The 44,824-nt window shown below is 75.3% G+C and carries 51 protein-coding genes (1 of these 51 running past the window's edge); 17 read left to right on the top strand and 34 right to left on the bottom strand.

Going from position 1 to position 44,824, the window contains the following annotated elements; genetic code table 11:
* Positions 1 to 657: hypothetical protein (locus ACFQH9_RS07635; protein ID WP_379565199.1), on the bottom strand; the 657-nt coding region annotated here is incomplete at its 3' end.
* Positions 658 to 1,038: 381 nt separating this feature from the next.
* Positions 1,039 to 1,479 carry a hypothetical protein gene (locus tag ACFQH9_RS07630; protein ID WP_379565198.1) on the bottom strand — a complete coding sequence of 147 codons (441 nt, stop codon included), beginning with the start codon at positions 1,477 to 1,479 and terminating at the stop codon, positions 1,039 to 1,041.
* 227 nt (positions 1,480 to 1,706) lie between these two features.
* On the opposite strand from ACFQH9_RS07630, the gene ACFQH9_RS07625 reads away from it, so the two are divergent.
* Together ACFQH9_RS07625 and ACFQH9_RS07620 are read left to right on the top strand one after the other, a co-directional pair.
* On the top strand, positions 1,707 to 2,660 hold the full coding sequence (locus ACFQH9_RS07625) for a TIGR03557 family F420-dependent LLM class oxidoreductase (protein ID WP_379565197.1): 954 nt from the start codon (positions 1,707 to 1,709) through the stop codon (positions 2,658 to 2,660).
* Between the two features lie 101 nt (positions 2,661 to 2,761).
* Positions 2,762 to 3,505, top strand: coding sequence for a G1 family glutamic endopeptidase (locus ACFQH9_RS07620; RefSeq protein ID WP_379565196.1), 744 nt, complete (start codon positions 2,762 to 2,764; stop codon positions 3,503 to 3,505).
* A gap of 28 nt (positions 3,506 to 3,533) precedes the next feature.
* Here ACFQH9_RS07620 and ACFQH9_RS07615 read toward each other — a convergent pair whose 3' ends face one another.
* Positions 3,534 to 5,204, bottom strand: a complete 1,671-nt coding sequence (locus ACFQH9_RS07615) for a Na+/H+ antiporter (protein ID WP_379565195.1) — start codon at positions 5,202 to 5,204, stop codon at positions 3,534 to 3,536.
* An 88-nt stretch (positions 5,205 to 5,292) separates the two neighbouring features.
* On the opposite strand from ACFQH9_RS07615, the gene ACFQH9_RS07610 reads away from it, so the two are divergent.
* On the top strand, positions 5,293 to 5,919 hold the full coding sequence (locus tag ACFQH9_RS07610; protein WP_379565209.1) for a ribonuclease H family protein: 627 nt from the start codon (positions 5,293 to 5,295) through the stop codon (positions 5,917 to 5,919).
* A 20-nt stretch (positions 5,920 to 5,939) separates the two neighbouring features.
* On the opposite strand, the gene ACFQH9_RS07605 is transcribed toward ACFQH9_RS07610, so the two are convergent.
* The 4 genes from ACFQH9_RS07605 to ACFQH9_RS07590 all read right to left on the bottom strand — a co-directional run bounded on the left by ACFQH9_RS07605 (position 5,940) and on the right by ACFQH9_RS07590 (position 8,499).
* On the bottom strand, positions 5,940 to 6,212 hold the full coding sequence (locus ACFQH9_RS07605; protein ID WP_379565194.1) for a DUF3040 domain-containing protein: 273 nt from the start codon (positions 6,210 to 6,212) through the stop codon (positions 5,940 to 5,942).
* Between the two features lie 147 nt (positions 6,213 to 6,359).
* The gene (locus ACFQH9_RS07600) at positions 6,360 to 6,692 is read right to left on the bottom strand and encodes a DUF3140 domain-containing protein (protein ID WP_379565193.1); all 333 of its coding nucleotides are present in this window, start codon (positions 6,690 to 6,692) and stop codon (positions 6,360 to 6,362) included.
* The gene (locus ACFQH9_RS07595; RefSeq protein WP_379565192.1) at positions 6,689 to 7,888 is read right to left on the bottom strand and encodes an alcohol dehydrogenase catalytic domain-containing protein; all 1,200 of its coding nucleotides are present in this window, start codon (positions 7,886 to 7,888) and stop codon (positions 6,689 to 6,691) included. The genes ACFQH9_RS07600 and ACFQH9_RS07595 overlap by 4 nt, the downstream gene beginning before the upstream one ends.
* Positions 7,889 to 7,899: 11 nt before the next feature.
* On the bottom strand, positions 7,900 to 8,499 hold the full coding sequence (locus tag ACFQH9_RS07590; RefSeq protein WP_379565191.1) for a flavodoxin family protein: 600 nt from the start codon (positions 8,497 to 8,499) through the stop codon (positions 7,900 to 7,902).
* A gap of 214 nt (positions 8,500 to 8,713) precedes the next feature.
* On the opposite strand from ACFQH9_RS07590, the gene ACFQH9_RS07585 reads away from it, so the two are divergent.
* The 4 genes from ACFQH9_RS07585 (at position 8,714) to ACFQH9_RS07570 (ending at position 11,897) form a co-directional block, all read left to right on the top strand.
* Positions 8,714 to 9,070, top strand: a complete 357-nt coding sequence (locus ACFQH9_RS07585) for an STAS domain-containing protein (RefSeq protein ID WP_379565190.1) — start codon at positions 8,714 to 8,716, stop codon at positions 9,068 to 9,070.
* 146 nt (positions 9,071 to 9,216) lie between these two features.
* Entirely contained in the window at positions 9,217 to 10,608 is a 1,392-nt protein-coding gene (locus ACFQH9_RS07580; protein ID WP_379565189.1) for an MFS transporter, read from the top strand.
* Positions 10,609 to 10,708: 100 nt separating this feature from the next.
* Positions 10,709 to 10,900: a hypothetical protein gene (locus ACFQH9_RS07575; RefSeq protein ID WP_379565188.1), complete on the top strand. Its 192-nt coding sequence runs from the start codon at positions 10,709 to 10,711 to the stop codon at positions 10,898 to 10,900.
* Positions 10,901 to 10,961: 61 nt separating this feature from the next.
* Positions 10,962 to 11,897, top strand: coding sequence for a PfkB family carbohydrate kinase (locus ACFQH9_RS07570; RefSeq protein ID WP_379565187.1), 936 nt, complete (start codon positions 10,962 to 10,964; stop codon positions 11,895 to 11,897).
* Positions 11,898 to 11,963: 66 nt separating this feature from the next.
* On the opposite strand, the gene ACFQH9_RS07565 is transcribed toward ACFQH9_RS07570, so the two are convergent.
* The 12 genes from ACFQH9_RS07565 to ACFQH9_RS07510 form a co-directional block, all read right to left on the bottom strand.
* Positions 11,964 to 13,622: a phytoene desaturase family protein gene (locus ACFQH9_RS07565; RefSeq protein WP_379565208.1), complete on the bottom strand. Its 1,659-nt coding sequence runs from the start codon at positions 13,620 to 13,622 to the stop codon at positions 11,964 to 11,966.
* A gap of 50 nt (positions 13,623 to 13,672) precedes the next feature.
* Positions 13,673 to 14,104 carry an SRPBCC family protein gene (locus ACFQH9_RS07560; RefSeq protein ID WP_379565186.1) on the bottom strand — a complete coding sequence of 144 codons (432 nt, stop codon included), beginning with the start codon at positions 14,102 to 14,104 and terminating at the stop codon, positions 13,673 to 13,675.
* A 74-nt stretch (positions 14,105 to 14,178) separates the two neighbouring features.
* Positions 14,179 to 15,141, bottom strand: a complete 963-nt coding sequence (locus ACFQH9_RS07555) for an SDR family NAD(P)-dependent oxidoreductase (protein WP_379565185.1) — start codon at positions 15,139 to 15,141, stop codon at positions 14,179 to 14,181.
* A 137-nt stretch (positions 15,142 to 15,278) separates the two neighbouring features.
* A complete protein-coding gene (locus ACFQH9_RS07550; RefSeq protein ID WP_379565184.1) occupies positions 15,279 to 16,097 on the bottom strand; it encodes a formate/nitrite transporter family protein in 819 nt (272 codons plus the stop codon).
* 97 nt (positions 16,098 to 16,194) lie between these two features.
* Positions 16,195 to 16,377: a hypothetical protein gene (locus ACFQH9_RS07545; RefSeq protein ID WP_379565183.1), complete on the bottom strand. Its 183-nt coding sequence runs from the start codon at positions 16,375 to 16,377 to the stop codon at positions 16,195 to 16,197.
* Between the two features lie 59 nt (positions 16,378 to 16,436).
* On the bottom strand, positions 16,437 to 17,000 hold the full coding sequence (locus ACFQH9_RS07540; protein WP_379565182.1) for a hypothetical protein: 564 nt from the start codon (positions 16,998 to 17,000) through the stop codon (positions 16,437 to 16,439).
* 108 nt (positions 17,001 to 17,108) lie between these two features.
* Positions 17,109 to 17,543: a ChaB family protein gene (locus ACFQH9_RS07535; protein WP_379565181.1), complete on the bottom strand. Its 435-nt coding sequence runs from the start codon at positions 17,541 to 17,543 to the stop codon at positions 17,109 to 17,111.
* Positions 17,544 to 17,572: 29 nt separating this feature from the next.
* Positions 17,573 to 18,400 carry an SDR family NAD(P)-dependent oxidoreductase gene (locus ACFQH9_RS07530; RefSeq protein WP_379565180.1) on the bottom strand — a complete coding sequence of 276 codons (828 nt, stop codon included), beginning with the start codon at positions 18,398 to 18,400 and terminating at the stop codon, positions 17,573 to 17,575.
* A 60-nt stretch (positions 18,401 to 18,460) separates the two neighbouring features.
* Positions 18,461 to 18,667: a hypervirulence associated TUDOR domain-containing protein gene (locus tag ACFQH9_RS07525; protein ID WP_379565179.1), complete on the bottom strand. Its 207-nt coding sequence runs from the start codon at positions 18,665 to 18,667 to the stop codon at positions 18,461 to 18,463.
* A 61-nt stretch (positions 18,668 to 18,728) separates the two neighbouring features.
* Positions 18,729 to 19,580, bottom strand: coding sequence for an oxygenase MpaB family protein (locus ACFQH9_RS07520; protein WP_379565178.1), 852 nt, complete (start codon positions 19,578 to 19,580; stop codon positions 18,729 to 18,731).
* Between the two features lie 25 nt (positions 19,581 to 19,605).
* The gene (locus ACFQH9_RS07515) at positions 19,606 to 20,709 is read right to left on the bottom strand and encodes a spore photoproduct lyase family protein (protein WP_379565177.1); all 1,104 of its coding nucleotides are present in this window, start codon (positions 20,707 to 20,709) and stop codon (positions 19,606 to 19,608) included.
* On the bottom strand, positions 20,706 to 21,233 hold the full coding sequence (locus ACFQH9_RS07510) for a CinA family protein (protein WP_379565176.1): 528 nt from the start codon (positions 21,231 to 21,233) through the stop codon (positions 20,706 to 20,708). Before ACFQH9_RS07510 ends, ACFQH9_RS07515 begins: the two co-directional genes overlap by 4 nt.
* 138 nt (positions 21,234 to 21,371) lie before the next feature.
* Between ACFQH9_RS07510 and ACFQH9_RS07505 the strand changes: the two genes are divergently transcribed.
* Positions 21,372 to 21,926 (top strand): DUF6328 family protein, encoded by a 555-nt coding sequence (locus ACFQH9_RS07505; RefSeq protein ID WP_379565175.1) that lies wholly within the window; start codon positions 21,372 to 21,374, stop codon positions 21,924 to 21,926.
* A 77-nt stretch (positions 21,927 to 22,003) separates the two neighbouring features.
* Positions 22,004 to 23,158 carry a GAF and ANTAR domain-containing protein gene (locus ACFQH9_RS07500; RefSeq protein ID WP_379565174.1) on the top strand — a complete coding sequence of 385 codons (1,155 nt, stop codon included), beginning with the start codon at positions 22,004 to 22,006 and terminating at the stop codon, positions 23,156 to 23,158.
* An 18-nt stretch (positions 23,159 to 23,176) separates the two neighbouring features.
* Here the strand turns inward: ACFQH9_RS07500 and ACFQH9_RS07495 are convergent, their stop codons facing one another.
* On the bottom strand, positions 23,177 to 24,181 hold the full coding sequence (locus ACFQH9_RS07495; protein ID WP_379565173.1) for a chemotaxis protein CheB: 1,005 nt from the start codon (positions 24,179 to 24,181) through the stop codon (positions 23,177 to 23,179).
* A 159-nt stretch (positions 24,182 to 24,340) separates the two neighbouring features.
* Between ACFQH9_RS07495 and ACFQH9_RS07490 the strand changes: the two genes are divergently transcribed.
* The 3 genes from ACFQH9_RS07490 (at position 24,341) to ACFQH9_RS07480 (ending at position 27,770) form a co-directional block, all read left to right on the top strand.
* Positions 24,341 to 25,408 carry a chemotaxis protein CheB gene (locus ACFQH9_RS07490; RefSeq protein ID WP_379565172.1) on the top strand — a complete coding sequence of 356 codons (1,068 nt, stop codon included), beginning with the start codon at positions 24,341 to 24,343 and terminating at the stop codon, positions 25,406 to 25,408.
* Positions 25,409 to 25,514: 106 nt separating this feature from the next.
* Complete coding sequence (locus tag ACFQH9_RS07485) at positions 25,515 to 27,374, top strand: CheR family methyltransferase (RefSeq protein ID WP_379565171.1); 1,860 nt, start codon at positions 25,515 to 25,517, stop codon at positions 27,372 to 27,374.
* Positions 27,375 to 27,407: 33 nt separating this feature from the next.
* Complete coding sequence (locus ACFQH9_RS07480; RefSeq protein ID WP_379565170.1) at positions 27,408 to 27,770, top strand: hypothetical protein; 363 nt, start codon at positions 27,408 to 27,410, stop codon at positions 27,768 to 27,770.
* 43 nt (positions 27,771 to 27,813) lie between these two features.
* On the opposite strand, the gene ACFQH9_RS07475 is transcribed toward ACFQH9_RS07480, so the two are convergent.
* Together ACFQH9_RS07475 and ACFQH9_RS07470 are read right to left on the bottom strand one after the other, a co-directional pair.
* A complete protein-coding gene (locus tag ACFQH9_RS07475; protein WP_379565169.1) occupies positions 27,814 to 28,530 on the bottom strand; it encodes an ATP-binding protein in 717 nt (238 codons plus the stop codon).
* 111 nt (positions 28,531 to 28,641) lie between these two features.
* Entirely contained in the window at positions 28,642 to 29,400 is a 759-nt protein-coding gene (locus ACFQH9_RS07470) for an ATP-binding protein (RefSeq protein ID WP_379565168.1), read from the bottom strand.
* Positions 29,401 to 29,553: 153 nt separating this feature from the next.
* Here ACFQH9_RS07470 and ACFQH9_RS07465 point away from each other — a divergent pair, with 153 nt between their 5' ends.
* Positions 29,554 to 30,360, top strand: a complete 807-nt coding sequence (locus ACFQH9_RS07465; RefSeq protein WP_379565167.1) for a sigma-70 family RNA polymerase sigma factor — start codon at positions 29,554 to 29,556, stop codon at positions 30,358 to 30,360.
* Positions 30,361 to 30,432: 72 nt separating this feature from the next.
* Here ACFQH9_RS07465 and ACFQH9_RS07460 read toward each other — a convergent pair whose 3' ends face one another.
* Positions 30,433 to 31,017, bottom strand: a complete 585-nt coding sequence (locus ACFQH9_RS07460; protein WP_379565166.1) for a hemerythrin domain-containing protein — start codon at positions 31,015 to 31,017, stop codon at positions 30,433 to 30,435.
* A 228-nt stretch (positions 31,018 to 31,245) separates the two neighbouring features.
* On the opposite strand from ACFQH9_RS07460, the gene ACFQH9_RS07455 reads away from it, so the two are divergent.
* Positions 31,246 to 32,127, top strand: a complete 882-nt coding sequence (locus ACFQH9_RS07455; protein ID WP_379565165.1) for a manganese catalase — start codon at positions 31,246 to 31,248, stop codon at positions 32,125 to 32,127.
* 40 nt (positions 32,128 to 32,167) lie between these two features.
* On the opposite strand, the gene ACFQH9_RS07450 is transcribed toward ACFQH9_RS07455, so the two are convergent.
* The 4 genes from ACFQH9_RS07450 to ACFQH9_RS07435 all read right to left on the bottom strand — a co-directional run bounded on the left by ACFQH9_RS07450 (position 32,168) and on the right by ACFQH9_RS07435 (position 34,866).
* On the bottom strand, positions 32,168 to 33,058 hold the full coding sequence (locus tag ACFQH9_RS07450; protein ID WP_379565164.1) for a SigB/SigF/SigG family RNA polymerase sigma factor: 891 nt from the start codon (positions 33,056 to 33,058) through the stop codon (positions 32,168 to 32,170).
* Between the two features lie 227 nt (positions 33,059 to 33,285).
* Positions 33,286 to 33,582, bottom strand: coding sequence for a hypothetical protein (locus tag ACFQH9_RS07445; RefSeq protein WP_379565163.1), 297 nt, complete (start codon positions 33,580 to 33,582; stop codon positions 33,286 to 33,288).
* Between the two features lie 83 nt (positions 33,583 to 33,665).
* Positions 33,666 to 33,968, bottom strand: coding sequence for a hypothetical protein (locus tag ACFQH9_RS07440; RefSeq protein ID WP_379565162.1), 303 nt, complete (start codon positions 33,966 to 33,968; stop codon positions 33,666 to 33,668).
* A gap of 76 nt (positions 33,969 to 34,044) precedes the next feature.
* Positions 34,045 to 34,866 carry a SigB/SigF/SigG family RNA polymerase sigma factor gene (locus ACFQH9_RS07435; protein WP_379565161.1) on the bottom strand — a complete coding sequence of 274 codons (822 nt, stop codon included), beginning with the start codon at positions 34,864 to 34,866 and terminating at the stop codon, positions 34,045 to 34,047.
* A 257-nt stretch (positions 34,867 to 35,123) separates the two neighbouring features.
* On the opposite strand from ACFQH9_RS07435, the gene ACFQH9_RS07430 reads away from it, so the two are divergent.
* Positions 35,124 to 35,921, top strand: coding sequence for a class I SAM-dependent methyltransferase (locus ACFQH9_RS07430; protein WP_379565160.1), 798 nt, complete (start codon positions 35,124 to 35,126; stop codon positions 35,919 to 35,921).
* A gap of 55 nt (positions 35,922 to 35,976) precedes the next feature.
* On the opposite strand, the gene ACFQH9_RS07425 is transcribed toward ACFQH9_RS07430, so the two are convergent.
* The gene (locus ACFQH9_RS07425) at positions 35,977 to 36,735 is read right to left on the bottom strand and encodes a ZIP family metal transporter (protein WP_379565207.1); all 759 of its coding nucleotides are present in this window, start codon (positions 36,733 to 36,735) and stop codon (positions 35,977 to 35,979) included.
* A gap of 278 nt (positions 36,736 to 37,013) precedes the next feature.
* On the opposite strand from ACFQH9_RS07425, the gene ACFQH9_RS07420 reads away from it, so the two are divergent.
* Positions 37,014 to 38,003 (top strand): SigB/SigF/SigG family RNA polymerase sigma factor, encoded by a 990-nt coding sequence (locus ACFQH9_RS07420; RefSeq protein ID WP_379565159.1) that lies wholly within the window; start codon positions 37,014 to 37,016, stop codon positions 38,001 to 38,003.
* Here the strand turns inward: ACFQH9_RS07420 and ACFQH9_RS07415 are convergent.
* The 6 genes from ACFQH9_RS07415 to ACFQH9_RS07390 form a co-directional block, all read right to left on the bottom strand.
* Positions 37,900 to 38,739, bottom strand: a complete 840-nt coding sequence (locus tag ACFQH9_RS07415) for an MBL fold metallo-hydrolase (RefSeq protein WP_379565158.1) — start codon at positions 38,737 to 38,739, stop codon at positions 37,900 to 37,902. The two genes, ACFQH9_RS07420 and ACFQH9_RS07415, sit on opposite strands and share 104 nt — an antisense overlap.
* Positions 38,740 to 39,140: 401 nt before the next feature.
* Positions 39,141 to 39,641 (bottom strand): hypothetical protein, encoded by a 501-nt coding sequence (locus tag ACFQH9_RS07410; RefSeq protein ID WP_379565157.1) that lies wholly within the window; start codon positions 39,639 to 39,641, stop codon positions 39,141 to 39,143.
* Between the two features lie 519 nt (positions 39,642 to 40,160).
* Complete coding sequence (locus ACFQH9_RS07405; RefSeq protein ID WP_379565156.1) at positions 40,161 to 40,604, bottom strand: Hsp20/alpha crystallin family protein; 444 nt, start codon at positions 40,602 to 40,604, stop codon at positions 40,161 to 40,163.
* A 146-nt stretch (positions 40,605 to 40,750) separates the two neighbouring features.
* Positions 40,751 to 41,074, bottom strand: a complete 324-nt coding sequence (locus ACFQH9_RS07400) for an STAS domain-containing protein (RefSeq protein ID WP_379565155.1) — start codon at positions 41,072 to 41,074, stop codon at positions 40,751 to 40,753.
* Positions 41,071 to 42,681, bottom strand: coding sequence for an ATP-binding SpoIIE family protein phosphatase (locus tag ACFQH9_RS07395; protein ID WP_379565154.1), 1,611 nt, complete (start codon positions 42,679 to 42,681; stop codon positions 41,071 to 41,073). The genes ACFQH9_RS07400 and ACFQH9_RS07395 overlap by 4 nt, the downstream gene beginning before the upstream one ends.
* Before the next feature lie 6 nt (positions 42,682 to 42,687).
* Positions 42,688 to 44,220, bottom strand: coding sequence for an FAD-dependent oxidoreductase (locus tag ACFQH9_RS07390; protein WP_379565153.1), 1,533 nt, complete (start codon positions 44,218 to 44,220; stop codon positions 42,688 to 42,690).
* 135 nt (positions 44,221 to 44,355) lie between these two features.
* Here ACFQH9_RS07390 and ACFQH9_RS07385 point away from each other — a divergent pair, with 135 nt between their 5' ends.
* Positions 44,356 to 44,824 carry the 5' portion of a DUF2243 domain-containing protein gene (locus ACFQH9_RS07385; RefSeq protein WP_379565152.1) on the top strand. 50 nt of this gene lie beyond the right edge of the window, so only the first 469 of its 519 coding nucleotides appear in the window; it begins with the start codon at positions 44,356 to 44,358; its stop codon lies off the right edge, out of view.

Here is a 44,824-nt window from a genome sequence, read left to right as displayed (position 1 = left end):
GGTGCGACGCCCGCTGCCCGCGGTCCGGGAGCCCGCCCCGCGCGCCGGGCCGCCCTGTGCCTTGGCGGTGCGGCGCCGCTTCGGCGGCTCCTCGTCCTGCTCCGGCTCGTCGCCGGCCCCGTCGGTCGCCTGCTCGGCCGGTTCGTCGGACCGGTCGGCCTCGTCGTCGCCCCCGCCGGCCGCGTCGCGAGCGCTGGACACGGCGCTCTGCGTGGCGTCGGTGCCCGCCTCGGCGGTGTCCTCCGCGGTGTCCTCGGCGGTGTCCTCCGCCGTGTCCTCGGCGGTGTCCTTCGCGGTGTCCTCGGCGGAGTCCTTCGCGGTGTTCTTCGCGCCGTCCCCGGCCCCCGACCCGGCGTCGACGAGACCCTCGACCTTCTTGCCGACCTTGTCGGTCAGCGCGGCGACCTGGCGCGCCGCGACGGCCATCGCGGCACCCTTGCCCGCCTCGAGCAGCCGCCCCCGGACCTGGTCGGTCAGCGCGGACAGCTCGGGGGAGCTGTTGAGCAGCTTGGTGCCCTGGGCCAGGAGCTCAGCCGGCCCGCCCGCACGACGCCCCGCGGCCATCCCGCCGAGCATGAGGGCGAGCTTCATCTTCTTGGTGCGCCCCAGGAAGTAGCCGCCGGCTACCCCCAACGCCACCCGTGCGCCGCATTTCATCGTGCCTCCTCGTGTGGTGGCCGGTCCGCGCCCGCCCGACCGGGCCCGGTGTCACCGAACCGATCACGCCCGAGCCCCGAACCGGGGTCTGCAGCTTCTACCCGAACGGATCTGGCCGCACACGCTGATCGCGGACATCGCGCATTTTTGCGCTGTTCGGTCCACCCGCCCGGCCCATTTCCCGGAGATGGTGCTGGATCAGCCGGGGGACGTCTGCTGCGACGTCTCCGCGACGGCGCTGGGCCGAACGAGGGCTTACCGCCCGGTCGGCGGAAGGCCTTGTCACGCAGCGGGAGCGCCCGTGTGAGGAGGGTGCACAGCGGGTCGGCCCGCACCTCCGTCTTCTCCATCATCGACGGGTGCGGAAAGGGAACCGGCGCGTCAGGAACCTGCTTTCGCGGCCGCCACGACGATCAGCACGATGAGCGCGACGAGAAGCAGCACCACGGTGATCGGCAACAGCACGATCGCGAGGACCAGCGCGAGAATGATCGCGACGCGCATTCCGGTGCTCATGGCCCCGACGGCGCCCTTCAGCGCACCCCAGATCGGGTTCTTCCCGGCCAGCCCGGCCCGGACCCCGCCGAGCACCGCGCCCACCGCGAGCCCGCCCGACGCGGCCATCTTCTGGATCGTCCCGCCGAGGTCCTCGACGTGCTCCAGGACGAGCCCGACCGAGGAGCGCAGCAGCGTGCGGAGCAGGTCCCGCAGGCTCGCCTTGAGATCGGCGACCGCGGCCCGCCGGCGCTCGACGGGATCGGGCCGCGTCCCGTTCTCCGACCGCGGGGCCTCGCCGTCGATCTCCAGCGCCGTCGTGCGCATCAGTGCTCCCTCCCGCCGCGCCGCCGATGCCCGGCCGCGCTCTCCCGACTACCCCGAACCGGGACCCGGCCACGCGCCGCGCGGGACCTCCGACGTCGAATGCGCCCGTCCGCCGCAGCGCGGGACCCGGCCGGGTGACCGGTGTTGCCCCGGGCAGCCCAGCCGGACGCGGGCGGACCCCACGCCGGCGGGCGGTTCACGGTGCCTCGCCGGGGTAGGGCTACCGCATGGCGAGCATCGGCTACTTCCTGTCCTGCGAGCAGTACGGCCCGAAGGAGCTCGTCGCCCAGGCGCGGGCGGCGGAGCGGGCCGGCTTCGAGCGGCTGTGGATCTCCGACCACTTCCACCCGTGGAACGACGAGCAGGGCCAGAGCCCCTTCGTCTGGTCCGTGATCGGCGCGCTGTCCGAGGCGGTGTCGCTTCCGGTGACCACCGCGGTGACCTGCCCGACGATCCGCATCCACCCGGCCGTGATCGCCCAGGCCGCCGCGACCGCCGCCGTGCAGCTCGACGGCCGGTTCGTCCTCGGCGTCGGCAGCGGCGAGCTGCTCAACGAGCACGTCCTCGGGGACGCCTGGCCCTCGGTCGGGAAGCGGCTGGCGATGCTCGAGGAGGCGGTCGACGTGATCCGCCTCCTGCACGAGGGGGAGCAGACCAGCCACCACGGCACCTACTACGAGGTCCAGGAGGCGCGGATCTACACGTTGCCCGAGCAACCGGTGCCGATCTACGTCTCCGGGTTCGGCCCGCAGGCCACCGAGCTGGCCGGCCGGATCGGCGACGGCTACTGCACGGTGATGCCCGACGCCGACCTGGTGCAGACCTTCCGGGAGTCCGGCGGCGGGGACAAGCCCGTCCAGGCCGGCATGAAGGTGTGCTGGGACGCCGACCGCGAGGCCGCCCTGGACCGCGCGCACCGGTTGTGGGGCAACGACGCGCTGCCCGGCCAGCTCGCCCAGACCCTCCCCCGCCCGCAGGACTTCGCCGACGCCATGACGCTGGTGTCGCGCGAGCAGGTCGGCGAGACGATCGTCTGCGGCGACGACCCGGAGGAGCACCTGGACCGGGTCCGCCGCTACCTCGACGCCGGCGTCGACGAGGTCTACGTGCAGCAGGTCGGCGCGGACCACGAGGGCTTCTTCCGCGGCTGGGCCGCGAAGATCCTGCCGCAGCTGCGCTGAGCCGCCCGGCCCGCCCGGGTGCAAGGGCCGGTCGCCCTGTCTTCCGGGCGGTGCGGCGTGCTTGGCTGGCGCCCCTGTCCGGCCGGAGGTGGGGGTACGTCATGGCGGGGTCGTGGAAAGAGCACGGGCGACGGGTCGCGGGCGCCGCCGCGGCGGCGGGGAGCGCGGTCGTGCTGCTGCTCGCCCCGCCGGGTGACGGGGCCGCGAGCACCGCGGCGACCGCGACCACCGGTTCCGGGACCGCGCCCGTCGCCTACCAGGCCGTCACCGGCTCGAACTGGTCCGGCTGGGTGGCGGCCGGCGCGGGCTTGAGCACGGTCTCCGCCGCATGGACGGTCCCCGCCGTGCGGTGCGGCGCCCCCACCCAGGTCGTCGGACCCTGGGTCGGGTTGGGCGGCATCGCCACGAACTCGGTGCAGCAGACCGGGCTCGAGATCACCTGCGCGTCCGGGAAGCCGGTCTACCGCGCCTGGTACGAGACGGCCCCGGAGCCGCCGGTCTACCATCCCGACCCGGTCGCCCCGGGCGACCGGATGACGGCGAGCGTGCGGCGCACGGCGACGGGCTACACGCTCACGGTCGCCGACACCACCCGCGGCTGGACGCGCACCGCGCACACGCCCCTGCACCAGGACGACCACGCGTCGGCGGAGGTCGTCGTGGAGTCGCCAACGGGCGCGTTCCCGGCCTTCGGGAGCCTCACGATCACGGGCGCCACCGTGGACGGCCGGCCGCTCGCGTCCGCCCGCCCGGTGAGCTTCGAGTCCGGGACCGGGGGCGTGCGGCAGACCCGCACCGGGGCGGTGAGCGGGGGCACGTTCACCGTCACCTACCTGCACGAGTAGCGGGGCACGGGCAGCGCGCGCCCGGTGCTCAGCGCCGCCGGCGGAGCTGGGTCTCGTCCAGGTCCAGCTCCTGGCTGATCGCGACCATCGTCGGGCGGCTGATCTCACCGCGCGACTGCAGCCGGCGCAGGGTCTCGCGCTCGACCTTCAGCAGCCGCAGCCGCAGGGCACTCATGTCGGTAGGGCCGTCCGTGTCCCCGGCCCGCGGCCCCGCCCCGTCGCCGTCGCCGAGGTCGTCGCCGAGGTCGTCGCCCTCGCCGTCGGCGCGGCCGTCGGCGCCGCGCTGGTTCCGCCGGGTCGCCTCCAGCTGGTCCCGGAGGTGGTCGCGGCGCAGCTCCAGGATCTGGCGGAGCTCCTCGACCCCGGCCGGACCCGGCTCGTCCTGCTCGGTGACCTCGTCGAGCTCGCGCAGCGCGGCGTCGACGGCGGCCCGGCGGGCCCGGATGCCCTCGGTGCGCTCGCGCTCGTCGGGCCGCAGCCGCAGCACCCGCAGCAGCCAGGGCAACGGGACCGTCTGGCCCACCAGGGTCACCAGCACCACCACGACGGTCAGGAAGAGCAGCAGGTCGCGGCGCGGGAACGGGGCCCCGCCCGCCACGGTCAGCGGGATGGACAGCGCCACGGCGAGGGACACGGCGCCCCGCGGCCCGCACCAGCCGAGGGCCAGCCGTTCCCGCCAGGGCATGTGCGCCTCCGGGTCCTGGAGCGGCAGCAGCGTGCCCAGCGGCGGGACCGCCATCACCCACACCAGCCGCACGGCGATCGCCGCCACCGACACCGCCACCGCGGCGAGGACGAGCGCCGGCCACGGGTAGGCCCCGATCTCGCGGAACACGGTGGGCACCTGGATCCCGAGCAGCACGAACAGCAGCGCCACCAGCAGGGTGTTCAGCACGGTCCAGAAGGTCTCCGAGTGCAGCCGCACGGTCGGCTCGACCAGCCCGCGGCCGCGGACGGCGAGCCACCCGGCCGCGGTCACCGTCGCCAGGACACCGGAGGCGTGCAGCTCCTGCGCCGGGACGAAAGCCAGATAGGGCGTGACCAGCGAGAGCAGCACGTGGCTCGCCGTGTCCCGCACGTACCGGCGCAGGGCCGCGGCCAGGATGCCGACCACCAGGCCGAACGCGATGCCCCCGCCCACCTCGATCAGCAGTTGCAGGCCGATCTCGCCGATGCTGGTCGTGGCGCCCACGGCCCCGATCGCGACGGCGAACACGGTCAGGGCCACGCCGTCGTTGACCAGGCCCTCGGACTCGAGCACCGTGACGAGCCGGCGCGGGGCCCCGAGGCGTTGCAGGACCGATCCGGCCGCCACCGGGTCGGGCGGCGCGACGGCCGCCCCGAAGGCGATCGCGGCGGCCCAGCCCACGTCGGGGACCACCAGCAGCAGCGTCCCGCCCACGGCCACCGCCGTGACGACGACGAGGCCGACCGCCTGCCCGACGACCGGCACGAGGTGGTTGGCCGTCTCCCGCGGGTCGCTGAAGAAGGCGGCGAAGTAGATCAACGGCGGCAGGAAGAGCAGCAGCACCAGGTCCGGGGACAGCCGCACCTCCGCCACGCCGGGGATGAACGCCGCGCCCACCCCGAGCAGCACGTACACGGCGGCGTCGGGGAGGCCCGTCCGCCGGCTCACCAGGCGGCCGAGCACCACCCCCGCCGCGAGCACGACGACCACCAGCAGGACCTGAGTCGGCACGGGGCGAGCGGTACCCGCTGCGCGACTCCGGCATGCCGGGAGCCCGGGCGGTGGTGCCGACGGCGGCCCGTAGGCTGGCCCGGTGCCGATGACCGCGAAGTACGCCACCACCTGCGGCGTCTGCTCGAGCCCCATCCGGCCCGGCGAGGAGATCGCGAAGGCCGGGAAGGCCTGGGCGCACACCGGGTGCGCCGCAGCCGCGAAGAGCAGTGGGAACGGCGGTCCGGCGGCGGACACGCCGGCCGCCCGGCCCGCGCGGTCGGCCCCCCGCCCGGAGATGCCGGCGGCGGACGGCGCCCTGGAGGTGTGGACGGACGGGGCGTGCTCCGGCAACCCCGGCCCCGGCGGCTGGGCGTGGGCCACGAAGGACGGCCGGCAGGACAGCGGCGGCGAGGCCGGCACCACCAACCAGCGCATGGAGATCCGCGCCGCGCTGGAGGCGGTGCGGGCGCTCGAGGGCCCGCTCGTGGTGGTCAGCGACTCGACCTACGTCGTGAACTGCTTCCGGGACGGCTGGTGGAAGGGCTGGCTCGCCCGCGGCTGGACGACGAGCGCGCGCAAGCCGGTGGTGAGCCGGGATCTCTGGGAGCCGCTGGTCACCCTGGTCGACGAGCGCGGCGACGTGTCCTTCCGCTGGGTGAAGGGCCACTCCGGCGACCCGATGAACGACCTGGTCGACGCGCTCGCCGTCGAGCAGTCCCGCGCGGTGGCCTGAGCGAGGCCTGAGCGCGGGGCTCAGCCGGCGCCGCGGCGCCGCCGGCCGAGCCGGCTCCACAACGTCACGCCCATCGCGGTGACCAGGGCGGCGAAGAGCACCATCGGCCCGGACAACAGGGCGAGCCCGGCGAGCAGCCCGAGGAGGCCGAGCAGGATCAGGGCGAACGCCACCGCCCGCCCGGCGCGGGCCGGGAATCTCCCGTCGGCGAGCCGTTCGGCGAAGCGCGGGTCCTCCATCCGGATCGCCGCCTCGATGTCCTGCAGCCGGCGCCGGTCCTCGTCGCTCAGCATGGCTCCCCCTCGGCTCTCCCCGCGAGCGAACTACCCCGGGCCCTCCCGGTCAACCACCCGTCCGGGGTGGACCGCACGGGTTGCCCGACCGGCCCCGGACGCCGACGCGGGCCGCCCGGTCCGGGCGGCCCGCGTGCTGCGCGACAATCACTTCAGGGGGTCGTGCCCCCAGTTCATCAGGGAGTACCGCCAGGTCGTCTCCCGGACGTCCCCGTCGGGCCGCTGCGCCATGTGCCGGTGCACGTAGCCGACGACCTTGCGCATGTGCTTCTCGTCGTCCTCGGAGAGGTCGGCCTTCTTCGTCCGCAGGAGGTCGACGATCCGGCGGCCGGACTCGTGCCCGACGGACTCGCCGCCGTCCTCGTGCTGGCCCGCGTCCTTGGACTCGTCCGTCTCCAGCCACTTCTCGAGCTCGCCGGCGGTCATGTTGACCGCCTCGTCGAACTCCGTGCGGACCTCCTCGGCGCTCTTGCCGCTCATGACGTGGTGGTACCCGGCTTGAACAGCACCTTCACGGCCCCGTCGCGCTTCTCCTGGAACATCTTGTACGCGTCGGGCGCCGCCTCGAGCGGCACGTGGTGCGTGGCGAAGTCCTCGGTACCCAGCGGGTCGTCGTCCGTGAGCAGCGGCAGCAGGTCCGGCACCCAGCGGTGCACGTTCGCCTGGCCCATCCGCAGCTGGATCTGCTTGTCGAACATCTGCAGCATCGGCATCGGGTCGGCCATGCCGCCGTACACCCCGGACAGCGAGACGGTGCCGCCGCGGCGGACGAGCCCGATCGCCATCTGCAGGGCCGCCAGCCGGTCCACGCCCGCGGTCTTCATGAACGGTGCGGCCAGGGCGTCGGGCAGGAACCCGGCGAGCTGGTGGGCGATCTTGCCGAAGGGCGAGCCGTGCGCCTCCATGCCGACGGCGTCGATCACCGCGTCGGCCCCGCGGCCGCCGGTGATCGCGCGGACCGCGTCGACGACGTCCTTGCCCGCGTCGCGCAGGTCGATCGTCGTCACGCCGCGGTTCTGCGCCCGGGCGAGCCGCTCGGGCACCAGGTCGATCCCGACGACCGTCTCGACGCCGCGGTGCCGGGCGATGCGGCAGGCCATGTCGCCGATCGGGCCGAGCCCGAGGACGACCAGGCTGCCGTCGCGCGGCGGGTCGGCGTAGGCCACGGCCTGCCAGGCCGTGGGCAGCACGTCGGAGAGGTAGACGAAGCGGTCGTCCGGCGGGCCCTCCGGCACCTTGATCGGCAGCTGGTTGCCGAAGGGGACCCGCAGGAACTCGGCCTGGCCGCCGGGCATCTGCCCGTAGAGCTTCGTGTAGCCGAACAGGCTGGCGCCCATCCCCTGCTCGCGGTTCTGGGTGGTCTCGCACTGCGAGTGCAGCCCGCGCTCGCACATCCAGCAGGTGCCGCACGAGACGTTGAACGGGACGACCACCCGGTCGCCGACGTCGAGCGCGGTCACCGCGGAACCCTTCTCGGCGACGATGCCCATCGGCTCGTGACCGAGGATGTCCCCCTCCTGGAGGAACGGGCCCAGCACCTCGTACAGGTGCAGGTCGGAACCGCACAGCCCGGACGAGGTGATCTGCACGATCACGTCGTCGGGATCCTTCATGGACGGGTCCGGGTGGGTGTCCACCCGGACGTCGCGCTTGCCGTGCCAGGTCAGTGCGCGCACAGGTGCTCCTCTCAGGCGGGGTACTGGTGCTCGTTCAGGAGCCGGGCCAGGTGCGCCGCGTTGGCGGCGAGGGTCGCGGTCGTGGCCGCCACCGGTTCGGGGGTCTCGTCGAGGTCCTTGTAGTCGGTGCCGGACATCGCCTCGCCGTTCCAGTACACGGAACCCTGGGCCGGCACGCTGAACCCGGTGTCGTTGAGCGCCTGGAACAGGTCGGCCGCGATCTTGTGCGCGCCGTCCTCGTTGCCGACGACGGCGGCGACCGCGACCTTGCCGAACATCAGCGGACGGCCCTGCTCGTCCGTCTCGGAGATCTCGGCGTCGAGCCGCTCCAGCACGCGCTGCGCGACGCTGCTCATGTGCCCGACCCAGGTCGGGCTGGCCAGCAGCAGGATGTCCGCGCCGAGGATCCGGCGGCGCAGCTCGGGCCACTCGTCGCCCCCGCCCATGTCGGGCTGGACGCCGGGGCGGACGTCGTGGTCGACCACCCGCACCGTCTCGCCCACGACGTCGTGCTCCTTGAACGCGGCGAACACCTCGTCGATCAGCTTCTGGGTGCTCGAGCCGGTCGGGGACGGGTTCAACGTGCAGTTCAGGGCCAGTGCGGTCAGCATGCGGGACTCCCCGGTCTCCGGGCCTCGGTCCCCGGGGCGATACCCGGCCGGCGGTCCGACAAACGACGGCCCGGACCCGGTGCGCCGGTTCGGGGGGTGACGCGACCGGTACACGCGTGCCAGCATTGGGTGTTCTCCGGAGTCGCCGCGTTCAACCACGCAGCGCGCGAGCTCCCGTCACGGGGAGGCGCCACCGCCGATGCAGGACAGGGCCATGGTCGAGATCGAGTTCGAGGACCGGCCGGAGTCGGGCTACCTCGTCGCGCACCTCAGCGGCGAGGTCGACCTCGCGAGCCTCGGGTGCTTCCGCAGCGTCCTGCAGCGGCTGGCCGACACCGGCCGCACCCTGGTGGTCGTGGAGCTCGACGACCTGCAGCACCTGTGCGCCGGCGGCGTGCGCGAGCTGCTGGCCCTGCGCGAGGACCTCGAGGTGCGCGGCGGCGGGCTGCACCTGGTCTGCGACGAGCACCGACCCGCCCGGATGATCCTGCGGGCGTTGGGGATCCCGACGAGCACCGCCCTGCCGGGCGAGTCGGCCCTCGCGGCATCGCTCGGGCACCGGCTGAGCTGAGCGCGCCGGCTCGCGCCCGCCCCGCCGGTTGAGCCCCTGGGCGGGCGGGAAGACGGGGACATGCCCGTGCTCCCCCGCCCGTGCCACCCCGCCCGATGAGGCTGCCGTCGCCCCGGCTCACGGGTCGCTGGTCCACCGGCATCGCGATGGCACTGCTCGGCCTGGCGCCCTTCGTGCTGCTCTCCACCGCACCGTTCCTGTTCACCGCCGTGCTGGCCCGCGAGCTCGGCACCGACCGCGCCGGGCTGCAGCTCGGCCAAGGGCTGGGCAACGCGTCGTACGCCTTCGGCGTGGTCGCGGCCGCCGACCTGATGCGCCGGATCGACCCCCGCCGGATCTACCTCGGCTGCACGCTGCTCGTCGCGGTCGGGGCCGGGGTGGCGGCGCTCGCGGGGTCGAACGCCGCGCTGATCGCAGGGCGGGTGCTGCTGGGCCTGGGCAGCGGGATGCTGCTGGTCGTGTCGCTGCCGCCGGCCGTGACCGGACACGGCCCGCAGCGCATCCCGCTCACCGTCGCGCTGATCAACCTCGGGCTCTTCGGCGGCGCGGTGCTCGGCACGTCGATCGGCGGGTTCGCCGCGTCGCCCGGGGGGTGGCGGTGGGTGCACGCCGGCGCCGCGGTGATCGCGCTGGCCGGCTTCGTGGTGGGGCTCGCCGGGTTCGGGCGCGGCGAGGCCGAGGCGCCGCGGATGGGTTTCGACCCGTCCGGGATCCCGCTGGCCGCGGCCGCGACCTTCCTGCCCTTCGTCGGCGTGAGCGTGCTGGTCGGGCAGGCGCCCACCACGCCCGGGTTCGTGGTGCCGACGGTCCTCGGGCTCGCCGCGCTCGTCCTGCTGGTGGTGCGCGAGTACCGCAAGGAGCACCCGCTGATGCCGGTGCGGCTCATCGCGCACACCCTGCCGATCACGGGCATCGGCGCCGCGATGGTCACCGGCGCCGGGTTCACCGCGTTCACCGAGCTGGCCGTGCTGCGGCTGCAGCAGGTCGAGGGGGACCCGCCCGCGGTCGTCGGCGGGGCGCTGGCCACCGAGATCGCCGGGATGCTGCTGGCGATCCTGCTGATCGTGCGGGTCCTGCCCACCCGCTGGCTGCCCGTCCTGGTGCTCGGCGGGCTGCTCACCGTGTGCGCGGCCGGCGCCGTGCTGCTGAGCGGCGGCGGGCTCGGGCGTGCGGCGGTGGCGGGCCTCCTGCTCGGGCTGGGCGCCGGCGCGGGTGTCGGCCCGGGGCTGTTCCTCGGCGCGCTCAGCGTGCCCGCACCCCGGCTCGGGCCGGCGTTCGCGCTGGTCCAGCTCCTGCGCTCGGAGGCCGCGTTCCTCGTGGCGCCGGTCGTGACGAAGCTGGCGATGTCCGGCGGCCCCGCGGCGATCGACCGGACGATCCTGCTCGGCGTCGTGGTCACCGGCGCCGGGGTCGCGGTGCTGACGGGTGTGCTGCTGCTCGGCGGCTCGGGCCCGCAGAAGCCGGACCTGCGCCGCTGGACCGACGGCGAGGGCACGGCCTTCCGGTCCCCGCCGGTGGCGGCCGTGCTCCGGGAGTGACGCGGCACGGGCGGGTGGCTGCGCGGCGTGTGAGGCCGCCCTGATCGGGTACGCGGAGACCGGACCGGCTGACGACGACTCGACGAGGGAGGTCCGTGGCGTGCAGGATCCCGCCCAGGAGGACGGAGCCGAGCGGGCCCACGAGGAGGGCGGCACCCGGACCGGGGACGCCGGCGGGGAGTCCGGACGCAACGACGAGCAGGCGCGCGCGGAGCGGGTGGACGAGCTGGCCCGGCAGATGAACGTGGCCAACAACTGCGCGCCGCCGCGTCCCGGCGACCCCGAGTACTGACAGGGGGTGCGGGTGCACCGCCGCGCGTGTGCCCGCCCGCGACGCGGGTAGGGCGGCAGGCATGCGGAGCGTCCCGGAGGTCGTGGTCGTGGGCCAGCTGGCCCGCGACCTGGTGCTGGTGGTCGACGCGGTGCCGGAACCCGGCAGCGCGGCCGACGTCCGCGAGCGCCACGAGATGCTCGGCGGCAAGGGCGCCAACTGCGCGGTCGGCGTGACCCAGCTGGGCGCGACGACCGCGCTGGTCGCCGTGGCCGGGGACGACACCGCGGCGGAGCTCGTGCTGGAGCGGGCCCGGCTCGACGGGCTGGACGTGTCCCGGGTCGTGCGTCGCCCCGGCACCGCGACGGGCCTCGTCGTCGACGTGCTCGACCGGGATGGGCGCTGGCGGTACCTGCAGGACCTGGGCGAGCCGGTGCTCCTCACCGAGGCGGACGTCGGCGCCGCCGCGGCCGAGCTGCGCGCGGCCCGCGTCGTCGTCCTGCAGGCCCAGCAGCCGGTGCCGGCCCTCCTCGCCGCAGCCCGCCACACCCACACCGGCGGCGCCCGCATCGTGCTCGACGGCGTGCCCGGCGCGGAGCGGCGCGCCGCGCTGCTCGGCCTGCTCGTCGTGCTGCGCGCCGACCCGGCCGAGGCCGAGCAGCTGCTCGGCCGGGAGATCGACGGCCCCGACGCCACGGCCGACGCCGGCGGCCGGCTCGCCGAGGCCGGGCTGGTGTTCGCGGTGCTCGGCGTGGAGCGCGGCGCGCCCGGCAACGTGGCGGTCTGGTCCGACGGCGAGGCGTTCCTGCCGCACGAGGATCCCGGGCCGCAGGGGCCCGTCGACACGACCGGCGGGGGCGACGCGCTCACCGCGGGGCTCGCCGTCGCCCTGCTCCGCAACCCCTCCGCCGAACCCGCCGCCGCGCTCGCGGTCGGTGTGGCGGCCGCGGCCCGCACCGTTCTCCGCCCGGGCGGCCGCCCGGCCCTGACCCCGGACCTCCTCCGCACACGTCCCTGACCAGGAGTTGTGGAACCATGACGCGCTCGGGAGCCGGAATTGCGCGTCATGGTTCCACAACGCGGGTCAGGGCCGGAGATCGTGCGTCCTGGATCGGTGTTGCGCTCGTCGGGGCTCGGCGTAGATGCGCTTGTGGGCGGCGCGGACGACCCCGCGGTAGAGCGGGCCGAGGCGGCCGGAGGCGGCGAGGGCGGCCCGGGCCGCGTTGGCGCCCGCCCCGCCGTGCACCGCGCCCCCGGGGTGCGCCGAGGAACCCGACAGGAACAGCCGGTCGATCGGGGTGTCCGCGCGCGCCAGCCCGGGCACGGGCCGGAACACCAGCTGCTGGTGCACGGCCGCCGTGCCCCCGTTGATCGACCCGTCGACCAGGCCGGGGTTGCGCCGCTGCAGGTCCGCGGGCCCGGCCGCGGAACGCGCCCGGACCAGGTCGCGAAAGCCCGGCGCGTTGCGCTCCACCGTCGCCTCGATCCGCTCGACGTGCCGGCGCAGGTCCGCCTCGCCCCAGCCCAGGTCCCGGGGCACGTGGGTGTAGGCCCAGGCGGACTCGGTGCCCGCGGGCGAGCGCGAGGGGTCCGCGACGGTCATCTGCCCGAACAGCAGGAACGGCTCCTCGGGCACCCGCCCGGCGGCCAGATCGGCGGCGTAGCCGCGCAGCCCGTTCATGTCCGCGCCGAGGTGCACCGTGCCGGCCCGGCGCGCTTCCTCGGCGGCCCACGGCACCGGACCGTCGAGCGCCCAGTCGATCTTGACGGTCGCCGTGTCCCACTGGAACCGGTCGAGGTCGCGGACGAACCGCGACGGCAGGTTCTCCTCCCCCACCAGGTCCCGGTAGAGCACCGGTGCGGGGACGTCGGCGAGCACCGCGCGGCGCGCGGTGACGGGCGTGCCCTCGGCGTCCCGCACCCCGACCGCCCGGCCGCCCCGCAGCAGGACCTCGCGCACCGGCCGGCCGCACTCGACCCGACCGCCGCGCTCCTCGAGCCGGGCCACCAGCGCGTCGACGATCCGCCCGGCGCCGCCCTCGGGCACCGGGAAGCCGACGTCCTGGCCCAGCATGCAGAGCAACCAGCCGAACACCGCGCTGCCGGCGATGTCGGGACCGAGGTCGGTGTGCAGCGCGTTGCCGGCCAGCAGCAGCTTCGCGCCCTCCCCGGCGAACCGCTCGTCGGCGAAGCGCCGCACCGGCTCCACGACCATCCGGGCGAAGCGCAGCGCGTCGGCGGTGCCGAGCGCGCGCAGCAGCCGCGGGGTCCCGCGCACGGGCGGGAACGGGCGCAGCACGGTCTCCAGCAGCGGGTCCCGGATCCGGGCCCATTCCGCCGCCATCTCCTTCCAGGCCGCTCCGTCGCCGGGCGCGAACCCGTCCAGCCCGCGGGCGGTGGCGTCGAGATCGCGGGACAGGACGACGCAGCGGTCGTCCGGGGTGACGTGCGCGAGGACCTCGGGCGCGTGCCGCCAGCGCAGGCCGTACCGGTCGAGGCCGAGCTCGCGCAGCACCGGGGAGGCGGCGCCGAGCGGGTAGAACGCGCTGAACAGGTCGCTGCGGAAGCCCGGGGCGGTGATCTCGGCGGTGCGCACGGCCCCGCCCGGGGCCTCGGCGGCCTCCAGCACGAGGACGCTCCAGCCGGCGTCGGCGAGCAGGTTGGCGGCGACCAGGCCGTTGTGCCCGGCCCCGATCACGACGGCGTCGGCGCCCGCGCTGCCCACACCGCCCGCGCTGCCCATACCGCCCGCGCTGCCCACACCGCCCGCGGCGCCGTCCGTGCCCCCGGTGCTCACGGCCGGTTCCGCACGATGCTGTCGAGCCGGGACAGGGTCTCCGTGTTCCGCGGCACCAGCAGGGCCTGCTGCAGCGGCCCCGGCAGGAGCACCGCGGGCCCGGACTCGGCGTGCTCGTGCATCGTGATCCGGGTCCCGCCGGGCTCCGGACGCAGCTCGATGCGCACCCGTCCCGCGCCCGTCGGCCAGGCGTGCGCCTTGAGCTCGAGCAGCCGCTCCCGCTCGCAGGCCACCACCTCGGTGCGGTCCTTGATGAGCAGGGGCCAGCTGCCGACGCTGTGGTGCAGGCAGGTCCCGACGGCGGGGAAGCCCTCGTCGACGCCCCGCATGTGGGTGGCGCCCACGACCCAGAGGGGGTAGCTCCAGCCGTCCGCGAGCACCCGCCAGACCTTCGCCGGCTCCGCCGGCACGAACCGCTCGACCTGCATCCCGCTCCCTCCACGAGCCCCACCGGGCACCCGACGCCGCGCCACCCGACCCTGCCCCGTCATTCGAACCTGCCTCACCGCCGCACGGCCCACCGGCCGACGACCGCCGCCACCACGGTCGCGGCGCTCAGTCCTGTCGCGACCCGCCGCCCCCGCTCGCGCCCGGGCCCGTTCCAGCCGTCGTGCACCCGGCGCGGCCGCTCGGGCGGGGTGTACAGGTTCCCGGGATCCTCCTCCGGCCCGCCGGGCCGGGAGAGCACGTAGCGGTGCACCTCGGCGGCGAACACCCGCTCGGCGCTCTCCGGCCAGACCTTGTGCTGCAGCAGGAGCAGCCGGCCGAGGGCGCCGCCGGCCACGACCTCGCGGCGGGTCCGGCGGATCTGGTTCACGACGATGCGGGCGACGCGCTCGGGGCTGTACGTCGGCGCGGCGAGCCGCGGCCGCGTGCCGGTGACGTTGGCGGCCTCCCGCCAGATCGGGGTGTCGACGGCGGCGGGCAGCACCGTGCCGACGCGCACCCCCCGCACGCCCGAGGTGCGCAGCTCCTGGCGCAGGCTCACGGAGAGCGCGCGGACGGCGAACTTCGCCATCGAGTAGGAGGCGCCGTAGGGCAGCGCGATCATCCCGACGATCGACGACACGTTCACGATCACCCCGTGGTCCCGCTCCACCATCCCGGGCAGCGCGGCCCGGCAGCCGTGCACGTACCCGAGGAGGTCGACCTCCAGCACCCGTCGGAGGTCCTCGAGGGGCACGTCGAGGAACGCCCCGAACTCGACGACGCCGGCGCAGTTCACCCAGGCGTCGATGCGGCCGAAGCGCTCGACGGTCGCGCGGGCGACCGCCTCGACCGCCGGGAAGTCGCTCGTGTCGGCCGGGGCGGGGAGCAGGCCGTGCTCCGCCAGCCCCGCCAGCGCCTCGGCGTCGCGGGCCACACCGACCACCCGCGCACCCCGCCGGAGCAGCTCGAGCGCGGTCGCCCGCCCGATGCCGCTCGACGCGCCGGTCACCACCACGACGCTGCCCGCGATCTCCACGGGGGCGAGCTACCCGTACCCGCCCGGGTCACACGTCGTCCGGCGTGGACGGTGCACCGGGCCTCGGCCGTCGCGCTCGAGGCCGCCGGCGGCGCGGGCGGCGACGAGTGCACGCGCGCGCTCCCGCGGCGGCCGCCTCAGCCGGCGCCCACCTGCGCACGCTCCTCCGCCAGGCGGTCCTTGGTGCGCACGAGGCGCAGGAGCGTGACTAGCAGGAGACCGCCGACCACGTTGCCGACGGCGGTGTAGGCGAACCAGCCCAGCCAGTCCAGGTAGCCGAACGACGCAGCGCCGGTGTGCAGCGCACCGAAGATGAGCAGCGAGTCCAGCACCGAGTGGAACATCTGCAGTCCGGCGAGCAGGAAGGCGCCCGCCACCGCCGCCACGATCTTCGCCATGGCCGAGTCCGTGCCGTGCTGCCACCGCGTCATGAGGGTGATCACGGCGCCGGCGAGCACCGCGAGGCACACCGACTCCACCGAGAACGGGGCCAGGGCGAAGTGGGCGGCGGACTCCACGGTCTGGTGGTGCAGACCCGGGTACGCCTTCATCACCAGCCACATGATCACCCAGCCACCGGCGAGGTTGGCGACCAGCGTCCCACCCCAGAGCTTGGCCAGCTGTCCCGCCGTCGCCCGCTTCGCGGCCAACGTGGTGACCGGGACCAGGAACCCCTCCGTGAACAGCTCGCTGCGCCCCAGGAGCAGGGCCAGGAACCCGATGGAGAAGGCCAGCCCGCCGAGCAGCGCGCTCCCGGTCGCCTGCCGGACCGCGAGGAAGGCCAGCACCCCGACCGCGACCTCGGTGCCACCGAAGAAGCCGGTCACCAGCACCTCCCGCCACGGGCGGTGGAGCCGCTGGACGCCCTCCCCGACCAACCGGTCGAAGGCCTGCTCGAGCTCGTCCTCCAGGTGACCGTCGGTGTTGCCGAGCTTGGTCCGATCCGTGTCGGTCATCCCGGCGGAGTGCCCCGAGCCGGGCCGCGCAACCCTCCGGGGTCGACCGGAGCCGGCTCGTGCCCGCGGACCTCCTCGACCGGCAGGCCGACGGCCGTCAGCGGTCGCCCTCCTCGTGCTCACCGGCGCTGTCGGCCTCGTTCGCGCCGCCGCGCGGGAACGCCGCCCCCTGCGGCTCGTCGGCCGCGGCGTGAGCGTCGTTCTCCGGGGTGCCGGTGATGGTGGACTCCCGCAGGACCTGCTCGGTCATGCCCTCGTCGTTCTTGTCGCGTGCGGTCATGCCCTCGCGTGCCCGCGGACCGGCGCGTTCAATCCTCGGGCCCGCCCGGGCCGGGGCGACTACGAGGAGACGATCTCCAGGTCCGACTTCGCGACCTCGACGTGGGCACGCTGGCGGCCCAGCAGCGCCGACGCGGCCGGGTCGCCCGGCGCCACCTGCGCGGCGAAGCCGTCCGTGTGCGGCACCATCCGCCCGGTGAAGGACACCCGGTCGTCGGCCGTGACCCGGAACGGCGACTCGCCCGGCTGAGCCACGAGCTGGACCCACACCCGCTCGTCGGGCGCGGTGCCCAGCCAGAAGCCCTCGTCGGCCGGGACCGACTGCACCGGGACGCCCTCCGCGGTGACGGGGCGGCCGGCGAACCCGGACAGGTCGCCGCCCGGCCCGGAGGCCTTCTCCAGCGGCAGCAGGCTGGTGCCGCCCACGGCGAGCCCGCTCGACGCGCCGGTGTCCGCCGTGGTGCCCGCCCCGCCCAGCGGGTCCCACCGCACGAAGGCGGCCACCGCGACCAGCGAGCAGACCGCGGAGATGATCGCCCAGAGCCACAGCGGGGCTCCGAGGCGGGGGCGGGCACGGACCCGGGTGGGGGCGTCGAGGAGGCCCTCCGGGTGCACGTCGGTCACAGCAGGCTCCCTGCGATTCGAAGGGGAATGCGCCTGGGGTCCCCCCGGTTTCCGCCGGTCAAACGCGTGTCACCGGATCAGTGTGGCGCCGGTCGCCCCCGCCCGGGGTCACTTCTTCCGGGCGCGGGCGGTCTCCCGGTCGTTCGCCTTCCGGATCTCCGTGACGAGCTCGTCCTTGTTCCTGCCGTCCGGGTCGTCGATGCCGAGCTTCTCCGCGACCTCGACGAGGTGCCCCTTCTTGGCCCTCGTGTCGACCCCGCCGGCGGTGTCGCCGTCGTCGGACCGGGACCGCGGCGCGCTCTTCTCCGCCTGCTCGTCCGAGGGGCCGGGCTCGTCCTTCGGCTCCCAGTGGTCACCGACCTTCTCGTGGGTGTGCTTGAGCGCGGCGTAGGCGGTGCGGTGGGCCCGCTCGCCGTCGCCGTAGCTCTGCTCCGCCGACTCGAGCGCCTTCTTGTAGGTGCGGACGGCCTTGTCGCCCGAGCGCGCGATCGTCGACGGCACGTCGTCGCGCAGCTCCTCGGCTTCCTCGTGCTCGTCGGCCACGGCCTCGCTCCTTCCCGGGTCCGAGGGGATCACTTCTCCGCCGAGCCGGGCTCCGCCATCTTCTTGTGCGCCCCGGCCTTGAGCTTGTCCGGCAGCACGTCGTTCGCCACGCTCTGCGCGCGGGTGGACAGCGAGCCGGCGACCACCTTCTCCTTGCCGCCGAGCAGGGCGTCGACCCCCTGCTTCGCCACCTGCGCGGGGTCGTCCTTGGAGTCCGAGGCCCCCACCTTGGTGTCGTCCATCTCGGCGCGGTGGAAGAAGTTCGTCTCGGTCGGCCCGGGCATCAGCGAGGTCACGGTGACGCCGGTGTCCGCGGCCTCGAGCTCGGTCCGCACCGCCTCGGCGAAGGACTGCAGGAAGGACTTGGACGCGTTGTAGATCGCCTGGTAGGTGCCGGGCATCTGGGACGCGATCGACGAGGTGATCAGGACGCGCCCCGCGTGCCGCCCCGCCATGTCCCTCAGCACGTGCTTGGCCAGCCGCACGGTCGAGGTGACGTTGACGTCGATGATCTCCTGCTCGGCCTCGAGGTCGTTCTCCACGAACGGGCCGCCGAGGCCGACGCCGGCGTTGAGCGCGGCGACGGCGAGCGGGCGCCCGGTCTTGCCGACGGCCGCCCACACCTCCTCGACGCCCTCGCGGCGCCGCAGGTCGGCGTGCACGGTCGTGACGGAGACGGCGCCGCCGTCGTCCTCGGCGCTCTCGCCGGCCTCGCGGATCTTCCCGGCGGCGGTCTCCAGGGCCGCGTCCTCGGCGGTGACGACGAGGTCGTAGCCGCGGCGGGCCAGTTCGCGGGCGAGCTCCAGGCCGATGCCGCTGGAGGCGCCGGTCACGAGGGCGAGTTCTCGGGTCGTCATGCCCCTTCGGCTACCCGCCCGGGCCCCGCCCAACCGGCTGTGGCCCCGGCGCGCCGTGGGTCAGCAGCGCTCCAGCGCGTCGGGCTTGTGCACGGCCTCGCTGTCGCTCTTCTCGCTGTGCACGAGGTACTGGGGCTCGTCCTTCGACGCCCGCACCGTCCGCCCCGCGGCCTCGGTGTCCTCGGTGATCTTCTTCAGGACCTCGCCCTCGGCCCAGCCGCCGTGGCTCTTCCAGCGGACCTTGTCGCCCTTCTCGAACTCGCTCATCGTGTCCTCCCGGTGCTCGTCCGAACGGATGCACCGGGAGATACCCGCCACGGACGCGACCTCACACCGGCTCCTCCGCCCGCGCGAGCCGGACGAGCCGGCGCGCCTCCCGGACCTCCGGCGGCGCGGGCGGGTCGGGCAGCAGGTCGGTGGCCCGGCGCAGGCCGACGAGCAGCGCGGACGCGGCCAGGTCCGTGGTCGGCAGCCCGGGCAGCCCGTAGAGCCGGCGGGCCCAGCGCGGCAGGGTGGCCAGCGCGGCGGTCGCGGTCGCCGAGATCGCCGCGCGGGTCCACGCGGGCGCGTCGGGCGGCGCGGCCGGTGGGGCGAGCAGCCCGCCGACGGCGATCCGCGCCTCGTCCGTGACGCGCAGCCGGGGCCGCATCCGCGTGAAGTACGCGGCCAGCTCGGCGCGGGACGCGGGCACGACCGCCGGGTCCAGGCCCACCACCGCGGCGGCCCGGACGCTCTCGGCCACGTACTCGTCCGCCTCGGCGGCGGAGACGATCCCGGCGCGGCGGGCGACGTCGACGTAGGAGTCGATCTCGCCGCAGTGCACCCACAGCAGGCCCTCGGGCGCGTCGATCGGGAACCGCCGGCCGGTCTCCGGGTCGAACCCGCGCAGCCGGTGGTGCAGCCGCCGCACCCGGGCCCCCGCCGCCTCGACCTCGGCCAGCGAACCGAAGGTGCGGGTGCCGACGAACTCCACGGTCCGCTGGAACCGCGGCCAGGCCTTGGCCGGGTCGAACAGCGCGCTGTTCTGGAAGGTCCCGCGCATGACGTGCGGGTGCAGGGACTGCAGGAGCAGCGCGCGCATGCCGGCCACCCACAGGACCGGTTCGAGGTGCACCCGCCAGGTCACCGACCGCGGTCCGAAGAGGCCGTGGTCGGTCCGCGGTGCGGCGTCGACGGTCATGGGTGACCTCCTCGGCAGGCGGTTCCTAGAAGGCGTACCGCACCCGCAGCCACGGCGCGTGCCGGGCGACGAGGTCGGTGACGGCCTGCACGCCCTCCCGCTTGGGCACGTTGCGGTACCGGACGTTCCACATCCCGCTCTGGCTGCGCTTGGCCTGCTGCAGCTCCGGACGCCACAGCACCTCCTCGGCCTTCGGGTGCCAGCCCAGGTTGACCTCGTGCAGCTCGCGGTTGTGGGTGAGCATGATGATCTCCGCGGCCGCCTGTTCCTTGAACGCGGCGCCGAGCTCGTCGTCGAGCCGGTCGAGCAGCTCGGCCCAGTCCTGCTCCCAGCCCTCGCGCAGCACGATCGGCGAGAGGTTGAGGTGCACCTCGTAGCCGGCGGCGACGAAGTCGTCGATCGCGGCGATGCGCTCCGCGACCGGGCTGGTGCGGACGTCGAGCAGCTTCGAGTCGCGCTCGGGCATCAGCGAGAAGCGGATCCGGGTGCGGCCCTGCGGGTCGAGGTCGAGCAGCTCGCGGTTGACGAACTTGGTGGCGAAGCTCGCCTTGGCCGTGGGCAGCTCGCGGAAGGTCCCGACCAGGTCCGCCACGTTGTCGCTGACCAGGGCGTCGACGGAGACGTCCGAGCTCTCGCCGATGTCGTAGACCCAGGCGTGCGGGTCGACCTGGTTCGGCTCGGGCTTCGGGCCCTGGCGCTGCACGTGCCCGCGCAGGTACTTCGTGATCCGCTCGATGTTGGTGAAGACTGTGATCGGGTTGGCGTAGCCCTTGCGGCGCGGCACGTAGCAGTAGGCGCAGGCCATCGCGCAGCCGTTGGCCGTGGAGGGGGCGATGAAGTCCGCCGAGCGGCCGTTGGGCCGCGCGGACAGCGACTTCTTCACGCCCAGCACCAGCGTCTCGGTCTTGACGCGCACCCAGCGGTCGACGTTCCCGGCGTTGCCGTGCAGCTCCGGGATCTGCCAGTGCGACGGGACCTCGACGATCTCCGCGTCGGGGAAGCGCTCGAGGACCTGCCGGCCGCGCGGCGAGTCCCGGGCCTCGGGCTCGGCGTAGATCGTGCGGACCTGCAGCAGGCGCCGGGCGGGCGCCGGGACGCCGGCGACGGTCGCGGTGGAGGCGTCGGTCATTCCCCGCCGCCGCCCCGGCCCGCGCCGGAGCCGACCGCCGCGTCCTCCTGCTCGCCCCGCAGGCGGGCCACGATGAGCTCGAGGGCCTCCTTCGCGGCGGCGCCGCAGATCTCCGCGGGCTCGCCCTCGAGCTCGAGCCGGAGCACCTCCTCGCCGCCGGGCTCGCCGGCGGCCGCCATGTACACGGTCCCGGGCGGCTGGCCGTCCTGCGGGTCCGGCCCGCCCGAGCCGGTCAGCGCGACGGCGAGGTCGGCGCCGAGCAGCTCCCGCACCCGGCGCGCCATGCTGCGGGCGGCGGGCTCGCTCACGACCGGCCCCTCGGGGACCTCGAGCAGGTCGTGCTTGACCTCGCTGGAGTAGGCCACGACGGAGCCGCGGAACCATTCGGACGCGCCTTCGGCGCGGGCCAGGGCGGAGGCGACCATGCCTCCGGTCAGCGACTCCGCGACGGCCACGGTGCGGCCGGCCGCCGAGGCGCGCTCCGCGATGGTGGCGGCGATGTCGTCGAGGGTCTCTTCGCTCATGGACGTGCTGCTCCGTGGTGTTCCGGGGAAGGGTGCCGGTGGGGGGTGGGCCTCGGTGGCGATACCCCTCGCGGCCCTGCCGAAACGGCGGCGGGCCGTGGCACGCTCTGCTCCCAGCGTACGCAGCGGAGGTGGGCCGTGGATCCCGAGCGCACCGAGACCCGGTCCGGTTCCCACCCCGATCCCCGGGTCGACGACGGGCGCGACGAGGACGCCGCGTGGAACCTCCGGGAGCGGCGGGAGACGCCGACCGAGCGGCTGGACCGGAACTGGGCCGACCTGCTGCAGGAGCTGCGCGTGTCGCAGACCGGCGTGCAGCTGCTCACCGGCCTGCTGCTGACCGTGCCCTTCCAGAGCCGGTTCGGCGACATCCTGCCCCACCAGCGGGTCGTCTACCTCGTGACCACGGCCCTGTCGGTCGTCGCCACCGGCCTGCTCATCGCACCGGTGATGCTGCACCGGATGCTGTTCCGCCTGCACGGGCGGCGCCCGTTGGTCGCGGCGAGCCAGCGCTTCGCGATCGCCGGCCTGGCGACGCTCGGGCTCGCCGTCCTCGGGGTGGTCGAGCTCATCTTCGACGTCGTCCTCGGCTGGGTCGCCGGCGTGATCGCGGCCGTCGCCGCGCTCGTGCTGCTCGGGGTGCTCTGGGGGCTGGTGCCCGCCCTCGTCCGGCGCCGGTTGCACGAGGGCTGACCGCCGGCGCCCCGGATGGCCGCGGTGCCGGGTCGGCGCTAGCGTCGGAAGCCCGCGAGCCGCTGGGAGGGGACGACGTGCCGGACGGCGAGACCACCGACGCGCCCGGCCGCTGGGCCGAGCTGGCGCACGCCTTCGACCTGGTCGAGCGCACCCTGGGCGTGCTGGACGAGGAGCTGGGCGCCGTGGGTGCCGCGGCGTCCCCGCAGGACGGCCCCGAGGACGGCTCGGAGGGCCGCGCGGGGGCCGGCCCGGGGGCCGGCACAGCGCCCCGCGGCCCGGGGGACGGCTCCGGCACGGTCCGGGGTTCCGCCCCCGAGGCACAGGAGAACCGGACGGTGCGGCTCGCCGCCGCCCGGCTGGCCCGGGCCCGCTCCGTGGAGCTGCGCCGCCGGCACGCGGTGCTGGTCGAGCGGTTCGCGGAGCTGCACCGCAGCATCGCGCGGGTACGCCGGGACAGCGAGGCCCTGCGCCGGGAGGGCACGGGACCGGGCGGCCGCGGCGCCGCCGACGGCAGGACCGACGGCACCGACGGCACGGACCTGGTCGAGGTGCTCGAGGAGGGCGGCCGGGCCCTGCTCGGCGCCGCCGACACGGAACGCGCCTGCGCCGCCGTCGTCGAGGCGACGCGACGGGCGGTACCGGCCGCCCCGCACGTCGCGCTCCTGGTCGACGGGCCGGACGGGCCGGCGGTGCGGGCCGCGACGGACGAGCTCGCCGAGCTGGCCTGCGCGTTGCAGGCCCGCCTCGGCGAGGGGCCGGCACCCGAGGCGCTCCGCACCGGTGTGCCGGTCGTGGTGCACGACCTCTCGGCGCCGGAGGCCGCCTCGCGCCGGCCCGGCCTCGCGGCCCCCGCGACCGGGCTCGGCCTCCGCTCGGTGGCGGCGGTGCCGCTGCTCGCCGCGCCGCGCCGGCACGCGGCCGCGCTGGTCCTGCACGCCCCCGCAGCCGGTGCGTTCGGCCCGGCCGAGCTCGCCCGCGCACGGCTGTGCGCCGCCCAGGCCTCGGTGGCCCTCGCCGGGGCGTTGCAGGCCGAGAACCTGCTCCGGGCACTGGCCAGCCGCGATCTCATCGGGCAGGCCAAGGGTGTCCTCATGCACGTCCACGGGATCGACGAGGGGGCCGCGTTCGAGATGCTGCGCGACCGGTCCCGCAACACCAACACGAAGCTCGTCGAGATCGCCCGGCGTGTGCTGGAGGACCGGCCGGACGGGAGTGACCGAGGCGCCTGAGCCGACCGGCCGCCCGGGTCAGCTCGCATCGCCGCGCAGCAGGCGCTCCCGCATGAGCCGCGCCAGCTCCGCGGAGTGCGCGGCGGCGGTGCGGAAGTCGGTGTCGTCGGGGTCCGTCCCCTCGGCCTGGTCCAGCACGCGCGCCAGCACGGCGTGCTCCTCGAGCGCGGCGATGGCCGTCCACAGCTTCGCCTCCGCCGACTCCCGCTGGGCCGCCTCCAGCGAGCGCGGGCTGTACTGGTGCCCCACGTGGCAGCGGAAGAAGCCGATGCGGGGCAGGTCGATGCGGGCCAGCCCGCCACCGCACTCGGGGCACGTCATCCGGGTGGTCGAAGTCTCGTCCTCACGGAGGAAGCCCGGGTCGTGACTGTCGCCCATGCCCCCGTCGGCCGGGATCCTCGGCGTGTGGCCCATGCCGTCACCCCCAAGCGGAAGGTCCTGCACCGTCGCCGCGAGCAGCGGGCCGAGCTCGGCGGCGGGCGCGGCGCGCGCGCTCGGCACCGCCGACGCCGCGGCCCGCGGCATCGAGTCGAAGAGGGCGTCGCCCGCCTCCTGGACGAGCACCCGCCCGCCCGCCCGGTCGACGAGGGCCGAGCCGACCGCGCCGTCGTCGAGCACGCCGGAGAGTACCGCCGCGACCACCCGCGGGCCCCGGGCCCGCGCGGCCGAGGCGAACATCGCGTCGACGGCGGGGCGGTGCCGGTTCACCTTCGGCCCCGCGCTGAGGGCGACCTTGCCCTGGCTCACGAGCAGGTGCCGGTCCGGCGGGGCCACGAGGATCCGGCCCGTGCGCAGCGGCTCGCCGTCCTCCGCCTGCCCGGCGGCCAACGGCCCCGCCCGTTCCAGGATGCGCGCGAGGGTGCTCTGCGGCCGATCGGTGGTGTGCAGGGTGACCAGGACGGCGGCGGGCAGGTCGGCGGGCAGCCCGGCGACCACCTCGAGCAGCGCCTCGACGCCTCCCGCGGAGGCGCCCAGGACGAGCAGGGGGTCGTCGGTCATCGCGGCCGGGTTCCCGGTCCCCACGCGTCCAATCGTCGGCCGGGCGGTCGAGAGGGGCGGAAAGCGGTACGGTTCCTCCCGTGCCCGGGCGCCGGCCCGGACCTGCCCGTCACCGAACGAGAGGCGGTGCCCGTGCCGGACGTGTCCGCCGTTGGACCGCTCCCGGACGGACCGGTGAGCGGCGTGACCGACCCGCGAGACCACCCGGGTGGGGCGCCCGCGTCCGTGCAGGCGGCCGTCGTCACCGACCTCGTGGTGGTAGGGGCCTCGGCGGGCGGGGTGGAGGCGCTGCGCGCCTTCGCCGCCGCGCTGCCGCTGGACCTGCCGGCGGCGGTGGTCGTGGTGCTGCACATCCCGAGCGACGCGCCCAGCGCGCTCGCCGCGATCCTCGACCGGGCCGGGCCGTTGCCCGCGGTGACGGCACGACACGGGATGCGGCTGGAACCCGGGACGATCTTCGCCGCACCCGCGGACCACCACGTGCTCGTCGCCGACGGGCACCTGCACCTCTCGCGCGGGCCCCGCGAGAACGGGCACCGGCCGTCGATCGACCCGCTGTTCCGCTCCGCGGCCGTGGACTTCGGCCCGCACGCGATCGGGATCGTGCTCTCCGGCAACCGGGACGACGGCACCGCGGGCCTCGCCGTCCTCGCCCGCCACGGCGGCGCGGCCCTCGTGCAGGATCCGGCGGAGGCCCTGTACGCCGGGATGCCGCAGAGCGCCCTCGACCACGTGTCCGGGGTCCGGGCGCTGCCCGCGGCGAAGCTCGGGGCCGCGGTGGCCGAGCTGCTGGCCGACCCGCCCGACGACCCGCTCGATGACCCACCCGGCGACCCACCCGGCGACCCACCCGACCCGCTCGCGGTCGAGGAGGCGGACGTCGCCGCGGCGGTGGCCGGCCCCACCCCGCAGCTGGAGCTGGGCGAGCCCTCTCCCCTGTCCTGCCCGGACTGCGACGGCGTGCTGTTCCGCCTCGACGGCGAACCCGGCCCACGCTTCCGCTGCCGGGTCGGGCACGCCTGGTCCCCCGGCAGCCTGGCCGCCGAGCAGGCGGACGGGGTCGAGGTCGTGCTCTGGGCCGCGCTGCGGGCGCTGGAGGAGAAGGCGGCACTGCAGCGCTGGCTCGCGGACACGGCCGACGCGTCCGGACGGAGGCACGCCGCGCGGACCCACCGGCGCACCGCCGAGCGGAGCGGGTCCGAGGCGGGGCTGCTGCGCCGGATGCTCACCCGGGAGCTGCCCGGGGACTGAACGTCGGAGCCGGGCGTCGCAGCGGCGGTCATCGGCTAGGCTCCCGGCGCGGCCCGTTCCGGTGGCCTGTCCGGTGGCGCGGCCCTCGAGGGAGCGGAGTAAGTCGTTGTCGCAGCCGGATCCGGCCTTCGAGGCCCTGCTCCAGCACCTGAAGGTGAACCGCGGCTTCGACTTCACCGGGTACAAGCGGTCCAGCCTCATGCGCCGCGTCGACCGGCGGATGTCGCAGGTCGGGGTGGCGGACTACGGGGACTACCTGGACTACCTCGAGCTGCACGCCGAGGAGTTCACGGCGCTGTTCAACACGATCCTGATCAACGTCACCGGCTTCTTCCGGGACGCGGAGGCCTGGGAGTACCTGCGCACCGAGGTGCTCCCGGCACTGCTGGCCGGGAAGGGCCCCACCGAGCCGCTGCGGGTCTGGAGCGCCGGCTGCGCCTCGGGCGAGGAGGCCTACACCCTCGCGATCGTGCTGGCCGAGATGCTCGGCACCGCGGAGTTCCGGGACCGGGTCAAGATCTACGCCACGGACGTCGACGAGGAGGCCCTGACCCACGCCCGGCACGGGACCTACTCGGACCGCGAGGTCCGCGGCATCCCGCCCGAGCTGCTGGAGAAGTACTTCGAGCAGACCGGGGGCCGCTTCGCCTTCCGCAAGGACCTGCGCCGCTCGGTGATCTTCGGCCGCAACGACCTGGTGCAGGACGCCCCGATCTCCCGGATCGACCTGCTGGTCTGCCGCAACACGCTGATGTACTTCAACGCGGAGACCCAGGCCCGGATCCTGACCCGCTTCCACTTCGCGCTCTCCGAGCCCGGCGTGCTGTTCCTGGGCAAGGCCGAGATGCTGCTCAGCCACGGCGCGCTGTTCCTGCCGATCGACCTCAAACGACGCACGTTCCGCAAGGCGCCCCGCTCGGCCCCCCAGAACGGGACCCTGTTCGCGGACGCCCCGCCGCAGATGACCCGGGCCGAGCTGACCGGGATCGACGTCCTGCGCAACGAGGCGGTGCTGGCCTCGCCGCTCGCCCAGATCGTGCTCACCGACGACGGCATGATCGCGGTGGTGAACCGGCAGGCCGAGGTGCTGTTCGGCGTGTCGGCGCGGGACGTCGGCCGACCCTTCCGGGACCTGGAGCTCTCGTACCGGCCGCTGGAGCTGCGCCGGCACATCGAGAAGGCGCTGAGCGAGCGGCGCACCGTCCGGGTCACCGACGTCACCTACCACCGGGGCAGCGAGACGGTGCACCTTGAGGTGCAGGTCAGCCCCCTGGTCGGCTCGGGCACCGAGGTCCTGGGCATCAGCGTCGCCTTCCACGACGTCACCGACTTCCGCCGGCTGCAGGACGAGCTCGAGCAGGCCAACCGCCAGCTCGAGACGGCCTACGAGGAGCTCCAGTCCACCAACGAGGAGCTCGAGACGACCAACGAGGAGCTCCAGTCGACGGTCGAGGAGCTGGAGACCACCAACGAGGAGCTCCAGTCCACCAACGAGGAGCTCGAGACGATGAACGAGGAGCTCCAGTCGACCAACGACGAGCTCCAGACGATCAACGACGAGCTGCAGGACCGCACCGGCGAGCTCGACCGGACCAACGAGTTCCTCGAGACCATCCTGACCAGCCTGCGGGCCGGCGTGGTGGTGGTGGGCACCGAGCTGCACGTGCAGGTGTGGAACCACCAGGCCGAGGAGCTCTGGGGGCTGCGCCGCGACGAGGCGGTCGGTCAGCACTTCCTCAACCTCGACATCGGGCTGCCGCTGGACCTCGTGCGGCCGGTCGTCCGCAGTACCCTGGCGGGCGAGGACGGGCCGCAGGAGGTCACCTTGCCGGCGATCAACCGGCGCGGCCGCAGCATCGACGTGCGGGTCATCGCGAGCGCCCTCCGGGGGGACGGGGACTCGGTGGTCGGGGCGATCCTCACGATGGAGGAGTCGGCGGGCACCGAGAGCGCCGTGGCCCGCTGACGTCGGGCGACGCGAGCGGGTGAGGAGCAGGCCGTGGGAGTGGACGAGGCCGAGTTCCTGGCCGCCGTCGAGCGCCGCCGGGCGGAGATCGACGAGCGGCTCGAGCAGCTGCGGACGCGGCGGCGCGAGATCGTGCTCCGCCGGGGCTCCAGCACGGCGGACGTCGAGTCCGCCGTGGAGCGGGCGCAGGCGGCCCAGCGGCACGCCGCGATCGCCCACGAGCGGGCGGCCGAGCGGCACGTGCGCGCCGCCGAGAGCCACGAGCAGGCGGCGCGGACCCTGATGGCGGTGGGCCAGCTCGACGAGGCGGAGCGGCACCGGCGCGCGGGCGCCGAGGCGCGGGAGGCCGCGGAGAAGTCCCTGGCGGAGGCCGCCGCGGACCGGCTCCCGGACTGACGCGACCGACCGCGCCCGGCCCGGTCGGTACCCGGGGCCGGGGTCAGCGGGTGCGCAGCACGGCCCAGACCGTCTTCCCCACGTCGTGCCGGGTCGTGCCCCAGCCGTCGGCCAGCTCGGCGACCACGCGCAGGCCCTGCCCGGAGGTGGTGTCCGGGTCGGGCGTGCCGGCGCCCTGGTCGCGCACCCCCACCCGGAGTCCGCTGCGGTCCAGCGTCAGGAGCAACGACCGGTTTCCCCGGCCGTGGACCAGTGCGTTGGCGACCAGCTCGTCGGCGACGAGCTCGGCGCGCGCGGGCACGCCCGAGGGCAGCTCCCACTCGCGGCAGGCCTCGCGGACGAGGGCGCGCGCGAACCGTACGCCCAGCACGGTGTCCGGCAGCTCGATGACCCGCCGGATCCGCGTCGGGCGCAGCCCGAGCAGGGCGCGGCCCTGCTCCCGGTCCGGGGCGATCCGGATCTCCTGGAGCATCCCGCTGCGCCGCAGGGCGACGGCGACCGGTCCCGGTCTGCCGAGGAGCACCAGCCTGGCCGACGGCCAGCCACCCGCCGCCGACAGGGTGCTGGTGAACAGGGCCAGGAGCGCGGGCGCGACGGGCTCGAGGTCGCGGACGTCGACCAGCACCGAACCCCGGTCGAACAGGAGCTTGCGCAGGGCGGTCTCGACCCGTGTCGCGGTGCGCACGGTCAAGGGGCCGGCGAGGACGAGGACCGGCACCGACCCGTCGTCGAGGCGGCACGTCAGGTCGTTCCGGGGCACGCTCGCCCCCCGTGGTCGTCGGTCACCGGACGGCGCCCCGGAGGGCCCCGTGGGAGGGTCCGGATACCCCGACGTCATCGGATGATGCCTCTTCCCGACGGGAAAGCCCGCCTAGCCGTTCCCGGCCTCCTCGCCGACCAACGCCCACACGGACTTGCCGCTGTGCAACGGCGTCACGCCCCACGTCCGGCTCATCTCCGCGACGGCCCGCAGGCCCAGCCCGTCCGACTCCGCGGTGAGCACCGGCCGGGCCGCGGAGCCGTCCCGCACCGAGACCCAGAGCCCCCGCGACGAGTGCGCCAGGCTCAGCTCGCCCGGCCCGACCGTGTGCTCCACCGCGTTGCTGACCAGCTCGTTCGCCACGATCGCTCCCCGTTCGGTGAGGTCGGCGGACAGCCCCCAGTCCTGGCAGGTCGCCTGGAGGAGCAGGCGGGCGAAGGGCGCCGCCTCCGGGCCCCCGGGCAGGTCGGTCGTCCGGCGCACCCGCGCGGGGCGCCGGTCGAGCAGGGTCAGGGCCTGGGCGAGGTCGCCCGCGACGGGCACCTCACGGTGCCGCCCGGCCTGCCGCATGCCCTCGATCACCGGTCCGCCGGCCGCGAACAGCACCATCCTGGCGGTCGGCCAGCCTCCGGCCGCCGCCAGCGTCGTCGCGAACGCGGCCAGCACCGCGGTGGACGACAGACCCAGCCGCCCGACGTCGACCAGCAGCCGGCCGCGGTCGAGGAGCAGCTTGCCCAGGACCCGGTCGAGCTCGGGGGCGGTCCGCACGCCGAGGACCCCGTCGAGGGCGAGCACACACACCCCGGCTGCGTCCGTGACCGTGCTGCCGAGCCCGGTGCCGGGACCACCGCCGGGCGGCTCGTCGCGCATGTCTGCCTCCGGTCACGGGATTCGTGCGGGCTGTCCCTCCACCTTCCCCGCCCGGGCCCGCGCCCGCAACGCCCGACCGCACGTGACGTCGGCCGTTCGGCGAGGACCACGGCCCGGACCGTTTTCCTCGCCGGCTGCCGGGTAGGCGGGCCTGTGCCCACGACCACGGTCTTCCCGTTCAGGACGCGGGCCCCCGCCGAAGGCCGGGACGGCCCGCACGGTTACGACGATCTCGAACCGGTGCTGCGCGCGCACGCCGAGAGCGATCCCGAGGACCCGGACCACGCGGTCCGCCGCGAGTACCTCATCACCCAGTTCCTCCCGCTCGTGCGGAACATCGCGCGCCGCTACGCGACCTCCGCGGCGGCGGAGGACCTGGAGCAGGCCGGTGTCGTCGGCCTGATCCGGGCCATCGACAACTACGACCCGGAGGTCACCGCGGGCGGCCCGCTGGCCTACCTGGTCCCGAGCATCCGCGGATCCATGCTGCGCCACCTCCGCGACCACACCTGGGCGCTGCGCGTGCCCCGGGCGATCAAGGACCTGACGGTCGCGGTCAACCGGGCCACCATCGACCTCACCCAGCGGCTCGGCCGGGCGCCGCGGCCCAGCGAGCTCGCCACCGAGCTCGGCCGGTCGCTCGACGAGGTGGTGGAGGCGCTCGACGCCCTGGCCGGTCACCGCGCGGACAGCCTCGACGAGCCGGAGTCCGAGTCCGGGTTCACCCCGGGCGACCGGCTGGGCGTCGCCGACGCCGGGCTCGACCTCGTCGACCACAGCGGCGACCTGCGGCGGCTGATCGCCGCGCTGCCCGAGCGGGAGCGCACGATCCTGCTGCTGCGGTTCTACGGCGAACAGACCCAGACCCAGATCGCCGAACGGATCGGCATCTCGCAGATGCACGTCTCCCGGCTGCTCGCCCGCACGCTCGCGCAGCTGCGCGCCCAGCTCAGCGGGTGAGCCGGGCTTCACGCGGGCGGGCCCGGGAACGGCGACGCCCGGGCGCNNNNGGGCGTCGGCGGCGGGCCCGGCTCAGCCGGTCGACCGGTTGCCCAGCCGGTCCCGGAGCCGGTCGACCAGCCCGACGCCCGGCCCGGCCAGCTTGTGGAAGAGCTCGGCGTTGGGCGAGTCGGGGTGCGGCCGGGTCGGCGCGATCTTCTTCGCCGCCTCGACCTTGCGCCGCAGCTCCACCAGCTCCTCCTGCGGGATCGACTGACGCATCCGCGGGAACTGCTCGGTCTCCTCGTCTTCGGCGTGGTGGCGCAGCGCTCGCGTGAAGTCGGCGACGAGCGTGTCGAACCGCGGGTCGTCCCCGTCGACGCCCTCGAGGTCCTTCATGATCTGCTCGAGCTTGTTGTGCTCCTCCTTGTCGTGCTCGACGGTGTCGGCGCCGTGGTCGAGCGACTTCGACATGGCCGGGTAGACGTACATCTCCTCGGCCACGGAGTGCCGCACCACTTCGGCGATGGCGGTGTCGGCGAGGTCCCGGCGCTCCTGCGTGTCCCGGGTCGCGGAGATCCGCTGCAGCAGGTCGAGCACCTCGTGGTGGTCGCGGGTCAGCTCGTCGACGACGTCGGCGCCCGAGGGCACGTCGTCGCGCGCGACGGTCTCGGTCATGGTGGCTCCTCGTGGTGGTGGTCGGAACGCGTCCGCCGCGGCGGCTACCCCGCCGCGACCGGATCAATCCGGCGCCATCCCGATGGACCGGTTCCGGTTTACGTCCCGCGGCGCCGGGCATCCGCGCGGCGCCGGCCGAGGTCAGGTGCCGGCCCCGCCGCGGTGGAGCGGTCACCGCGCGTCCACGTCGCCCGCGGGCGGCGCCATCGAAGCCTGTGAGGAGCCCGCATGTTCCTGCACCGCCAGGAGTTGCAGTACAAGGCCACCCCGGAGAAGCCCGACGCCGTCTACGCGCGCAAGCTGCAGGAGGTGCTCGGCGGCCAGTACGGCGAGATCACCGTCGCCATGCAGTACATGTTCCAGGGCTGGAACATGCACACCCCGGGCAAGTACCGCGACCTGGTGTTCGGCATCGCGTCCGAGGAGATCGGGCACGTCGAGATGCTGGCCACCATGATCGCCCAGCTGCTGGAGAAGGCCCCGCTCGGGATCACCCAGGACGCGGTCCAGGACGACCCGACCGTCGCGGCGGTGATCGGCGGGACGGACGTCCAGCACGCCATCGTCGCCGGTGCCGGCGCCCGCCCCGTGGACAGCATGGGCAACCCGTGGCAGGGCAGCTTCGTGACCGCCAGCGGCAACCTGCTGGCGGACTTCACCGCCAACGCCAACGCCGAGATGCAGGGCCGGCTGCAGGTCGCGCGGCTCTACCACATGACGGACGACCCGGGCGTGCGCGACCTGCTGTCCTTCCTGCTCGCCCGCGACACGATGCACCAGAACCAGTGGCTGGCCGCGGCGGAGGAGCTCAAGGAGTCCGGCGCGGAGAAGCTGCCCGTGCCGAGCAACTTCCCGCAGAGCAAGGAGTACACCGAGGTCTCCTACCAGTACCAGAACTTCTCCGACGGGGCGCACGCCGCCGAGGGCCGCTGGGCCAAGGGCCCGACCCCGGACGGCAACGGCGAGTTCACCTACCACGACGGGCCGACCACCACGGCCCCGATGCCGCCGCCCACCCACCCGGACAGCCGCCTCTACGGCACCACCGAGCTGCCCAACACGATGGAGAAGGCCGCGGGCGCGGCGCAGGACATGCTCAACAAGGAATGACCGCCGGGCCGGCCGCGGGGACCCCGCGGCCGGTTCCTCGTCAGCCGGCCGCGCCCGTCGCCCTGCCGGACGCGGCTGCGGACCGGGCGCAGGCCGGACGCTCGGTCGGGTCCTCGAGCAGCTCGGTGCGCAGGCGCTTCAGGGTGCGCGAGAGCAGCCGCGAGACGTGCATCTGCGAGATGCCGATGCGCTCGGCGATCTGGGTCTGGGTCAGCTCGCCGAAGAAGCGGAGCAGGAGGATGGTGCGCTCGCGCTCGGGCAGCCGGTCCAGCATCGGGCGCAGGGCGTGCCGGTACTCGACGAGGTCCAGCGTGCCGTCGAGCTCGCCGAGACGGTTCGCGACGGAGTTGTCCGCGTCGTCCTCGCCGAGCACCGCGTCGAGCGAGCCCGCGTGCTGGTTCGCCTCGGCGTCGAGCGCCTCGATCACCTCCTCGACCGGCACCTCGAGGTGCGCGGCGAGCTCGCTGGGCCGCGGCGCCCGGCCGAGCTGCTGCGACAGCGGCCCGGTGACCTGCCGGACCGCCACCGTGAGGTCCTTGAGCCGCCGCGGGACCCGCATCGTCCAGGTCCGGTCCCGGAAGTAGCGCAGGATCTCCCCGCGCACGCAGGGCACCAGGTAGCCCAGGAACTCGCCGCGGGCCAGCTCCGGGTCCCACCGGTCCAGCGCGCCGAGCAGGCCGAGGGTGCCGACCTGGACGAGGTCCTCGAGCCCGCCCGGATAGCCGCGGGCGTGCCGGGCGGCGACGTGCCGGACCACGGGCAGGAAGCCCAGGGCGAGCTCCTCCCGCAGCCGGGGACGGTCCGGATGGTCGGGCGGCAGCGAGGCGTACCGCTCGAGGGCGGGCATCAGACCGATGTACTCGCTGGCGGCCTGCCCGTCGGCCTGGCCGGCGCGCCCGGGGAGGACCTCGCGGGTCAGCTCCCGGGTCACGAGGGCCCGCCGGAGGGGATGACGGTCGTGCTGCGCACAGGGGTGTCCTCCGCCGTGAGGTCGGACGAGGGCGGTCTGCTTCACCCCGGCTCGCTCGGCGAGCAGTCACGACGGTACGGCCCACCCCCTCGGCGCGCGCGTCGAACGGCCGGGACCTGCGAGAACGACCTGAAAGGGGTCGGCGGCGACAGGCCGAAGAGGACTCCGGGCGACGGGTCCGGTGGCCCTCAGCAGCGCGGCGCCGGCCCCCCGCCCGCGGACATCCGCTGGATCCGGCGCAGCACGTCCGTGCTGGGGAAGCACCCCTCCCGCGACTTCTCGATCAGCAGCTCGACGTACTCCGGCACCATGCCGGCCGGGATGGACTCCTCGATGAGGTCGAGCTGGGTGCCGCTCGGGAAGGGGTCCTGGCGCACCGTGTCGAACAGCAGGCGGATGAACATCTCCCGCGGGTGCGGGCGCACGTCCGCGTCGCCGCCGTCGTCGCCGTGGGTCCGGCTCTCCGGCCGGTCGGTCGAGGTCATGGTCGCTCCCGTGGGTCCGTCGGTGCGGGTGCCTCACCCGATCGGGGAACGGGTTCCCGCGCGCCCGCCTGCCTAACCGTCCGTCACGGCGCGCCCGGGTCCGGGGCGCGCAGATCCTCCGAGTAGGCCACCGGATGGTCCTGGCCACGCTCGGTGAACCAGTCGTTGAGGGCCGCCGCCACCACGTCGTGCTCCGCCCAGGTGGGCTCGCGACGCAGCTCCAGCGTGTCCCGCAGCTCCTCCTCGGTCAGCATGCCGCCGAGGGCCGCCTGCGCGGTCCACAGCTCGCGCAGCGTGAGGTCGGACAGCGCGAAGCCCGCGCGCAACGCCGGTGCCGACCGCATCGTCTCCGCCGCCCGCGCCCGCTCGCCCCCGTCGTCGTTCATCGCCGTCACACCGCCCGGATTGCCGCCCGCCGCCGCTCCCAACCGCGTGTGCGGCAGGGGGTTCCGTCCCCCGGGCTCATCCGCGCTCCTCGAGGAGGCCCTCGCGGAGGCGGGCCAGCGTCCGCGACAGCAGCCGGGAGACGTGCATCTGCGAGATCCCGTAGTGCTCGGCGATCTGGGTCTGGGTCCGGTCCCCGAAGAAGCGCAGGGTGAGGATGCCGCGCTCGCGCTCGGGCAGCTCGGCGATCAGCGGGCGCAGCGCCTCGCGGTTCTCCACCTTCTCGAGGTTGCGGTCCAGGTCGCCGAGCGAGTCGACGACGCCGGGGCCCGACCCGTCGTCGGCGACGGCCTCGAGCGGCGCGCTGTGCTGGTTCGCCTTGGCGTTGAGCGCCTCGACGATCTCGCCGACGTCGACCTTCAGGTGCTCGGCGAGCTCGCTCGGCTTCGGCGCCCGGCCGAGCCGGTTCGACAAGGGCCCGGTCACCCGGGTGATCTCGAGGCTGAGCTCCTTGAGCCGCCGGGGCACCCGCACCGACCAGGTGCGGTCGCGGAAGTAGCGCAGCATCTCGCCGCGCACCGACGGGATCAGGAAGCCGAGGAACTCGCCCTGGGCGCGCTCCGGGTCCCACCGGTCGATCGCGTTGATCAGGCCGACGGTGCCGACCTGGACCAGGTCCTCCTGGCCGCCGCGGTAGCCCGCGCCGTGCCGCCGGGCGAGGTTCCGCACCACGGGCAGGAAGGCGACGACCAGCTCGGAGCGCAGCCGCGCGCGCTCCGGCGAGCCCTCGGGGAGGGCGGCGAAGCGGCGCAGCCTCGGCATCTCGTCGGCGTACTCACTGGGCCGCGTGAGCTGCGGATCCGGATCGGGGGCGGTCTCGGACAGGGCGGGGACGCTCACTGGTCGCTCCTTGGTCGATCGGGGGGCGAGGCGGCCGGAGCGGTGGGGGCCGCGTGCGGGCCGCCCGACGGGGACCCGGGCGCCGCGACGGCCCTCGGGCCGGCTCGCCGGTGCGGGCCGTCGGCTCGACCCTCGTGGACCGCGGGTCCCCCGCCGCGCCGGGTCGGTAAACGATCGGTGGTCCACGTCACACGGCCGCCCGGTGGCTCGCCCGTCCGGCGGGACCGCCTCGGCGCCGGACGCCCTACCGTCGTCCGATGCCGAGCGAGCGGGACCACGTCTGGGTGGACGCCATGCCCCGGGCGTACGCGGACTGCCTCGGGACCGCCGTGTTCGCGCCGTTCGCCGCCGAGCTGGCCCGCCGCGCGTCGGCGTCCGCTCCGCGGCGCGTGCTGGAGGTGGCCGCGGGCACCGGGGTGGTCACGGGGGCGCTTGCCGACGCGCTGCCGGGCACCGACATCCTCGCGACCGACCTCAACCCCGCGATGGTCGGTCACGGCGCCGCGCACGAGCCCCGCGCGCGCTGGGAGCAGGCCGACGCCGCCCGGCTGCCGGCGGGGGACGGCACCGTGGACCTCCTCGTCTGCGGGTTCGGCGTGATGTTCTTCCCGGACCGGCGGGCGGCGTACGCCGAGGCCCGGCGGGTGCTCGCGCCGGGCGGCCGGTTCCTGTTCACCGCGTGGGACGAGGTGGGCACGCACGGCTTCGCCGAGGCGTTGACCGCCGGCCTCCGCGCGGCGTTCCCCGCGGACCCGCCGCCCTTCGTCACCGCCGTGCCGCACGGCTACGCCGACCCGGACCGTATCCGCGCGGACCTCGCCGCGGCCGGCTTCACGGACGTCGTCCTGGAGCGGGTGGTGCGGACGGGGATCGCGCCCTCGGCGGTCGCGGTGGCGGAGGGCTTCTGCCGGGGCACGCCGCTGCGGGCCCAGATCGCCGAGCGCGGCGAGCCCGCCGCGGCGCTGCGCACCGTCGGCGAGACGATGACGGCGCTGCTCGGCGCCGGTGAGGTCCGCGGCGAGATGGCGGCCTGGGTGGCGGAGGCCCGCCGGTAGACGGCGTCCGCGGGTGGCGGGGTGTGACGTCGCGGGCCCGTGGATCGGGTGCCGATCAGGTGCCGCCCGCCGTGTGCACCGCGAACGCGGTGAGGAAGCCGAGGGCCGTGATCAGCCCGGTGAGGACGTGGGCGCGCTCGAAGGCCTCCGGGATCATCGTGTCGGCCAGCATCGCGAGGATCGCCCCCGCCGCGACCGCGGTGATCACCGCGACGACCGTCGGGGACACGCCGTCGAGCGCGACGTAGCCGACGAGCGCGCTCACCCCGCTGGCCAGCGCGATGCCGATCCACACGCCGAAGACGTAGCGGGCGGGGCGGCCCGCGCGCTTCATCCCGGCCGCGCTCGACAACCCCTCGGGGACGTTGGAGATGAAGATGGCCGCGAGCACCGCGGGGCTGACCGCGCCGCCGGTGAGCAGGGTGAGCCCGAGGACGACGGACTCCGGGACGCCGTCGAGCAGCGCCCCGACGGCGATCGCCGCCCCGCTGCCGGACTGCTCCTCCTCCGAGGGCTGCTGGTCGCCCGAGCGCTTGCGGTGCCGGGCCCCGCGCCGGTCCAGCGCGGCGTTGGCCAGCACGTACACCACCGCACCGGCCAGGAAGCCCACGGTGGTGGCGACGATGCCGCCCTGCCGAGCCGCCTCGTCGACCAGCTCGAACGCCAGCGCCGAGATCAGCACGCCCGCACCGAACGCCATGATCCCGGCGACGATCTTGGGTGGCACCCGCACCCACCACGCGATCGCCGCCCCGAGGACCAGCGCGCCGCCCGCGAGCAGTCCCCAGAGACCGGCCAGCAGCCAGGTCGGCACGGCCACCCCTCTCCTCGTGATCACTCCTCGGCCGCCAGGTACCCGGCCGTGCGGGCGTGAACCCCGGGCCCCGCCGGCCCCCCTCCCCCGCCTGCCCGACCGGGGTCCCGCCCTGCAGGCGATCTTCGAGTTGGGTAGCGTCCGGTCCGGCGTCCCGGCGCCGGGGTGAAACAGTCCGCCCGTCGACAGCACGCATCCCCGACGGAGGGAGTGGCCCAGGTGATCGTCGGGTCCCGGTTCGACCGGGCCGTCACGCCGCCGCACCGCGGGGGCGCCCGGTGACGGCCGGACTGACGACGCCCCCGGCCGAGGGCGGCACGGGCGACGAGCTGCGTCCCGTCGAGTCCGCGGAGGTCCTGCCGGACAGCGAGTACGTGAACCTCATGCCGGAGCTCTACGCGTACGCCGCCATGGCCGCGGACGATCCGCGCCGGCGCGCGCTGCGCGACGAGCTCGTCCTCGGCTTCCTCCCGGTGGCCCGGCACCTCGCCAGGAAGCACGGCCGCGGCTACCCCGGCGGGCTCGACGACCTGGTGCAGGTCGCCACGGTCGGCCTGATCTCGGCGATCGACCGGTGGGACCCCGAGCGCGCCCAGGGCGAGTTCCTCGGCTACCTCATCCCGTGCGTGCGCGGGGAGATCCTGCGCTACTTCCGCGACCGCACCTGGACGATGCGGGTTCCGCGGCGGCTCAAGGACCTCGGCGTCGCCCTCCGCCGGGCCACCGGGCCGCTCTCCCAGCAGCTCGGCCGGGCCCCGCGGCCCAGCGAGCTGGCCGCGCACCTCGGCGTCCCGGTGGACGAGGTCATCGAGGCGCTCGACGCGCAGGCCAACCAGAGCGCGGGCTCCCTCGACGCCGTGGCGGGCGACGAGGAGGGTGACACCCCGCTCGCCGACCGGCTCGGCGAGCTGGACCACGAGCTGGACCTCGTCGAGTACCGCGACGCGCTCCGCCCGCTCCTGGACCGGCTCCCCGAGCGCGAGCGCACCATCATCATGCTGCGGTTCTTCGGGGAGATGACCCAGACGCAGATCGCCGAGCGCGTCGGGATCTCCCAGATGCACGTGTCCCGGCTGCTCGCGCGCACCCTCGCCGAGCTGCGCCGCGGGCTGCTCGACGACGGCCCGCCCGCGGCCGGGCAGCCGGGCGACGCGCCCGGCCGGCTCAGCCGGGCACGGGTCGCGCCGCCGGCTCCAGCCGCGCGGTCTCGCCCCGGTGCAGCACCCGCAGTCCCGCCTGCAGCCCCCGGTCGTACAGCTCCTGTGTGAAGTGGCTCAGCGGCGACGCGAACACCCCGTAGTCGTCGTAGTGCACCGGGATGGTGGTGCCCGGCCGGAACGCCTCGACCAGGTCCGCCCCCTGCCGCGCGTCCATGGTCACCAGGACCCCGGCGATCCGCGTCCCGCCCAGGTGCGCGACGAGGACGTCCGGCGGCCCGAACCGCTCGTGGACGCGGTGCAGGAAGGCCCGCATCAGCGTGTCACCGGTCTGGTAGAGCCGCAGGACGGTGCGGCCGGCCCGCTCGAGTTCCAGGACCGCGCCCATGACCGGCGGGAGCGCGCGGTGCACCAGCGCGGGCCCGTGCTGCCCGGGCACCGAGGTCACGCGCAGCACGGCGTCGCCGCGGGTGGTCTCCCAGCTCTCCCAGGTCCGGAGCCCCGTCGCGGCGTGGAAGCCCTGCCGGGTGAGGCGGCGCTCCGCGTGCGGGGTCGTCACGATCGGCACGGCGGGCGGCAGCCCCCGCCGGGCGCGCCGGTCGAAGTGGTCGCCGTGCAGGTGGGACAGCACCACGGCGTCGAGCGGCGGGAGGTCCTCCGGCCCGAGCGCGGGTTCGGTGCGGCGCTTGCTCGTGAGGCCGTGCCCGAGGTAGGCCCGCTCGCCGCGGTGCAGGAAGTTCGGGTCGGTGAGGACGGTGAAGGGGCCGAGGCGCTGCAGCGTCGTCGCGGTGCCGACGAAGGTCAGGGACGAGCCCTCGGGGTCCGCGGTGGGGTCGGGTCCAGCCATCCCGGGGCGGTACCCCGCCCGGACGCGGCCACTCCCCCGGCGGCCCGCTCGGCCGTGGTCCGGCCGTGCCCGGAACCGTCGTGACCGGGAGGTCGTGTCCGGGAGGTCGTGTCCGGGAGGTCGTGTCCGGGCATGTCGGGGGCCGGGCGGCGGGAGGTGTGTGGACGGCGTGTGTGGACGGACAGCGCCGTGCTCCCGTCACCCGGCCCGGTGGGTGATCCGATGTCGTGAACGTGTGATCTCGCTGTGTGCGTCCTCCTCTCGGTCGTCGGGATCGGTGAAGGATCGTCGACCGTCCGGTGCCCGTGGCGGCGGACCGTCCGGCCGGTGCGGGGTGACGACGTGGGCGGGGTCCGGTCAGGCCGGCGCAGGCCGGCGCAGGCCGGTGCGGATCGGTCGGTTCAGCGCCGGCCGGCGCCGCTCCCGGCGAGTTCGGCCCGGCGGGGCCGCCGGTGGTCCCCGGCGAGCTCCTGCGGCTCGTCGGGCGTGACGACGCCGTCGAGCGCCGCACGCGGCTCCACCCCGGAGAAGGCGGTGAAGCCGAAGCGGACCTCGCCGGCGCCGAGCGTGTGGTCGGGGTGCGGCAGGTGCCGGACGTGGGAGGTGTCGGCGCGCACCACCCCGGCCGCGTCGGCGGCGTCGAGCCGGGCGAGCAGGCGCGCGAGGGCGACCGGCGCCTCGCTCGGCGGCACGGAGGTCTGGGCGAGCGTGCGGTGCAGGGTCTCGGTGCGCCAGCCGCCGCGGTCACCGCTGCCCACCGGCACCGGCACCGAGACGGTGAGCAGCCAGTGGGCCGGTTTCCCGGACAGCGCCGGCGTGGGGTGCACACCGATCTCGGTGGCCTGGTCGGCCCGGACGAGGCTGCCGTCGTGCAACTGCAGCCAGACGGAGGCGAGGCTCACGGGGGGCTCCTCGTGGTCGAGGGTTCGGTCGTCGGGGGCTGGGCGATCGGGGGCGGGCGATCGGGGGCGGGCGATCGGGCGGGCGATCGGGCGGGCGCGGCGCGGCCGCCCGGGCGCAGGGGCAGGGGCTCACCTGCACCCGGGCCGCGCCCGGACGAGGCGGTGACCGCTCCCGGGACAGGACCGGTCGGGCGCCCGCGCGCCCACGGGCCGTCGGCCGGGCGGAGCGCCCCCCGGTCTCCTCGTGCAGGCCGCCACCGGCGACGGGGGCGCAGAGTCCGCGCAGCGCGGGCCGGCGGTGCGGCGGCCGGGCGGCCGGGCACTCGGCCGGCGTGCCCCGCCAGGGCTCGTCGGCGATCAGCTCCGCGACGATGGCCGTGAAGATCCGGTCCACCCGGTCCTGCCCGGGCAGGTCGACGACCGCGACCCCGCCGGCGTCGGCGCGTGGTTCCATCGGGCTCACCTGCGTTCAGCTCCGAGGAGGGCCGGCCGGGCCCGGTGACCCGGCCGGACGGACGGTCAGGCGTCGATCGAGCGGCGCCCCGGATCGTTCGCGGTGGAGATGGAGATGGTACGCGGCTTGGCCTTCTCCGCGACAGGGATGCGGAGGGTCAGGACGCCGGACTGGTAGTCGGCGTGGATGTGCTCGGTGTCGAGCGTGTCGCCGAGGAACAGCTGGCGGGAGTACACGCCGAGGGGACGCTCCGAGACCTGCATCTCGACGTGCTCGTCGCGCAGCGTCGGCCGGCGCTCGGCCTTGACCGTCAGCACGTTCCGCTCGACGGACAGCTCCACCGCGGAGGGGTCGACGCCGGGGAGGTCGAACTCGACCACGAACTCGTCGCCGTGGCGGTAGGCGTCCATCGGCATGGCGGCGGGGCGGGACCACGTGCCCGGGGCGGTCCCGAAGGCCTGCTGGGCGAGGCGGTCGAACTCCCGGAACGGGTCCGTACGCATCAGCATCGCGGGTCACTCCTTCCTGGTCGACGATGTCGGCGATGCCGCGTCCCGCGGGAACCTCTCGGTTCCGATCGGGATATCTGCATCATGCACTACAGGTTTCGTCGCGCGCAAGGGCGCACGTCCTCTGGACCGTTCCAGAGCCCGGGTCAGACGATCCGCACGGGGACGACCTCGCCCAGCCCCACGAGCTCGACGGCCTTGCGCACCGGCGAGTCGGTGGGCAGGACGACCTCCAGCTCGACCTGGAGCAGCTCCAGGCGGTTCGCGAGCGTGAAGAGCGCCCGGATCCCCGCACTGTCCAGGCAGTCCAGTCCGCCGAGGTCGAGCACCACGGACCGGGCCCGGTTCGTGATCAGGTCCTGGACGCGCTGCTCGACGAACGTCGCGTTCGCCAGGTCGACCTCGCCCGCGACGGCGATCTCCAGCCGGCCGGGCTCGGCCTCGCGCGCCTCGACGGTCGCGTCCGTCACGACATCCCCCCCAGGGTCTTGTCCAGCACGACGCGGGTCCCGGTCGCGTCGCGGTCGAGGCGGACCTCGTCGACGAGGCCGTGCATCAGGGTGGTCCCGCGGCCGCGGTTGACGCCGCGGGCCTCGCGCCAGGCGCCGGTGTCGCGGACCGTCGCGCTGACCCGCCGTCCGTGCATCTCGAGGTGCACCTCGAGCAGGCCGCCGCCCGGACCGTAGGCGTGCTCCACGACGTTGGCGCACGCCTCGCCGATGGCCAGGACGAGGTCCGAGATCTCCTCCGGGGTGGCCCCGACCGAGCCGAGGTAGCTCCGCAACGCCTGCCGCACGCTGCGCAGCGCCCGCGGGACCGCGGGCTCGACCAGCCGCAGGGGTGCGGTCCCGCTGTCCGCCGGGCGCGCGACGGTCAGCAGCGCGACGTCGTCCTCGGAGGTTGCGTTGCCGATCAGCCGGCCCATGATCCGCACGCAGAGGTCCTCGGCCGGCGCCGGCCGCACGGCCCGCTCCAGCCGCTCCAACCCCTCGTCGAGCGGCTCGTGGCGGCGCTCGACCAGGCCGTCCGTGTAGAGGACGAGGCACGACCCGACCGGCAGGTCCACCTTGCTCGTGCGCCGCCGCCGCGGCGGGGTCAGCCCGATGGGCGGGTCGGTGGGGATCTCCAGCAGCCGGCCCTCCTCCCCGGCCAACGCCCGGACGGGCGGCGGGTGCCCGGCCGACGACACCCAGGCCAGGCTCTGGTCGACCTCCAGCACCACGCACAGCACGGTGGCCATCACGTCGCGCTCGAAGTGCTGGACCTGCACGTCGAGCCGGCGCAGGAGCTCGGCCGGGTCCTCGGTCAGCAGGGCGTAGGCGCGCACGGCGCTGCGCAGCCGGCCCATCGCGACGGAGGCCGGCAGCCCGCGCCCCACGACGTCGCCCACCACGACACACAGCCGGCCCGACGGCAGGTCGAACACGTCGTACCAGTCGCCGCCGATCTCGCCGCCCCCGCCGGGCACGTACCGCGCGGCGAGCTCCAGCCCCGGCACCGCCGGCAGCTGCGCGGGCAGCAGGCTGCGCTGCAGGGCGGCCGCGGCCGACCGCTCGGCCTGCGTCATCTGCGCCCGGGTGGCCAGCGCCACCCGGTCCGCGGCCAGCTGGAGCAGCTCGGCGTCGTCGACGGTGAACGTGCGCGGCGCCAGGGTCCCGACGTGCAGCACCCCGAGCACGTCGCCCCCGACCAGCAGCGGGACACCGAGCAGGGAGCGGATGCCCTTCTCCCGCAGGATCGGGTTGAGGACGTTGGAGTGGTCGACCTCGTCGATGATCACGGGGTGCCTCTCCGCGGCGATCTTGCCGGCGAAGCCCCGGCCGAGCGGGATCCGCACGCCCTGGCTGGTCTCCTCCTCCAGCCCGCGGGTGGCCGTGGCGACGAGGTACGTGGCGGAGGGGTCGAGGAGCAGCACCGCGACCGTGTCCACCTCGAGCAGGTCCCGGACGCGCTCGAGGACCTCAGCCAGCAGCTCGTCGACGCCGAGCCGGGCCAGCTCGGTGTCGGTGAGCGACTGGATCCGGCGGAGCCGGTCACCGGTGTCCGCGTCCGCTGTACTCTCAACAGGGCGCACCATCGAAGTCTAGGCGCGCCGGTCGCGGTCGTCCGGGGCACCCGGCACGGGCCGGCGGTCGAGGGGGCGGGTCGCCGGGCCCTCCAGCACGGCACCGTCGACGTCGAACCGGGATCCGTGGCACGGGCAGTCCCAGCTGCGCTCGGCGCCGTTGAACCGGACGAGACAGCCGAGGTGCGTGCACCGCACCGACACGGCGTGCAGCCCGCCGCCGGGGTCGCGGTAGACGCCGGTCCGCTCGGTGCCGGAGCGGACGATGCGGGCCTCGCCCGCCGGGACCTCCGCCGCCGAGCCGGCCTCACCCGGGCGTAGCCGGTCGCCGACCAGGTCGAGCGCGACCTTCGCGTTGGCGCGGGCGAGGGTGGGCAGCGCCTTCGGACTGACCCGGTGCGGGGTGAACACCGGGGAACCGGGCCCGCCCGCGATCTGCTCGGCGAGCAGGGCCGCCGCCATGCTGCCGCCCGAGAGCCCCCACTTCGAGTAGCCGGCCGCGACGAAGACCCGTGACGACACCGGGGTGTAGGTGCCCACCATCGGGGTGTGGTCGTAGGGCAGCGCGTCCTGCGCCGACCAGCGGTGCGTGACCCGTTCGACGGTGAGGTGCCGGCGCAGGAAGTCCTCGAGCACGTCGTACCGGCCCGGGTCGACGCCCCGTTCCCCGGACGGGTGGTCCTGGCCGCAGAGGATCACCTGGTCACCGAGGGAGCGGAAGGACCAGCTCGGCGAGCCGGCGGTGATGGACATCGAGCGTGGCGGGCCGCCCCGGACCCGGGCCGCCACGCAGTAGGCCCGCGTCGCCTCCATCCGCGCGAAGTAGACCCCGCGGTCCCAGACCGGGTAGTGCGTCGCGACGACGACCCGGTCGCCGGTCAGCGTCCCGTGCGTCGTCCCCACCCGGACCGGGTCCTGTTCGGACAGCTCGAGGGCACGCGTGCGCTCGAACACCGCCGACCCGCCCCCGTGCACGGCCGCGGCGAGCCCGCGGGCGTAGCGGACGGGGTGGAACTCGACCTGCCCGGGTAGCCGGACGGCACCCGCGACCGGGAAGGGCAGGTCCGTCTCCTCGGTCCACTCCACGGGCAGCCCCGCCGCCCGCGCGGCCTCGAACTCCTTCTCCACCGACCGCAGCTCGGAGCGGTCGGCGGCGACGGTGCAGGCCTCCCGGCGGCGCAGGTCGCAGTCGATGCCCAGCTCCTCCGCCGTGGCCGCCACCAGCTCGACGCCGCGCAGGCTGTGCTCGGCGTAGTAGGCCGCCGCCTCCGCGCCGCGCGCCGACCGGATCCGCGACAGCATCGTGGCCTGCAGCGCGGTGACCTTGGCGGTGTTGTTGCCGGTCGCGCCGGCGGCCACCCGGTCCGCCTCGACGACGGCGACCCGCGCGCCGCGCTCCTTGAGCAGGTACGCCGTGGTCAGCCCGGTGATCCCGGCACCGAGGACCAGCACGTCGAAGTGCCGCTCGGTGGTCGGTCCGGTGTAGCGGACGTCGGCGACGTCGGGGCGGTCGGTCAGCCAGGGCGAGCCGGTCTCGGTGGTGGTGGGCACGGGTCGGTCGGCGTGCGGGTGATCGGCCACCCGGGGGACGTACCCGCGTCCGCCCGTCCCAACCGGCCGCTCGCCCGCGCCGGTGTCCGGCACACCACGCCGGGTAGTGCTCCCGGGGGACGGAGGGAGCACGGGATGGCGGACGGTACGGACGGCCCGGAGACCACGGACACCACCGGGACGGCGGGTCCGGCGGGTCCGGCGGGCACGGCCGCGGGCCGGGCGGCGGGGCGCAACGCCCTCGCGGGCGTGCTCCTGGGGCTCGGCGTCGTGGCGTTCCTCGACGAGGCCGTGTTCCACCAGCTCCTGCACTGGCACCACTTCTACGACCGGGCGAGCTCCGCGGCCGGCCTCGTCTCGGACGGGATCTTCCACGCCTTCAGCTGGTTCGCCACCGTCGCCGCGTGGTTCCTGATCGCCGCGCTGCGCCGCGACCGCGCGTTGCGGGTCCGGCGCGTGGTCGGCGGGGCGCTGACCGGCGGCGGCGCCTTCCAGCTGTACGACGGGCTCGTCCAGCACAAGCTGCTGGGCCTGCACCAGATCCGGTACGTGCCCGACCTGCTGGTCTACGACGTGGTGTGGAACGTCCTGGCCGCCGTGCTGC

The organism is Pseudonocardia lutea, assembly GCF_042658055.1.
Classification (GTDB): Bacteria; Actinomycetota; Actinomycetes; order Mycobacteriales; family Pseudonocardiaceae; genus Pseudonocardia; species Pseudonocardia lutea.
This window is presented reverse-complemented; position numbering and strand designations above follow the sequence as displayed.

Excerpts from the sequence above, each read along its gene's own strand:
- ACFQH9_RS07630 (WP_379565198.1), bottom strand. The coding sequence starts at position 1,479 with ATGCGCACGACGGCGCTGGAGATCGACGGCGAGGCCCCGCGGTCGGAG.
- ACFQH9_RS07625 (WP_379565197.1), top strand. The coding sequence starts at position 1,707 with ATGGCGAGCATCGGCTACTTCCTGTCCTGCGAGCAGTACGGCCCGAAG.
- ACFQH9_RS07620 (WP_379565196.1), top strand. The coding sequence starts at position 2,762 with ATGGCGGGGTCGTGGAAAGAGCACGGGCGACGGGTCGCGGGCGCCGCC.
- ACFQH9_RS07610 (WP_379565209.1), top strand. The coding sequence starts at position 5,293 with ATGACCGCGAAGTACGCCACCACCTGCGGCGTCTGCTCGAGCCCCATC.
- ACFQH9_RS07605 (WP_379565194.1), bottom strand. The coding sequence starts at position 6,212 with ATGCTGAGCGACGAGGACCGGCGCCGGCTGCAGGACATCGAGGCGGCG.
- ACFQH9_RS07600 (WP_379565193.1), bottom strand. The coding sequence starts at position 6,692 with ATGAGCGGCAAGAGCGCCGAGGAGGTCCGCACGGAGTTCGACGAGGCG.
- ACFQH9_RS07590 (WP_379565191.1), bottom strand. The coding sequence starts at position 8,499 with ATGCTGACCGCACTGGCCCTGAACTGCACGTTGAACCCGTCCCCGACC.
- ACFQH9_RS07585 (WP_379565190.1), top strand. The coding sequence starts at position 8,714 with ATGGTCGAGATCGAGTTCGAGGACCGGCCGGAGTCGGGCTACCTCGTC.
- ACFQH9_RS07580 (WP_379565189.1), top strand. The coding sequence starts at position 9,217 with ATGGCACTGCTCGGCCTGGCGCCCTTCGTGCTGCTCTCCACCGCACCG.
- ACFQH9_RS07570 (WP_379565187.1), top strand. The coding sequence starts at position 10,962 with ATGCGGAGCGTCCCGGAGGTCGTGGTCGTGGGCCAGCTGGCCCGCGAC.
- ACFQH9_RS07565 (WP_379565208.1), bottom strand. The coding sequence starts at position 13,622 with ATGGGCAGCGCGGGCGGTGTGGGCAGCGCGGGCGCCGACGCCGTCGTG.
- ACFQH9_RS07560 (WP_379565186.1), bottom strand. The coding sequence starts at position 14,104 with ATGCAGGTCGAGCGGTTCGTGCCGGCGGAGCCGGCGAAGGTCTGGCGG.
- ACFQH9_RS07550 (WP_379565184.1), bottom strand. The coding sequence starts at position 16,097 with ATGACCGACACGGATCGGACCAAGCTCGGCAACACCGACGGTCACCTG.
- ACFQH9_RS07545 (WP_379565183.1), bottom strand. The coding sequence starts at position 16,377 with ATGACCGCACGCGACAAGAACGACGAGGGCATGACCGAGCAGGTCCTG.
- ACFQH9_RS07530 (WP_379565180.1), bottom strand. The coding sequence starts at position 18,400 with ATGACGACCCGAGAACTCGCCCTCGTGACCGGCGCCTCCAGCGGCATC.
- ACFQH9_RS07525 (WP_379565179.1), bottom strand. The coding sequence starts at position 18,667 with ATGAGCGAGTTCGAGAAGGGCGACAAGGTCCGCTGGAAGAGCCACGGC.
- ACFQH9_RS07520 (WP_379565178.1), bottom strand. The coding sequence starts at position 19,580 with ATGACCGTCGACGCCGCACCGCGGACCGACCACGGCCTCTTCGGACCG.
- ACFQH9_RS07515 (WP_379565177.1), bottom strand. The coding sequence starts at position 20,709 with ATGACCGACGCCTCCACCGCGACCGTCGCCGGCGTCCCGGCGCCCGCC.
- ACFQH9_RS07510 (WP_379565176.1), bottom strand. The coding sequence starts at position 21,233 with ATGAGCGAAGAGACCCTCGACGACATCGCCGCCACCATCGCGGAGCGC.
- ACFQH9_RS07470 (WP_379565168.1), bottom strand. The coding sequence starts at position 29,400 with ATGCGCGACGAGCCGCCCGGCGGTGGTCCCGGCACCGGGCTCGGCAGC.
- ACFQH9_RS07460 (WP_379565166.1), bottom strand. The coding sequence starts at position 31,017 with ATGACCGAGACCGTCGCGCGCGACGACGTGCCCTCGGGCGCCGACGTC.
- ACFQH9_RS07455 (WP_379565165.1), top strand. The coding sequence starts at position 31,246 with ATGTTCCTGCACCGCCAGGAGTTGCAGTACAAGGCCACCCCGGAGAAG.
- ACFQH9_RS07445 (WP_379565163.1), bottom strand. The coding sequence starts at position 33,582 with ATGACCTCGACCGACCGGCCGGAGAGCCGGACCCACGGCGACGACGGC.
- ACFQH9_RS07440 (WP_379565162.1), bottom strand. The coding sequence starts at position 33,968 with ATGAACGACGACGGGGGCGAGCGGGCGCGGGCGGCGGAGACGATGCGG.
- ACFQH9_RS07430 (WP_379565160.1), top strand. The coding sequence starts at position 35,124 with ATGCCGAGCGAGCGGGACCACGTCTGGGTGGACGCCATGCCCCGGGCG.
- ACFQH9_RS07415 (WP_379565158.1), bottom strand. The coding sequence starts at position 38,739 with ATGGCTGGACCCGACCCCACCGCGGACCCCGAGGGCTCGTCCCTGACC.
- ACFQH9_RS07405 (WP_379565156.1), bottom strand. The coding sequence starts at position 40,604 with ATGCTGATGCGTACGGACCCGTTCCGGGAGTTCGACCGCCTCGCCCAG.
- ACFQH9_RS07395 (WP_379565154.1), bottom strand. The coding sequence starts at position 42,681 with ATGGTGCGCCCTGTTGAGAGTACAGCGGACGCGGACACCGGTGACCGG.